The sequence below is a fragment of the Nocardiopsis sp. NPDC006832 genome (assembly GCF_040635885.1).
Classification (GTDB): domain Bacteria; phylum Actinomycetota; class Actinomycetes; order Streptosporangiales; family Streptosporangiaceae; genus Nocardiopsis.
Genome location: NZ_JBEYLC010000013.1, coordinates 57,525 through 111,783 on the forward strand (window position 1 = coordinate 57,525; position 54,259 = coordinate 111,783).

The following is a 54,259-nucleotide window of genomic DNA, read 5'->3' on the forward strand; positions in this document are numbered from 1 at the left end:
CATCGTATGGCAAAGGGCGGTTCAATGATCCCGTTCGCGGAAGAACGGCTACCCCCAGGGGGTGAACCCAGGGTCTGCGCCGCCCGAAAAGCTCCGATCACCTTCGGAAGGGGGCGCGGGTCAGTGCTCGCGGCGCGGGGGGAGACCGAGCCTTCGGCAGGACTCCCGGTACATGCGCACGACCTCCCAGCGGATCTGCGCGCGTTCGGTGAGCGTCTCGCCCCAGGGCACGCGCACCGTGCGTTCGGTCCCGTCCACGGTGATCGCGTAGTCGCCGCCCTCGGCGTCCAGGTCCACCATGCGGGCCGCGGTGGCTTCGGGTTCTCCACCCAGGCCACGGCAGATGACGAGGGTGTCCTCGGGGTGGTCGTCGTTCATGTGGCGGGTGACGGCGGCGACGACCTCGGCGGAGAAGGGGTTGGACGGCACGGTCGGGGCTCCTGTCGATGGCGGACACACGAAAAGGACGGAGGAGGGCGGGGTCGTGCCCTCCTCCGTCGACGATATCCGAGGCCTCTCAGGGTTATGACGTGGTGTCGTCAAGCCTGGGGCGGTGGCCGCTCCCCCGTGCGGTCACACCCGGACATCGTTCCCCGAGGTCGAAGGGACCTCGGGGGTCCCGGCCGGTGGCGGCCGTCGGATGCCGGGCCGGGACGTCCCCCGTCGAAGACGATCAGGCCTGGCGGGTGAACTCGGCGTCGATCTCGATGGTGATCTTGTCGCCGACGACCACGCCGCCACCGTCCATCGGCATCTCGATGTCCACGCCGAACTTCTTGCGGCTGATGGTGGTGGAGGCGGAGAAGCCCGCGCGGTCCAGGCCGTAGGGGTCGAGGGTGGAGCCGTTGAACTCCAGGTCCAGCTCGATCGGGTGGGTGTTGCCCTTGATGGTGAGCTCGCCCTTGAGGACGAAGTCCTCGCCCTTGGCCTCGATGCCGGTGGAGCGGAACTTGAACTCCGGGTTCTCCTCGACGCTGAAGAAGTCGGCCGAACGGATGTGGGCGTCACGGTCGGTGTTGTCGGTGTTGATCGAGGCCGAGTCGATGGTGGCCTCGACGGACGCCTTGGTGGTGTCCTCCGGGACCGTCAGGGTGGCGTCGAACTTCTCGAAGCGACCGCGGACCTTGCTGACCATCATGTGGCGGACCGAGAACCCGACGATGCTGTGGGCGGTGTCGATCTTCCAGGTGCCGGGCTTGAGTTCCTGAGCGGCCATGGTGTCTCTCCCTGTGTCTGTGTACGACCCGGTTCGGGGTCGAGGTTCCTGCGATCAAGTACTTTACTCGGTAGCAAAGTGCCTTAGAAGTATCTTCCTGGGAAGGAGCTTAGGTGATCGTTCGTGGGTTGGCAAGCCCCTCCCGTTAGAATCGGCGAATATGGACAAGACCTGGCTCGACGCCGACGAACAGCGGGTCTGGCGCGGGTTCCTGCGGATGAACTCCTCGATCTACGAAGAGCTCGAACGTGACCTGCGCGACCGTGACGGGCTCACGCTCACCGAGTACGGGATCCTCGCCCACCTGTCGGAGATGCCGGACCGGCGCATGCGCATGCGCGACCTCGCCGAAACCGTCATCGTGTCCAAGAGCCGGCTGTCCCACCAGATCGCGCGCCTGGAACGCGACGGACACGTTCGCCGCGAGGCCTGCGCCGACGACCGGCGGGGCTTTTGGGCGGTGCTCACCGAAACGGGCGCAGAAACCCTGCGCGCGGCCGCTCCCGGGCACGCGACCCGCGTGCGCTCCCTGGTCTTCGATCGGCTCACCCCCGAACAGGTCGACGGCCTCCGTGAGATCGTCCGGGCCCTCGGGGGGACCCCCGAGTCCCCTCCCGACGGGATCCCGGGCTGATAGCGGATCCGAGGGGCACCTGATCGCACCCGCGGCCACTTCGGGCCTACTTCGGCGAACCACTGGCCCACACCGCCCACTCCTGTGAAGCTGGACCGGGGCCGGCGCGCGAGTGAGGGGACGGCCCCGCACGGTGGCCGTCCGCGGCCGGAGGAGGGGAGAGGTCACATCGTTCTGTCCGAGAAGCGTTCCCATGACGGACACGCGTCCCAGGTAGAGTCGGAACCCGTGAGCAGACCATCCATCATCGGCGCCCAGAACTTCCGCGACGACGACGGCAGCGCCGACCCGGTAGTCGAGGCCCGGCTGCGCGACCACGCCGCCGGCAAGATCGGCGACCGCCAAGTCCTGGCCGCGCTCAGCGACTCCCGAGTGCTCATCCCGGTCGTGGCCGTGGCCACCGAGATCGAAGAGGGAGTGGGCGGCCTCACCAAGGACAAGAACAGCGAGGTCGCGATCCCCATCATGACCGGCAAGGACGGTCGCCGGGGAGTACTCGCCTTCACCTCCGTGGACGCCGTCCGACGCTGGCGCCCCGACGCCCGCCCCGTTCCGTTCACCGCCCAGGACGCCTGCCAGGCCACCCTGGAGGAGAACGCCGACGCGCTCGTCCTGGACGTGTCCGGCCCGGTGCCCCACACCATCCAGGGCCGCTTCCTCACCATGCTCGCCGAACAGGGCACCGTCCCCGAACCCAAGGACGACCCCCAGGTGTTGGCCCTGATCTACCGGGTGACGCACGCGGAGTTCGGCATCGAGCGCGTACGCATCCACTCCTCCGAACGCGGCGACATCGGCATCCGCCTCGAACTGGACGAACGCGACGACGAGTCGCTGCGCCGGGTCGCGGAACGACTGTCCACCGAGCTCGAACACGTGCTGCCGGGCGGGATCGAACTCAGCGCCGTGGTGCGCGCCCAACGCGACGAGGAGTGAGCGGGGTGAGCGGGGACGGACCCGTTCCGTCCCCTCCAGGGTCGTCCACAGGCTCGCCGAGGCACTGTGATCCCGGCTCCGGGGCGGGTAGTTTCCGATCATGTCCACCCCCTTGGTGCTGAGCCTCACCCTGACGCCCTGGTCGATCCCCGCCGCCCTCTCACTGGGCCTGGTCGGTCTGCTCGTCGGGCGCGCCACCGGTCGATTGGTGCACCTGTTCGGACCGGCCCGCCCCCATACCGAACCGATCCGTCCCGCGTCCGTGGGCCCTCCAGGTCAGGACGGTGCCATACCGGGGGCCGTCGCCGAAGAAGGCGCGCTGGAGGAGCAGGACACCGGCCCGCCGCCACCACGATGTCCGCACTGCCACACCGAACTGTCGTTCGTACGTGGCCTACCGGCCGTGGCCGCCCGCGACTTCCGACGCCTCGGACGCTGCCCCTGGTGTGAACGGGGAGTGGACCCGCACGCACCGGCCGCCATCGCCACCGCCGTCCTATTCGCCCTGATCGGCGCGGTCTTCCCCCATCACCTACAGGACTGGTCCCTGTTCGGTCTCGCGGCGGTCCTGTGGTTCGCCGCCCTGGGCACCCTGTTGTCCGCCATCGACCTGCGGGTGATGCGACTGCCGGACGCCGTCGTCGCCCCCGCCTACCCCATGGCCGGGCTGCTGCTGGCCGCCTCCGTGCTGCTGCCGCCCAGCGGCCCGGACCTGCAGCGCGGCGCCCAGGCCCTGGTCGGAATGGTGCTCATCACGGTCCTGTACTGGAGCCTGTGGCGGGTCCACCCGCGCGGGCTCGGCTTCGGCGACGTCAAATTGTCCGGACTGACCGGGTTGTACACCGGCTGGGCCGCGGGACCGGTCGGCGCGCTGGTCGGCGTGTTCTGGGCCTTCTCCGCCTTCGCCGTGGTCGGCCTGATCCTGTTGCTGCTGCGCAGAGCCGGTCGCTCAGACCCCCTGCCGCTCGGACCGTTCATGATCGCCGCCACCCTCGCCACCGTCCTCGCGGGCCGACCACTCCTGCCTTAATCCCCATCCCGAGTGCGACCTCGGGTCATGGTTCGTGGGAGGATCGTGCACATGTTGCGTTGGCTGACCGCGGGGGAGTCCCACGGACCGGCACTCGTCGCGATTTTGGAGGGCCTCCCGGCCGGCGTGTCCGTCACCTCTGACGACATCGCCGCCGCGCTGCTCCGACGCCGCGCCGGGTACGGTCGAGGCGCCCGGATGAAGTTCGAGAAAGACCAGGTCTCCGTCATCGGAGGCATCCGACACGGCCGTACCCAGGGGGGACCGGTCGCCATCGAGGTCGGGAACACCGAGTGGCCCAAGTGGGAGAAGGTGATGTCGCCGGACCCGGTTCCCGCGGAGGAACTGGAGAGCCTGGCGCGTAACGCCCCGCTGACCCGGCCCCGTCCCGGTCACGCCGACCTCGTGGGCATGCAGAAGTACGGGCACACCGAGTCCCGCCCCATCCTCGAACGGGCCAGCGCCCGCGAGACCGCGGCGCGCGTGGCCGTCGGGGAGGTCGCTCGACGGTTCTGCCACCAGGCGCTCGGCATCGAGATCCTCAGCCACGTGGTCTCCATGGGACCCGTGGCCGTACCCGAGGGCACGCCCGAACCCGGCCCGCGAGACCTCGCCGCGATCGACGAGGACCCGCTGCGCTGCTTCGACGCCGCCACCAGCGCCCGCATGGTCGAGGAGGTCGACGACACCAAGAAGTCCGGGGACACCCTGGGCGGAGTCGTCGAGGTGCTGGCCTACGGCCTGCCGCCCGGCCTGGGCAGCCACGTGCACTGGGACCGTCGTCTGGACTCCCGCCTGGCCGGTGCCCTCATGGGCATCCAGGCGATCAAGGGCGTGGAGGTCGGTGACGGTTTCCGCACCGCGGCCCGCCGCGGTTCCGAGGCCCACGACGAGATCGAGCCCGGCCCCGACGGTGTGCGCCGTCGCACCAACCGCGCCGGTGGCGTCGAGGGCGGCATGTCCACCGGTGACCCGCTGCGTGTGCGCGCCGCGATGAAGCCCATCGCCACCGTGCCCAACGCGTTGGACACCATCGACATCGAGACCCGCGAGCCCACCAAGGCCAACCACCAGCGCAGCGACGTCACCGCGGTCCCGGCCGCCGGCGTGGTCGCCGAGGCGATGGTGGCCCTGGTCATCGCGGAGGCGGCCATCGAGAAGTTCGGCGGCGACTCGGTCCCCGAGACCGCCCGCAACCTCCAGAGCTACCTGGACTCGTTGACGATCCGCTAGAGGACCGACCCGGCCCGCCCCTCCCCGAAGGGCGGGCCGGCCCTCGACACCGTTCGTACTCGCCGCCGGGGGCTTTCTGCTAGACAAGAGGACGAACGGCAGCGACTTCCCCTCCCACGCTCGTGGGAGGACGTGACCCCCGATAGGTAGGCAGAGCGTGGCAAGAGCGATCGCGGTCCTCATCGGTTCGCCCGGTTCGGGCAAGTCCACCGTCGGCGAGGCGTTGGCCCGCCGCCTGGACTCGGACCTGTTGTGCACCGACACCGAGATCGAGAAGCGCGCGGGCAAGCCCATCGGCGACATCTTCATCGAGGACGGCGAGGAGCACTTCCGCGCCTTGGAACGCGAGGTCGTCGCGGAGGGGCTGCGGGCCTGGGAGGGCGTCATCGCGGTCGGTGGCGGCGCCGTCCTGGACCAGGAGACCCGCAAGGACCTGGCCGAACACCACGTGGTCTACCTGCAGGTCGACTTCGGTGAGGCCGCCAAGCGCGTGGGCATGGACGTGGCCCGCCCCCTGCTGTCCGGCAATCCACGCACACAGCTGCGCAAGCTCCTCAACGAGCGCCTGCCCGTCTACGAGGGTCTGGCCTCGGTGACGGTGCCGACCACGGACCTGCACCCCGAGGAGATCGTGGACACCATCGTCTCCTCCCTGCCCGGAAAGGCCGACCAGTGAGCGTGACCCGCATCGGTGTGGGCGACCCCGCCGGACGCTACGACGTGCTGGTCGGAGAGAACCTCCTGAACGAGCTGCCCGGACTGGTGGAGGGCGCCGCGCAGGTCGCCGTCATCCACCCGGAGGGCCTCACCGGCATCGCCCAAGGCGTGGTCACCGCGCTGGAGGCCGGTGGATACACCGTCCGCCCGATGCCCGTGCCGGACGGCGAGGCCGCCAAGACCGCCGCCGTCGCCACCGACCTGTGGTCCAGGCTGGGCTCGTTCAACTTCACCCGCAGCGACGCCGTGGTCGGCGTGGGCGGTGGCGCCGCCACCGACCTGGCCGGATTCGTCGCCGCGAGCTGGCTGCGCGGGGTGCGTTCGGTGCTGGTTCCCACCACGCTGCTGGGCATGGTCGACGCCGCCGTGGGCGGCAAGACCGGCATCAACACCCCCGAGGGCAAGAACCTCGTCGGCGCCTTCCACCCGCCGGCGGGGGTCCTGTGCGACCTCACCACCTTGGAGGGCCTGCCCAAGGCCGACTACATCGGAGGCCTCGCGGAGATCATCAAGGCCGGGTTCATCGACGACCCCGTCATCTGCGAGCTGATCGAGGCCGACCCCGAGGGCGCCACCACCCCCGGCGGCGAGCACACCCGGGAGCTCATCGAGCGCGCCATCCGCTTCAAGGGCGACGTGGTCTCCGGTGACCTCAAGGAGAGCGGGCTCCGGGAGGTCCTCAACTACGGCCACACCCTCGGGCACGCCATCGAGCGCGCCGAGAACTACACCTTCCGGCACGGCTACGCCGTCGCGATCGGCATGGTCTTCGCCGCCGAACTGGCCCGTCTGGACGGGCGAGTCGACCAGGCACTGGTCCGCCGCCACCGCGACGTCCTGGCCTCGGTGGGCCTGCCCACCTCCTACACGGCCCAGTCCTGGGAGGCGCTGCGCGCCACCATGAGCGTGGACAAGAAGGCCCGTGGCAACACCCTGCGGTTCGTGGTCCTGGACGGCCTGGCCACCCCGGCGATCCTCGCCGGCCCCGCCCCCGAGCTGCTCGACGAGGCCTACCGCTTGATCTCGGGCGACACCGGCGCGCCGCGTTTCCACTAGACTGCGAAGGGAAGGCGGGGAGCGTCCATGGGCCGTGAAACAGCACGGTAACGGGCCCCACGCCTCGTCACACCGATCATCGACCGGGCCGCCATGTCCGGTTTCCGACGTGTCAAACCTCTTGGAGAGACGACCGAAGTGGCCACGACGAACGACATCAAGAACGGCTCCACCCTTCGACTCGACGGCGGCGTCCTCTGGAATGTCATCGAGTTCCAGCACGTCAAGCCGGGCAAGGGCGGCGCGTTCGTCCGTACCAAGCTGAAGAACGTCCTCACCGGCAAGACCGTCGACAAGACCTTCAACGCCGGCATCAAGGTCGAGTTCGCCAACGTGGACCGCAGCGACATGGAGTACCTGTACCACGACGGTGATTCCTTCATCTTCATGGACAACCAGACCTTCGACCAGCTCCCGGTCCCCGAGGCCGTCGTCGGCGACGCCAAGGGCTTCCTGCTGGAGAACACCAAGGTCACGGTCGCCACCCACGAGGGCAACCCGCTGTACATCGAGATGCCCGCCGCCGTCGAGCTGGAGATCACCCAGACCGACCCGGGCGTCCAGGGTGACCGCTCCACCGGCGGCACCAAGCCCGCCACGGTGCAGACCGGCGCCACCATCCAGGTGCCCCTGTTCGTCACCACGGGCGAGCGGGTCAAGGTCGACACCCGCACCGGTGACTACCTCGGGCGTGTCAACTGATGAGTGGTGCACGGCGCAAGGCACGTAGGCGCGCGGTAGAGGTCCTCTATGAGGCCGAGGTGCGCGGCACGACGGTCGAAGACGTCATCAAGCGTCGCCTGGCCCAGCCCGAGCCGCCGATCAACGAGTTCACCGAGCGGCTCGCCCGCTCCGTCGACGAACGACGTGAGCGTATCGACGAGCTCCTCAACGAGTACGCCATCGGGTGGACCCTGGAGCGCATGCCGGTGGTCGACCGCAACATCCTGCGGATGGGCGCCTTCGAGCTGCTGTGGGCCGACGACATCCCCGACGGCGTGGCGATCGCCGAGGCGGTCGGTGTGGCCAAGGAGCTGTCCACCGACGATTCGCCCAACTTCATCAGCGGACTTCTGTCTAGGCTGATGGAGAACAAGTCCACGCTCTCGCTCTGAGGCGCCCTACCGGCGACGACGCCCGCCGGCGCTTCGGGTGAGGGGCCACGAGCTGAATGAGGGAACAGGTGACTGACAGCAGGGGCACGTCCGAGACCGCCACCGGTGGTTTCGGAGTGAGCGGTTTGACCGGCCCGGCGCGCGCGGCCAACGCCGCACGGACCGCGGTGGTGTGGGACGCGCTGTCCCGGCTGCTGGCCCGCCTGTCCGAGGACGGTCCCCTGGAGATCGTCGACGCGGGCGGGGGCACCGGGGGAGCCGCCGTCCCGCTCGCCGAGTTGGGTCACCGGGTGACCGTCGTCGAACCCAGCCCGGACTCGCTCGCCGCCCTGGAACGCCGAGCGGCGGAGAGCGGTGTGACGGTGCGCGGGGTCCAGGGGGAGACCCGGGACCTGGCGTCCCTGTTCCCCGAGGGCGGCGCCGACCTGGTGCTGGTGCACAACGTCCTGGAATACGTCGACGAACCGGCCGCCGCGCTGGCCGACGTCGTGGGGATCACCCGGCCCGGAGGCGCGGTGAGCCTGCTGGCTACCAACGCGGTCGCCGGGGCCCTGCACCGCGCCCTGGCCGGGCGGATCAGCGAGGCCCACCACCTGCTGTCGGACGCCGACGGCCGGTGGGGCGAGGCCGACCCGATGCCACGACGTTTCACCCGTCAGCAGCTCTTGGAACTCATCGCCCGGACCGGTCTGACCGGTGAGAGCATCCGTGGGGTACGGGTGTTCGCCGACGTCCTTCCCGGGCACGCCTGGGAGGGGGACGCGCAGGCCGGCCAGCACCTGGTGGAGCTGGAGAAGGCCGCCGCGGACCACCCGGAGCTGCTCGGTATCGCCACCCAGCTGCACGTCATCGCGCACCGGGCCTGAGCGGCCCTCGCATGTACGACACCGTCGCCCCGCTCGACCGGATCACGTCCGGGTCGGCGGGGCGACGAAGTTCCCGGGCCCGGACGGGTCGGTCCGGGGCAGCACATAACCTGGACGCATGAGCCGACGTCAACTGGAGCGTGGGGCCGCGTTGCGGGGAGTGGTGACCCGTGACGCCATCGTGCCCCTCGACTCGGGTTTCCCCCTGGACGGCTCCGGTCCCGACTCCGACTGCGACATCCTGCACCTGGACATGGACGCGTTCTTCGCCAGCGTCGAACAGTTGCGCCGTCCCCAGGCGCGCGGCCGACCGGTGATCGTGGGCGGTACCGGGCCGCGCAGCGTCGTCTCCTCCGCCGACTACATCGCCCGCCGTCACGGCGTGCACTCGGCCATGCCCATGGCCCAGGCGATGCGTTTGTGCCCGCAGGCCCTGGTCTTCCCACCCGATGGCAAGGCGTACCGGCAGGCCTCCGAGGCCGTCATGGACATCCTGCGTTCGGTCACGCCGCTGGTGCAGCCGCTGTCCTTGGACGAGGCCTTCCTGGACGTGTCCGGTGCCCGTCGACGGCTGGGCGGTCCCGCCCGCATCGCGGCGATGATCCGGGAACGGGTCCGTCGCGAGCAGCGCCTGACCTGTTCGGTGGGGGTGGCGGCCACCCGTTTCGTGGCCAAGCTCGGCTCCACCCACTGCAAGCCCGACGGGATGTTGGTGGTGCCCACCGACACCGTTCAGGGTTTCCTGGACCCGTTGCCGGTGGGCGCCCTGCCGGGTGTGGGAGACAAGACCGAACGTGTGCTGGGCCGGCTGGGGCTGCGCACCGTAGGAGCCCTGGCCCGCACCGATCCCGAACTGCTGCGGATGGAGCTGGGAGACAAGGCCGGCACCCGCCTGACCGAACTGGCGCGTGGCCGGGACCCCAGCCCCGTGGTGCCGGACACACCGGACAAGAGCCTCGGCGCGGAGGAGACCTTCGCGGAGGACGTCGACGACCCCCAGACGATCGATCGCGAACTGCTGCGCCTCTCCGAGAAGGTGGCGCGCCGGTTGCGCGCCTCCGGCCAGATGGGGCGCACGGTGAGCCTGAAACTCCGTCGGGCTGACTTCTCCACCGTCACCCGCTCGCGCACCCTTCCCGAGGCCACCGACGTGGCCCGGGAGATCAGCACGGTGGCGCGTGAACTCCACGCCGCCTCGGGGCTCAAGGGCGTCCCACTGAGGTTGGTGGGTGTGCGGGTGGAGGGCGTGATCGCCGAGGGACAGAACCACCGACAGTTGGCACTGGGAGAGGAGGACACCGGTTGGCGTGACGTTGAACGGGTTATGGACCGTGTGACGGCACGTTTCGGGCCGGGCGCGATACAGTCGGCAGTGTTGGCCAAACGTGACGAAAACGACGTATGATACGGCAACTTCCGGGGCCCTCTGAGCGTTGTAAGAGTAGAACCGGAGTGCAGGGTAAGAAGAGAGGCATGGAAGCCGGTGTTTCCTCAAGAGGGCGAGGGTATCGTGGCTGTGGTGGGCCAGGTACACACGCAGCTTTTCTTTCCATCAGGCGCTAGCGCCCCGTATTCTGGGCATACCACCGAGCAAGAGACAGTTCATCAGTACCCGTCACCCCAACCGGGGACTGCCGTAGGGAGGCGCCGTGCCGCTCTCTGAACACGAGCAGCGCATGCTCGACCAGATCGAGCGGGCGCTGTACGCCGAGGACCCGAAGTTCGCCAACACCGTTCGGCAGACGAACCCCTCGGTGCATTACAAGCGCTGGATCATCAGGGCCGGGGCCGGTTTCATCACCGGTATCGTGCTGCTGCTTCTGGGACTGCTGCTGAGCAACCCCGACACCTCCATGGTGTTGCCGGTGAGCATCAGTGTCCTCGGTTTCGTCTTGATGCTGGCCTCCTTCCTCATGGGGGCCAACGCATGGCGCAAGGCGTCCGGAGGCGGTGCCGAGATGGCGGCCGAGGAACCCGAGCCCAAACGCCGCAAAGGCGATAAGCGGCCCGGGATGATGAACCGGTTCGAGGAGCGTTGGCGACGCCGCCAAGAGGGCGACGACCAGTAGACGACCGGTGACCGATCGGCGGGATCCGTTCCGCCCCGGGGCCGGGTGTTCCCCGAACACAAGAGGTTTCACGTAGGTGGGGCCCGTGGAGGACCGATGGTGGTCGTCCACGGGCCCCACCTACGTGTATGGGCCCTTCGTATGGCCCTGAAAGCCGTGTGGGCCTCAGGGCGGGCGGGTCAGACCAGGCCGGGGACCGGCTCCGCCTCGACCCGGGGCCGACGCCAGGGTGCCAAGGATCGTGGCGCCAGCACCGCACGCCACCGCCGACCGGTCGTGACCGACCCGGACAGCGCCGCCACGACGGTGACCAGGTCACCCTGAAGCCCCTGAACGGGCCGCGGTTCGGGGGCGTATCGAGCACCCTCCTCGGCCAGGGCCAACCGCCACAGGGCGCCCCCGGCCTCCTCCCCGAGCCCCCTCTCGCCCATGGTGGCCAGTCGCGCGGCGGTACTTCGCGGACTCTCGGTCAGGTCCCAGGTCATCCCCAGATCCAGACAGGTGTCGCGCAACTCCCGCCAGGCGGTGTGCGCGGCCGCCGGCCCACCGGTGGTCACCGCGGACCGGCGTGCCCGGCGCAGGAGTGCGCGGACCAGCGCGGGCAGTGCCGCCGCCGACAACACCAACAGGCCGACCAGGAGCGCGACCGGCCACCCGGACGGACCCTGGCCACCGCTCACCGCGCCGGTCTCGTCCAACCCGTCGGCGGCCGCGTCCGACCCCTCGTCCGGGGACTCGCTCGCCTCCGGGGTGGTGGAGGGCTCCTCCTCGGGTGACGCCTCGGCCTCGGGCTCGTCCTCGGTGTTCGGTTCGGGGGCGACGTTGTCCGGCAGTTCGTCCACCCCGGCGCTGTAGTCCGGCCGGGAGGCGGTGCCCTGCCCGCCGTCGGGGTCGGCCGGGGTGGGCTCGAACCGCACCCAGCCCGACCCCTCGAAGTACAGCTCGGGCCAGGCGTGGGCGTCGCTCGCCGCCACCGTCCACCGGTCCTCACCGCTGGGCTTGCCCGCGGTGTAGCCCACCGCGACCCGGGCGGGGATCCCGGCCTGTCTGGCCATGACCGCCATCGCGCCGGCGTACTGCTCGCAGTAGCCGATCCGGTCCTCGAAGAGGAAGTGGGTGAGCGGGTCGGTGCCCTCGGGTACCGGCGGTGGACTCAGGTCATAGGTGAAGTCCCCGTCGACGAAGAACTCCTGCAGGGCCAGGGCGCTCTCGTAGTCGGAGTCGGCGCCCTCGACGAGGGTGTCGGTGAGCTCTTGCACCCGCTCGTCCAGGTCCTGCGGTAGGTGAAGCCGGTCGTCGGTCAGGGAACGCGGCGGCCCGGCGGTGTCCAGCTCGCGCGCCCCGGGCCGGTTCTCCGCGGAGGTCACCACGAAGTTGTAGCCGCTGGGCGGGGTCTCGGTGGTGAACACCATCAGGCTGCTCTCGTCCACGTACCAGTCCCCGGCGATCTCCACCGAGCGGGCCGGGTAGGGCAGTGGAAGGAAGTCCATCGGTGGGGTGTCGGAGTCCAGGGAGATCCGTGTGGTGACGAGCCCGTCCTCGTCGGGTTCGACCGCCAGGCCCGGGGGAGTGGGCAGCGTACCGTCGACCCCGCTGTCCCGACCCGCGTGCACCGGCGTCATCGTCCAGTTCTCACCGTCGAACTCGTCGAGGGCGAAGGTGCGCAGGTACTCGGGTTCCTCGTCGTCGGTCCGGTAGGTCAGCACGGTGCGGTCGGAGTCGGCCCCCAGGTCCCGGCGCAGGGACACCATCGGGTGGGTGGTGGTCACCGAGTCGTTGGCCGCGATCCCGCTCTCGGCCAGCGTGTAGAGGGCATCGGTGCGCAGCGAGGGCAGGGCCTGCGGCAGCGACAGGGCGAGGGCGACCGCCACCACCGAGACGGCGGCGGCCAGACCCACGCGACCGACCACGCCGTCGGGGGGCGCGCCGGGCCCGCGCCCGGTGGAGACACGCGTCCCCCACTCGTGGGAACGGGCCCACATGTCCACCGCCAACAGGGCGAGGAAGCCGATCGCGGTGATCGCGGCCGGACCCCAGGACATCCCGGCGTCGTCCACGAACAGCGGCACCACCAGCAGCGAGAGCAACAGGCCACCGACCATGCCGGGGCAGCGGGTGGTCACGGCGAGGAAGTCCGCGGTCATCGTGAACACCATGAACACCATGGCGATGATCACGGTGAGCCCCGGCGTGGGCGATACCGGAGGGGTGTTGGTGCTGACGGTGTGCAGGCCCTCTACGAACAGGGCCCCGGTGTGGTCGAGCGTGTCCAGTGTGGGCAGGAAACCCAGAACGGTGGTCTCGGGAGCGAACAGCGGCGCGTACAGCAGCGACACCGCGAACAGCTGGAGGAAGGGCACGGCGAAGGCCCCGCCCACCAGCGACCGGTACGCCGTGGAGACGAGCGCGACCACCGTCATGAGCACGGCGGCCGGCACCCACCACGCGTCGCCGCGGACCAGGCCGCTCAACAGGGGGAGTGAGGCCAGCATCGTGACCAGGGTGGCCAGGGGCATCAACGCTCTCAACGCGGGCCCTCCCAGGGGTTCGGTGTCGCCGCGGCGGCGGGAGAGACGGCGCCGTGCCACAGGGCGGGAAGTTCGGCGGGCTCGGCGACGGGGAGGACCCGCCAGCCGTTGGCGGACAGCAGGTCGCCCACTCGTCGCGGGGCCTCGGCGTCGGGCCAGGCGGCGTTGACGCACAACACCGCCACCCGTGTCGCGGAACCGCCGACTCGGGACAGGGCGACGGCGTCTTCGGTGTCCAGGGCGCCCAGGACCGCGACGACCAGCCCGGCCGAGGTCCCGCGCACTCCCTCCAGTTCGGCGACGCCACCGCCGAGTCGGGAGGTGTCGGAGGCCTCCACCACGGCGAGTCCGTCCAACACACCGGTGGCGTGTTCGGTGGCCAGAGGGCCGCGATCGGTGTGGAAGCGCAGTTCGTGCCCGTGTTCGAGCACGTGCAGGGCCACCGACGCGGCCACGCTCACCGCCGTCTCCAGGGAGTCGCGCGGGCCGTCGCCGGCATGGGCGTCGACGCGGGTGTCGAGTAACAGGGTGCTGTGTTCGCGCCGGTGCTGTTCGTCCCGGCGCACCATCAGTTCGCCGTGCTTGGCGGTGGAACGCCAGTGCACCCGGCGCAGATCGTCGCCGTGGCGGTAGGCCCGGGGGATCGGGTCCTGCTCGCCGACACCGGTCACCGACCGCCGGGGGGCGTCCTCCCCGGGTGAGCCGTCGGTGGGGCCCCGCTCGGGCAGGGGTACGAAGCGGGGCGTGACCAACAAGGGGGTGGGTGAGCCCAGGGAACGGGTCACGCGAACACAACCCAGCGCGTCGAGCACGCTCACCCACAAGGGCCCCACCGGGTAGCGACCGCGAACGGGCGGACGCACCAGGTAGGTGATGTCGCTGACGGCGCGTGGCCCCAGGAAGCCGACGGTGAAACGGGGTTCGTGACCGAGTCGGACCGGCAGGGCGTCCTGGAGACGGACCCAGCCCACCGGCCAGACGGGGGAGCCGTTGCCGACGCGGACCAGGACCTGGGCCTCGGTGCCCGCGGGGATCCGGCGAGGGCGCAGGTCACGGCTTTCGACGATGCGCGCGGACGCTCCGATGAGCGTGAGCGCGCCGATCGCCGGCACCAGGATCAGGAGCAGTCCGACACCGACGATCTCGCGTTGACCGACGACGAGACCGCTCGCGAGCGCGACCGCTCCGAAGAACAGCATCAGGCCGCCACGGGCGGTGAGGGTGCGTTGCGGGCGCATCGTCCGTCTCTGGGTGGGATCGGGCGCTGCCGTAAGGGTCAGCGGGGTCCGGGCACGGGAAGTCGAGCGACCAGCTTGGCCACGATCTGTTCGGGACTGAGGCGTTCCATATGGGCCTCGGGTCCGGGCAGGAGCCGGTGGGCCAGGACGGGCACGGCCAACGTCTGCACGTCGTCGGGCACCACGTAGTGGCGGCCCTCCAAGGCGGCGTGGGCGCGGGCCGCGCGCACCAGGTGCAGGGTCGCGCGGGGGGAGGCGCCGAGCTTGAGTTCGGGCGCGGTACGGGTGGAGTTGACCAGGTCGACGACGTAGCGGCGCATGCCGGGGGCGACGTGGACGTGCTGGACCCGTTCGACCAGGTCCCGGATCTCGGCGGCGTTGGTGACGGGGGCCAGGTCCTCCAACGGGGAGCGTGACCCGTGGGAGTCGATCATGTCGAGTTCGGCCTGCGGCGAGGGGTACCCGACCGAGACGCGGGCCATGAACCGGTCCCGCTGCGCCTCGGGCAGGGCGTAGGTGCCCTCCATGTCCGAGGGGTTCTGGGTGGCCACCACCATGAAGGGGCGCTCCAGGGCGCGGGTCTCGCCGTCCACGCTGACCTGTCGTTCGGCCATGCACTCCAGCAGGGCCGACTGGGTCTTGGGCGAGGCCCGGTTGATCTCGTCGCCGAGGACGATGTTGGCGAACACCGGGCCCGGGTTGAACTCGAACTCGCCGCGGTCCTGGTGGTAGACGCTGACGCCCGTGATGTCGCTGGGCAGCAGGTCCGGGGTGAATTGGACGCGTTGGACCGAACAGTCCACCGCCCGTCCCAGGGCTTTGGCCAGCATGGTCTTGCCCACGCCGGGGACGTCTTCGATGAGCAGGTGGCCCTCGGCGAGCAGAACGGTCAGCGTGATGCGCAGAACGTCGGGTTTGCCTTCGATGACCGTCTCGATCGCGTCGCGGACGCGGTCGGCCACGGTCGCGACGGCGTCCACGTCCTCTCGGACGTCACCCCCGTGACCGTCGTGCTGTGTGCCGAGTGACACGAGACCCCTCTCGCTCCATATGCCTCGGTGTATCGATCCGAGGCTAGGCCCAATCAGGCCCTAAGCAAACCAAAGTGCCGAAATAGGCCGTGGAATGGGGGACCTGCGGAGCAATGTTCCACATGGTCCGGAATGGTGCTTCTGATCATCGGTGGGAGCGGGGGTCCGGGAAGCCGGGCGGATGCGAGGAGCCGGCCGGGGGTGGCGCCGCGGCGCCCGGGCCCTCCGCCGCCCCACCCGAACACCACTGCTGTGACCTGCGCATTCAACGATCCTTCCAGTGCCGCGCGCCGATTTGAACTGTTGACGGTGGGGGAGAGTGGAGTAAGGTGGAGCAGCGTGGAGAGGGTGAATTCTCCACTCGGGGGGTGAGGGGGTGAGCGTGTGTTCCTCGGCACCCACACACCTCGCCTCGATCAGAAGGGACGGCTGTTCCTTCCCGCGAAGTACCGCGACGAACTGTCGGGGGGTGTGGTGATCACGAAGGGCCAGGAGCGCTGCCTCTATGTCTTTCCGACGGACGAGTTCGCTCGTCTGACCGCAGCCCTGAGCTCCGCACCGGTCACCGCCAAGGCGGTTCGCGACTACGGCCGGATTCTCTTCGCCGGCGCGTCGGATCAGGACTGCGACAAGCAGGGCAGGGTCACCGTCCCGCCGAAACTGCGCGAGTACGCGGGCCTGGACCGGGAGTGCGTCGTCATCGGCGCCAACACGCGTTTGGAGATCTGGGACTCCCAGGCGTGGTCGGACTACGAGGCCGAACAGGAGCAGGAGTTCGCGCAACTCTCAGAGGAGGTGCTGCCCGGGGTGCTGTGAGCGGGGCGGTCCTTTCTGCGCCGCGCGGACGGCACTACGTCCATGCAATGCCGGGACCGGCGGTGGTCTCCGGACACGAGACACGAGCTGGCGCGACTTCCCCGGTGCCAGGTCGTGGACGCTGGACCCACCGAAGGGTGGACAATAGCGGCCGTGTCCGGAGGCCCACCGGTGACTCCCGGCCGGGCCACGCGAAGGACACCGTGACGCGCCCCCGGGGCGCGCTCATGGACTCAGGGGGAGACCGCGACAGCGTGGAGGAACAGCACCGCATGGGGGAGACCCGCAAGCACGACCGTCCCGACGGGGACGAAGCGTCACAGGACCACGACGACCTCGGTGACACCGCGCAGGCCCATGTGCCGGTGATGCTGGACCGGATCGTCGAACTGCTCGCCCCGGCGCTCACCCGCCCCGACGCGGTGCTCGTCGACGGCACCCTCGGCCTGGGCGGCCACTCCGAGGCACTGCTCAAGGCCTGCCCGAACCTGCGGCTGGTCGGTGTGGACCGCGACACCACCGCTTTGGAGCGCAGCGCCGAACGACTGAAGCCCTTCGCCGACCGCACCCACTTCGTGCACGCGGTCTACTCGGAGATCCCGCGGGCCCTGGACGAGGCCGGGTTCGACCGGGCCGACGCCGTCCTGCTCGACCTGGGGGTCTCCTCACCCCAGCTGGACGAGAGCGACCGCGGGTTCGCCTACGCCCAGGACGCGCCCTTGGACATGCGCATGGACCGCACCCAGGGACTCACCGCCGAAGAGGTCGTCAACGACTATCCCGTCGGTGAGCTCATCCGTGTCCTGCGCAACTACGGCGAGGAACGCTTCGCGCCGCGCGTGGCCAAGGCCATCGAACGCCGCCGCGCGCAGGGCCGCATCACCTCCACCAGGGAACTGGCCGACCTGGTCCGCGAGTCCATCCCCGCCGCCACCAGGCGTACCGGAGGGCACCCCGCCAAGCGCGCCTTCCAGGGGCTACGCATCGAGGTCAACGCCGAACTGTCCATCCTCAAGGAGACCCTGCCCGCCGCCCTGTCCCGGCTGGCCATGGGCGGACGCATCGCGGTGCTGTCCTACCACTCCCTCGAAGACCGGATGACCAAGAAGGCCTTCGCCGCGCTGGCCACCGACACCACGCCTCCCGACCTCCCGGTCCCTCTCCCGGACCGGCAACCGGAACTGAAGCTCCTCACCAGGGGCGCCGAACTCCCCACGGACGAAGAGAACGAACGCAATCCGCGCGCGCAGTCAGCCCGGCTCCGGGCGGCCGAGCGTGTGCGCGAACCGTCGCGGCAGTAGGGAGAACAGATGGGCACGAAGACGGACACCCGCCGCAACGGCAAGGACCGCGGACGCACCGGGACCACCACCCGTACCGCCGCGCCCCCACGCTCGGTGCGCACCAAGGCGCCGGCCGCCAAGGCACGCGCGACGGGGGGAGCCGCGGCGAGTCGCGCCCCGAAGATCCCCTTCGTGCTACTCATCCTCTGCCTGTTGGGCGGGGCCCTCATCAGCCTGCTGCTGCTGCGCAGTCTCGTGGCGCAGGAGGCCTACGCCATCACCAGCCTGCAGTCGGAGAACCGCGAGATGTCCTACGAGGAACAGCGGCTCCAGGAGTCCGTCGCCCACCTGGAGACCTCCGACCGCATCGCGGAGGAGGCGGAGGAGATGGGGATGGAGCCGGGCGAGGCCCCGCTCTTCCTGGACTTGGACAACGGTGAGATCACCGGGGACGCTGGGAGCGATGATTGAGCACGCCTCGGGACCGACGCCCACGTGACCCCCGCCGACCCGGAGCGACCAGCCGCTCCGGGTCGCGGCCGAACAAGGGCTCACAGAGGAGACCGAACCGGCCGGCCCAGAGCGGGCGGGCTCGGGCCGGTGGCGGATCCGGTGGCACGGGCCGTCCGGTACGGCGGGGGGAACGCCCCCGCCGTCGGTCGAGTCCGCCGCCGCCCCCACCGTTGCTGCGTCGTACCTTCCGAGCCGGCGACCCGCGTAAGCGGATCAAGGCCGGTGGGGTCATCATCGTGGTGATCCTGATGCTGTTCGCCGGACGCCTCACCCAGATCCAGGGGATCGACGCCGAGACCTACGCCGAGGCCGCGGCGAACCTGCGCATGCAGACCATCGACATCCCCACCCTGCGCGGGCAGATCACCGACTCCGAAGGCAACCCCTTCGCCCTGTCGGTGGAGGTCCGCAACGTCTTCGTCGACCCCGAGGAGGTCGCGGAGGACGAACGGGACCGGCTCATCGACGAACTGGTGAGCCGCTTCGACCTGGAAGAGCAGGACGTGACGGCCAAGGTCGACGCCAAGCCGAGCCGCTACCAGATCGTGGCGAAGGACATCTCGCCCGGCGACTGGGGGGAGTTCAGGGAGCTCGGCTTGAGCGGAGTGGGCGCCGACGTCGACTACAACCGGGTCTACCCCGACGAGACCGGTGCCTCCGACCTGATCGGTTTCGTCGGTGCCGAGGGGCACGGCCTCGAAGGCCTGGAGGGCTACATGGACTCCACGCTCGCCGGTGAGGCCGGCAAGCGGCAGGTCGAGGTCGGCCAGGACGGCACCCAGATCCCCATGGCCGGCGGTCTGGTGCGCGAACCCGAGGCCGGTCAGGACGTACGCCTGACCCTGGACCGTGACCTGCAGTGGTACGCCCAACAGGCGTTGGCGAACCGGGTCGAGGAGCTGGAGGCCGAAGCGGGCAGCGTCGTGGTCTCCAACAAGGAGGGGGAGATCCTGGCCATGGCCGACTTCCCCACCTACGACCAGACCGACATCGCCTCCTCCGAGCCCGAGGACCGGAGCAACGGGTCGGTGGCCTCCACCTTCGAGCCCGGCAGCACCAACAAGGTCATCACCTTGGCGGCCGCCCTGGAGGAGCAGAAGACCACCCCGGAGACGGTCTACACCGTGCCCTACGCGCTCCAGTACTACGACCAGACCTTCCGCAACTCCAGCAACGACGGCACCCAGCGCCTGACCACCAACGGGATCATGGCCCAGTCCAGCAACGTGGGCACGATCAAGATCGCCGATCAGGTGGGCGCCTCGGTCCTGCACCGCTACATGACGAACTTCGGTCTGGGACAGCCCACGGGCCTGGCCCTGCCGGGTGAGGAGGCCGGTGTGCTCAGCGATCCCGACGACTGGTGGGGCACCCAGCTGCCGTCGGTGTCCATCGGACACGGTCTGTCGGTCAACGCCGTGCAGATGGCCTCGGTCTACGCCACCGTGGCCAACGGGGGAGTGCGGGTCGAACCGACGCTCGTCTCGGGAACGGTCGACCCGGAGGGCGAGTTCACCAAGGCCGAGGAGCCCGCCCGTCAACGGGTGATCAGCGAGGAGACCGCCGAACAGCTCCAACTGATGCTGGAGGCGGTCACCAGTGACGAGGGAACCGCGCCGCAGGCCCGCATCGACGGCTATCGGGTGGCCGGCAAGACCGGCACCGCCAACCGGATCGACCCGGAGACGGGCCGCTACGACGAGGGCGGCTACACGGCCACCTTCGCCGGGTTCGCCCCCGCGGACGACCCGGAACTGGTGGTCCAGGTGGTGCTGCACAACCCGCAGGGCACCTACTACGGCGGTGAGGCGGCGGGCCCGGTGTTCAACGACATCATGTCCTTCGCGCTGAAGTCCTACAAGGTCCCCCCGACCGACGAGGAGGCCCCGGCCATCCGCCTGGTGGAGGACGAGGACGCCGACGGCTGACACGCGCACCACCCGGGGCGGGCCGCCTGCCGGCCCGCCCCGGGGTACGCCGTCCTAGCCGGGGTGGCGGTCGTCCACGGCTTCGCGGAGGGCACGGATGTGGGCGGGGCCGGTACGGCAGCAACCGCCCACCAGCACGGCGCCGTCCGAGCACCAACCGGCCGCCGCCGCGGCGAAGCCCTCGATGTCGGTGGCACCGGCCCACGTCCGGCGTCGGGCGTCCCACACCTCACCCGAGTTCGGGTAGGCCACCGAGGCCAGACCCACCGAGGCCACCTCCCGCACCAGGGCGGACACGTTCGACGGCGGAACGCAGTTCACGCCCACGGCCACCACCCGCCCCCGCCGGTACAACGGCGCCAATCCCTCCGCCACCTTGCGCAGCGGCGTGCCATCGGCGATCCGAGTGTCGTCGGCGCACGAGAAGGAGAACCACGCACGGACCCCCGGAGTCTCCGCCACCAGGCGGGCCAGTGCCCGGGCCTCGGCGGCCGACGGCAGCGTCTCGCAGGCCACCAGATCCGCACCGGAGTCGGTGAGCACCCGCCACCGCTCCCGGTGCCACCGGTACAGCCCCTCCTCGTCCAGGTCGTAGTCGCCGGTGTACTCCGACCCGTCCGCCAGGGCCGCGCCATAGGGGCCCACGCCCGCCGCCACCAGACCCGAGCCGAACGCGTCCCGTTCGGTCACCGCCAGTTCCACCGACCGCGCCAGCAACCCCAAGGCCTCGGCGCGCGAGTACCCATGGGCGGTGAACCCGTCGACGCTCGCCTGATAGCCGGCGGCGATCGCCACGTCCGCGCCGGCCTCGAAGTAGTCGCGGTGCACCCGCGCGATCAGTTCCGGCTCCCGCGCCAACAGTCGGGCCGACCACAGACCATCTCCCAGGTCACGGCCGTAGGCCTCCAACCGCGTCGCGAGTCCGCCGTCCAACACCAGTGCCCGGTTCGCCAACGTGACCACCCTTCTCGACCCACCTGTCCCAACCCGGACGAAAGGCCACACCATCCCCTGCCGGGGAAACGCGGACCGGCCCAGCGTGGAAATTACCGACCGGCCCCCCACAGCCGTTAATCTCCAGACGTGCCACCGGTAATGCGACCTGAACACTCCAAACTCCGTCCACTGTCCGACCTGGCGACGAAGCTCGGTCCGGACACCACCCTGCTGCGCCCGGACCTGGATCCGGACCGGCCCGCGGACATGCCTCCACGTGAGATCCACGTCCGCGGCATCACCCACGACTCTCGACAGGTCGGCCAAGGCGACCTGTACGTCGCCCTGCCCGGAACCCGCGTCCACGGCGCCCGGTTCTCCCGGCAGGCGGCCGACGCCGAGGCCGCCGCGATCCTGACCGACGCCGACGGCGCCGACGAGGCCGTGGCGACCGGCCTGCCCGTGGTCGTGGTCCCCGACGCGCGCGCCGCGCTCGGCACGGTCGCCGCCTGGGTCTTCGACGAGCCCGCCCGCGACCTGCTCCTGGTCGGGACCACGGGCACCAGCGGCAAGACCACGATCAGCTACCTGATCGAGTCCGGGATGCGCCAGGCCGGGATGAGCACCGGCCTGATCGGCACCGTGGAGATGCGGGTGGGCGACGAACGCGTCGCCTCCTCCCTGACCACGCCGGAGGCCACCGACCTGCACGGCCTCTTCGCCGTCATGGCCGAACGCGGCGTCACCGCCGCCGCCATGGAGGTCTCCAGCCACGCCCTCGCCCTGGGCCGGGTCGGTGGCGCCCGCTTCGACGTGGCGATCTTCACCAACCTGTCCCAGGACCACCTGGACTTCCACTCGGACCTGCGCGACTACTTCGACACCAAGGCGCTCCTGTTCACCCCCGAGTACTGCGACATCGCGGTGGTCAACGTCGATGACCGCTTCGGTCGCGCACTGGTGGACATGGTGCAGCCACGCGGGGACGTCCCCGTCACCACCTTCGCCGTGGAGGGCTTCTCCGACGCCGACCCCGAGAGCGCCATGGAAGCGGACTGGAACGCCGTGGACGTCCACCTGGGGGCCACCGGCAGCACCTTCCGCGTCGTCGGACCCGGCGGCATGGAGGCCAAGGCGTCCGTGGCGCTACCGGGACCCTTCAACGTCTCCAACGCCATGGCCGCCATCGTCGGTCTGGTCGAGGCGGGTCTTCCGATGGAGACGGCCATCGCCGGAGTCGCCGCGGCGCCCGGCGTCCCGGGCCGTATGGAACAGGTGGAGGCCCGCGAGGCGGCGCAGCCACAGGACTTCACCGCGCTGGTCGACTACTCGCACAAACCCGGCGCCATCGAAGCCGTCCTGAGCGCCCTGCGCGCCACCACCGAGGGACGGGTCACCATGGTGGTCGGCTGTGGCGGTGACCGTGACCGGGCCAAACGCCCGCTCATGGGCGAGGCCGCCGCGCGCCTGGCCGACCACCTGATCATCACCAACGACAACCCGCGTACCGAGGACCCGGTGACGATCGCCACGGCGATGCTCGAAGGGGTCGCCAAGGTCCCCGAGGATCGACGGGCACGTGTCACCGTGGAGTTCGACCGGGCCGAGGCGATCGGTCTGGGCGTGGCCCGCACCGGCCCCGGCGACGTCGTCGTGGTCGCCGGAAAGGGCCACGAGACCGGCCAGTACGTCAAGGGCGAGGTCCTGCCCTTCGACGATCGTGAGGTGCTGCGCGGGGCCATCGAGGACGCGCTGCGCATCCGGGCCGGGCAACGGCTCGGGGACGCCCTCCGGGACGTACACCGCGCACCGGACCAGGGCTGACACTCCGACACACCGAAGACGCGCCGAAAATGGTGCCGTCCACTCACCGGGACACGGCCTGTGGCCGTGTCCCGGTCACATCGAGCGCCCTGACGTGTGCGTATCACTCTCGGTATGGCCCTTGGCGGTCACGAAGTGGAGCATATTGGCGTTCACAGGGCCCCGTCGGGACCCCGGACGCCCCAACATGTTCTAAGGTAGGTCCGGCAATCGCAGCCCGATAGTGCCGCCCCACGTGGCGCCCATGACCCGGCATCGTCGGGTCGTCAGTGGCCCGGTGTGGCACCGCGCGCACGGTATCCGCGGTGCCATCCCCTGACCCGAAACCCGAGGCCGGGTGGCCAATGCCCTTGGGGCGCTGTGGGCCGGGCCTGACCTGAGGAGTGGATTTGATCGCGCTCACGCTCGATCGGATCGCTGAGATCACCCAAACCGCCATCGGCGGATCAGCGCCCCCGGACGCCGTCGTCGACGGCCCCGTCGTCATCGACTCCCGACTGGTGGAGTCCGGAGCGCTCTTCGTCGCGCTCAACGGAGAGAGGGTCGACGGACACGACTTCGCCGAGTCCGCGGTGGCGGCCGGGGCGGTCGCCGTCCTGGCCTCGCGCCCGGTCCCCGCACCGCACCTGCTGGTGGACGGCGGAGACGACGAGGTCGTAGCGGCCCTGGCCCGTCTGGCCAGGTACGTGGCCGGTGAACTCGGCGATCCGACGCGCGAGGACGCCACGACGCGGATCGTCGGCGTCACCGGCTCCTCCGGCAAGACCACGACCAAGGACCTCATCGCCCAGGTCGTGGGTCGTATGGGGGCCACCGTGGCCCCGGCCGGCTCCTTCAACAACGAGATCGGCCACCCGCTCACGGTGCTGCGTGCCGACACCGACACCCGCCACCTGATCCTGGAGGTCGCCGCGCGCGGCATCGGGCACATCGCCCACCTGTGCCGCGTCGCCCCGCCCCGGATCGGCGTGGTGCTCAACGTCGGCAGCGCGCACATGGGCGAATTCGGTGGCCGCGACGCCATCGCCAAGGCCAAGGGAGAACTCGTCGAGGCGCTCCCGGCCGGCTCCGAGCGGCGCGGCACGGGCGGCCTGGCCGTCCTCAACGCCGACGACCCGCTGGTCCGCGCCATGGCCTCCCGCACCGACGCGCGCGTCGTCCTCTACGGCACCGCCGAGGACGCCCACGTGCGCGCCACCGACATCACCACCCAAGACAGCGGAGCCCCGGCGTTCACGCTGCACCTGAACGGCCGCTCGACCCGAGTCCGACTGGGACTGGTCGGCGCCCACCAGGTGAGCAACGCCCTGGCCACCGCCGCCGTCGCCGACGAGCTCGGCATGGACATCGAAGACATCGCCGCAGCCCTCGGCGCGGCCACCCCGGTCAGCCGTTGGCGGATGGAGGTCACCGAACACGACGGTGTCACCCTCGTCAACGACGCCTACAACGCCAACCCCGAATCGATGCGGGCCGCGCTGACCACCCTGGCCTCCTTGGCCAGGGAACGCCGCGCCATCGCCGTGCTCGCCCATATGGCGGAGCTCGGGGAAGAGGGCGACGCCGAACACGAGAAGATCGGCGAGTTCGTCGCCGACATCGGCGTGGACCACCTGGTCGTGGTCGGGGAGGCGGCCGAGGGCATCGCCATCGGTGCCGAACGCGCCGCCGACCGGTGGAGCGGTGAGAGCATCCGAGTTCCCGACGCCGAGGCGGCAGCCGAAGCGGTGCGCGAGCGGATGCGCACAGGAGACGTCGTCATTGTGAAGGGATCGCGCGTGGCTGCGCTCGAAAGGGTTATCGACCTCATCACCAAGGGTGATGACCAATGATCGGGATCACCATCGCGGCGGCGCTCGCGCTGATCGTCTCCATGCTGCTGATGCCGCCGCTCATCAAGCTCCTGTACCGGTTCAAGTTCGGACAGGAGGTCCGCGACGACGGACCCGAGGGTCACAAGACCAAGCAGGGCACGCCCACCATGGGCGGCATCGTCATCATCCTCGGTGCGGTGATCGGTTACTTCGGCTCCCACCTGGTGCTGTGGATCGTCCAGCCGACGGCCTCCGGGCCCACGGCCTCCGGTCTGCTGGTGATGTTCCTGTTCGTCGGCATGGGCTGTGTCGGCTTCCTCGACGACTTCATCAAGATCTACAAGCGCCGCAGCCTGGGTCTGCGCAGTGGCGCCAAGATGGTCGGTCAGGCCGTCATCGGTGTGGGCTTCGCCTACGGCGTCACCCAGTTCCCCAACGGGTACGGCTACACCCCGGCCGCCCCCCAGCTGTCCTTCCTGCGCGACTTCGGACCGCCGCTGATGATCGGCGTGTTCGTCATCTGGGCGCTGTTCCTCATCGTCGGGTTCTCCAACGCGGTGAACCTCACCGACGGTCTGGACGGCCTGGCCACCGGCGCGGTCATCCTGTCGCTGGCCGCCTACGTCATCATCGGCAACTGGCAGCTGCGACAGTCCTGCGTGGAGGCCCTCACCTCCAGCTGTTACACGGTCCGCGACCCCCTGGACCTGGCCGTCGTGGCCTCCGCCGTGCTCGGCTCCTGCATCGCCTTCCTGTGGTTCAACGCGCCCCCGGCGAAGATCTTCATGGGCGACACCGGTTCGCTGGCCCTGGGCGGTCTCATCGTGGGTCTGGCCATCACCACCCGCACCCAGCTCCTGCTGCTGATCATCGGTGGACTGTTCGTCATCATCACCCTGTCCGTGATGATCCAGATCACGTCGTTCCGCCTCACCGGCAAACGCGTGTTCCGCATGGCGCCACTGCAGCACCACTTCGAGCTCAAGGGCTGGGCCGAACCGACCATCGTGATCCGTTTCTGGATCATCCAAGGTCTGTTCATGGCGGTGGCGATCGGCCTGTTCTACCTCGAATGGATGCCAAGCTAGAGGCATGCCGCACCACCGTTCTTCCACCTCCCCGACCACCGCGCCCGCCGAAGGCGAGAACCCCTTCGCGGGCGCGTTGGTCTGTGTCGCCGGTCTCGGAGTCTCCGGTCCCCCCGTCGCCAGGGCGCTCCTGGCGCAGGGGGCCCGGGTGGTCGTCGTCGACGGCCGTGACGACGAGACCACCCGCGCCGTGGCCGCCGAACTCACCGAGGCGGGCGCGAGGGTCCTCCTCGGTGACACGCCCCTGCCCGAGGGTTGCGACCTGGTCGTCACCTCACCCGGCTGGCGTCCCGACTCGCCGCTGCTGCTCCGCGCCGCCGAGGCCGGCGTGGAGGTCATCGGCGACGTGGAACTGGCCTGGCGGATCAAGCCCGCCGACCAGGTGTGGCTGGCCATCACCGGCACCAACGGCAAGACCACCACCGTGCGCATGCTCGAATCGATCCTGCGCGCGGACGGCCGCGACGCGCTCGCCGTCGGCAACGTCGGCACCCCCGTCATCGACGCGGTCCGCCCGGACGCCGACGGTCACGTGTACGACGTCCTGGCCGTGGAACTGTCCAGCTTCCAGCTGCACTGGGCCGACAGCCCGCGCCCGCACGCGGCCACAGTCCTCAACATCGCCGCCGACCACCTGGACTGGCACGGCGGACTCGACCCCTACGCCCGAGCCAAGGGCAAGGTGTTCGCCCGCGGCACCGTGCGCGTGGTCAACACCGCCGACGAATGGTCGGTGCGCCTGGCCGAGGAGGACGGTGACCCGCACACCCCGCTGGTGGGCCTGCGCCTGGACACCCCGCGCGCGGGTGAACTGGGCGTGGTCGAGGACCTGCTGGTGGACCGGGCCTTCGTCGCCGAACCCCACAGCAGCGCCGAGGAACTGGCGACCCTGGGCGACGTCCGCCCGGCCGCCCCGCACAACGTCGCCAACGCCCTGGCCGCGGCGGCCCTGGCCCGCTCGATCGGTGTGACCGCCGACTCGATCCGCGCCGGTCTGAACGCGTTCGTCCCCGAACCCCACCGGATCGCCCACGTGGCCAAGGTGGCGGGAGTGGACTACGTCGACGACTCCAAGGCCACCAACCCGCACGCCGCCGCGGCCTCCCTGAACTCCTACGAGTCCGTGGTGTGGGTGGCCGGCGGGCTGCTCAAGGGCGCCGAGGTGGACGACCTGGTCGCCGAGGCCGCCGCCCGATTGCGCGGCGTGGTGCTGATCGGCGCCGACCGGGCGCGCATCCGGGAGGCCTTGGACGAGCACGCCCCGGACGTGCCGGTGGTGGAGGTCGAGGGACCCGCCGCCGACGCTCCTCGCGAGCACACCGTCATGGACGTGGTGGTCGGCGAGGCCGCCGCGTTGGCCCGGGAGGGTGACACGGTGCTGCTCGCCCCGGCCGCCGCGTCCATGGACATGTTCACCGACTACCCCGAGCGGGGCCGCTTCTTCTCCGAGGCCGTCCGCCGCCTCGGTTGAACCACCGATATCGCACCCAGGGTCATCGGACGACGACACTTCGTGTTCCGGTGGCCCTGTTGTGTGCCGTACCACCCGTGAAGCCCGTCAAAGATGGCCAACACGCGGAAAATGTCCACTGGTCCCGACCCGCCGGTACGCCACTATTGAGGCGCCGATCGTGCGGAGGGTGTGTGGATGGCGGCGACGACAGCGGTTCCCGGGGCGACCCGGAGCCGGGGGCGTACTGCCTCCGGTGGGCGCGAGCGTGCGCTTTGGCGTGAGTGGGCCAGGTCCCTGGACCGGCCGCTCACCTCCTACTACCTGATCCTCAGTACCGGGATGATGCTCATCGCCCTGGGACTGGTGATGGTCCTGTCCTCGACGATGGTCAACTCCATCAGCGAGACGGGATCGGCCTTCTCCGTCTTCCAACGCCAGTTGACGTCGGCGGCGATCGGCCTTCCCCTCATGCTGCTGGCCTCCCAGACGCCGCTGTGGATCTTTCGGATGGTCGGCTACCCGGCCATGATCGTGTCGGTGGCGCTGCTGCTGCTCACCGCCTTTCAGGGCACCGAGGTCAACGGCGCGATGCGCTGGCTGGAGATCGGCGGCCTGGTCATCCAGCCCTCCGAACCCGCCAAGCTCGCCTTCGCCCTGTGGGGCGCCAACATCCTGGCCCGCAAGGAGGAGCTCAAAGAGCTCACCGAGTGGCGGCAGCTGTTGATCCCGCTGGTGCCCGGCTGTGGTCTGCTCACCCTGCTGGTCCTGATCGGCTCGGACCTGTCCACGACCCTGGTGCTGCTACTGGTCTTCCTCGCCTTGTTGTGGGTCGTGGGGGCTCCGGGCAGGCTGTTCGTCGCGATGTTCGGACTGGTCGTGGGCCTGGCCGCGATCGTCATCGCGATCGAGCCGTTCCGAATGACCCGCATCACCGCGTTCCTCGACCCGGGGGCCGACCCCTCCGGGGCGGGCTTCCAGTCCCTGCACGGCCTGTACGCGCTGGGAACCGGAGGCATCTTCGGGGTCGGTATCGGCGCCAGCCGTGAGAAGTGGGGGTTCCTGCCCTTCGCCGAGTCCGACTTCATCTTCGCCATCATCGGCGAGGAGTTCGGTCTCATCGGCACCCTGCTCGTGCTCTGTCTGCTCGGCATGCTCGGCTACGCCGGGCTGCGGGTCGCCTTCCGTGTCAAGGACCCCTTCTCGCGCCTGGCCGCCTTCGCCATCTCGACCTGGATCATCGGTCAGTCCATGATCAACATCGCCGCCGTCATCGGCCTGGTCCCGGTCACCGGTATCCCGCTGCCCCTGGTCTCCTACGGTGGTTCGGCGCTGATCCCCACGATGATCGCCCTCGGTGTGCTGCTCGCACTCGCCCGTAACGAGCCCCAGGCACAGAAGGCGCTGGCGGCTCGCGGTCCCGGTTGGCCCCAAAGGGCTCTAAGCTGGCTTGGCCTGGAGAACTTCGTCGCTTCCGTCCAGAATCGGGCCGGAGGCACGACTTCCAAGCGCACATCCGCGCCGAGCACCCCTCGCCCGGCGCGCAAGCGCGACACCAAGACAACGGCCAAGAACCAGAGCGGCCCGGTCCCGGCGGGTGACCGGCCAAGGAGGAATCGACGACGATGAGGGTAGCCCTCGCCGGAGGCGGCACGGCCGGGCACATCGAGCCCGCACTCTCACTTGCGGACGCGCTGCGGCGCATCGACCCGAACACCGAGATCCTCTGCCTGGGAACCGAGCGTGGTCTGGAGACCCGACTCGTTCCCATGCGCGGTTACGAATTGGGCCTGATCCCCGCGGTCCCCCTACCACGCAGGCTCACCCCACAGTTGCTCACCGTTCCGGGCAAACTCGCCGGCGCCCTCAGCGCCGCGGGCGAACAGCTCGACCGGATCCAGGCCGACGTCCTGGTCGGCTTCGGCGGTTACGTCGCCACCCCCGGATACCTCGCGGCCCGTCGTCGCAAGATGCCCATCATCGTGCACGAGGCCAACCCGCTGCCCGGCCTGGCCAACCGGCTCGGCGCGCGGCTCACCCCGCACGTCTTCACCGGGCACCCCCACGCCCAGATACGCAACGGGCGCTTCATCGGCATCCCGCTGCGCAAGCAGGTCACCTCCTTGGACCGTCTGGCCATGGGTGACAGGGCGCGCACCTACTTCGGCCTGCGTCCCGACCTGCCCACCCTGTTGATCTTCGGCGGCTCCCAGGGCGCCCAGCGCGTCAACGAGGCCGCCTTCGCCGCCCGCGACGCCTTCCGCGACGCCGGCGTGCAGGTTCTGCACGTCGTCGGCCCCAAGAACGCCGACGAACCCCAGGACCTCACCCAGGACGGCATCCCCTACGTCGCCGTTCCCTACGTCGACCGTATGGACATGGCCTACGCCGCCGCGGACGTGGCCATGTGCCGTTCCGGCGCTCTGACCTGCGCCGAACTCACCGCCGTCGGCCTGCCGGGCGCGTTCGTCCCGCTGGCCATCGGCAACGGCGAACAGTCCCTGAACGCCGAGCCCATCGTCAAGGCGGGCGGCGGCATCATGGTCGACAACGCCGCCCTGTCGCCCGACTGGATCGTCCAGCAGCTCATCCCGCTGCTCACCGACACCGACCGGGTCGTGGCGATGTCGGAGGCGGCCTCCCGTATGGGCCGCCGCGACGCCGACACCGAGCTCGCCCGTGAGGTCATGGCGATCGCCCGCGGCGACAAACCCACCCCGGAGATGCCGTTGCCCGAGGATGAGGGCGACGAGGTCTACTACGACGACGGTAAGGACGCACGATGAGCCTGGTCCGGCAGACCGAACCGGTCCCCGTCGACAAGCTGGGACGCACCCACTTCATCGGCCTCGGAGGAGCCGGCATGTCCGGCATCGCCCGGGTGCTGCTGCAATCCGGGGTCGAGGTCTCGGGCAGTGACGCCCGCGACAGTGACACGCTGCGCGAACTCGAACAGATGGGGGCGCGTGTCCACGTGGGACACGCCGGCGAGAACCTCGGCCCCGCCGAGACCCTGGTGGTCTCCTCCGCGATCCGCGAGGACAACCCCGAACTGGTCGAGGCGCGACGTCGCGGCATCCGGATCCTGCCCAGGGCCGCGGCCCTGGGAGCCCTGCTGCTGAACCGCGAGGGCGTCGCCGTCTCCGGCACCCACGGCAAGACCACCACGACCTCCATGGTCACCGTGGTCCTGCAACACCTGGGCGCCGAACCCGGCTACGTGATCGGCGGCAAGCTGGTCACCACGGGCCTGGGCGCGGACGCGGGGGTCGGCGACGCCATCGCGGTGGAGGCCGACGAGAGCGACGGCTCCTTCCTGATGCTCTCGCCCAAGATCGCCGTGGTCACCAACGTCGAGGCCGACCACCTGGACAACTACAGCGGTCTCGACGAGATCCACGACAACTTCGCGAACTTCGTGGACCGCGTCGAGCGCACCCTCATCGTGGGCGTCGACGACCCCGGTGCCCGCAAGGTCGCCGAACTGGCCCGAGAACGTGGCAAGCGGGTGCTGACCTACGGTGAGGCGGCCGACGCCGACTACCGGATCACCCGGATCCGCGCCCGTGGCTTCACCACCGAGTTCACCCTCCAGACCGTCGACGGCGACCCGATCGACGGCACGGTCGCCGTCCCAGGACTGCACAACGTCCTCAACGCGGCCGCCGCGGTGGCCGTGGCCGACCAACTCGGGCACGACCTGGACGTGGCGGTGGAGGGCATCGCCGACTTCGCCGGAGCGGCCCGCCGCTTCGAGCTCAAGGGCCAGGGCGATGGGGTGGGCGTCTACGACAGCTACGCCCACCACCCCACCGAGATCGACGCCGATCTGCGCGCCACCCGCGCCGCGTTGGAGTCCTTCTCCGAGGACGCGGAGGAGGAAGACGTCCCCCTCGGCCGGGTCGTGGCCCTCTTCCAGCCGCACCTGTACAGCCGGACCCGGATCTTCGCCGAGGAGTTCGCGGACGCGCTGAGCCTTGCCGACGAGGTCGTGGTGACGGAGGTCTTCGCCGCCCGGGAGGACCCCGAACCCGGGGTGACCGGTGAACTCATCACCTCCAAGGTCTCCCACGAAAGGGTGCGTTACGTGCCCGGTCGTGAGGAGGCGGTGCGTACGGTGGTCGAACTCGCCCGTCCCGGGGACATCGTCCTGACCATGGGGGCGGGGGACGTCACCGAGCTGGGTCCGCACATCGTCGCGGCCCTGTCGGAGCGGGCAGAGGGCAACGGAAACGACTAAAGGGGTACACACGTGGGTGCCGACCAGGCCGGGAAGAACGCTGCGACGGCACGTCGGGGGAGTTCGGACCCCTGGAAGGTGACCTTCGCGGTCCTCTTGGTCGTCTCCCTGGTCTGCGCCGTGGTGTGGTTGCTCCTCGGTTCCCGGCTGCTGGTGGTCCGCGACGTCGCGGTTACCGGCGCGGACCGGATCTCCGCCGCCGAGGTCGAGGCGGCGGTGTCGGTGAACACCGGTACCCCGCTGATAAGGGTGGACCTGGACGCCGGCCGCGACCGCGTCGAAGGACTCGACCTGGTGGAGTCCGCCACCGTCAGCAGGGGCTGGCCCGCCACCTTGAAGGTGGAGGTCGTAGAACGTCAGCCCCTGCTCGCGATCGCGGTGGGGGAGGAGTACCGGTTGGTGGACGGCGACGGTGTGCGCATCGAGGACTCGACGAGCCGGCCCGGCACGCATCCACTGGTGTCGGTCACCGGGGAGGTCGAGGAGAACGAGGCGGTCCGGGCCGCCGCGGACATCGTGCGGGAGGCCCCCGACTCCTTCGTGGCCCGAATCCAGCTCATCGACGCCAAGGACCCCGACGCGATCAAGATCGAGTTGGGGGACGGTTCCCTGGTGGAGTGGGGCGACGCCGAACACACCGTGGACAAGAGCGAGGTCCTGAGGGTGCTGATGCGCGAACATCCCACCGCCGAGGGGCGCGTCTACGACGTCGGTACGCCCGACCTGGCCATGGTCAGGTGAAGGGAATATCAAGGGATGTTCTGGTTCGGGTGGAGTCGGGGCAACGCGCCGTTCCCGGGACAAGCGGGTCCGCACCACCGCGAAACGGCACTCCGAGAGGACATTCCAGACGCGACGCGCCGAGTACGCACTTCGCTTCCTCGTGTTATACGCGGTTAGGCTGAAGCCGTCATCGGTTGCCCGCACCCGACGGTCCGCTTACTGTCGGGAAGCACAACCACCATCAACAACGTAGTAAAACACGCTTTTCGGGATACGCAGGAACCGTTTGATCGAGGCCACAGGCACGAGGAACGGTACCGGTGACCCGGGGTCCCCGCCGACGGTCCATGCGAACCGGGAGGTGGGTGAACCCGAAACGCACTCAGTAGAACCGGATGCCGGACCGCCGGCGCACCCGCGGAACCATCTCGCGGACGCGAAGACGGAACGGCTCATGCGAGCGGAAAGGCCCCTCGTCGTGGCAGCACCGCAGAACTACCTCGCGGTCATCAAAGTCGTCGGCATCGGCGGCGGCGGTGTCAACGCCGTCAACCGAATGATCGAAGAGGGGCTCAAGGGCGTTGAGTTCATCGCGATCAATACCGACGCCCAAGCGCTGCTGATGAGCGACGCGGACGTCAAGCTCGACGTCGGCCGTGAGCTCACCCGCGGCTTGGGAGCGGGAGCCAACCCCGACGTCGGCCGCAAGGCCGCGGAGGATCATCGTGAGGAGATCGAGGAGGTCCTCAAGGGGGCCGACATGGTCTTCGTCACGGCCGGCGAAGGCGGTGGCACGGGCACGGGAGGAGCCCCGGTCGTCGCCAACATCGCCCGCTCCCTGGGAGCCCTGACCATCGGTGTGGTCACCCGCCCCTTCGGTTTCGAGGGCAAGCGGCGTGCGACCCAGGCCGAATCCGGGATAGCGATGCTCCGCGAGGAGGTCGACACCCTCATCGTCATCCCGAACGACCGCCTCCTGTCCATCTCCGACCGTCAGGTCAGCGTCCTCGACGCGTTCAAGGCGGCCGACCAGGTCCTGCTCTCCGGTGTCCAGGGCATCACGGACCTGATCACCACACCGGGCCTGATCAACCTCGACTTCGCCGACGTCAAGTCGGTGATGTCCGGGGCGGGATCGGCGTTGATGGGGATCGGATCGGCGAGAGGGGACGACAGGGCCGTCGCAGCGGCCGAACTGGCGATCTCCTCACCATTGCTGGAAGCCAGTATCGACGGGGCGCACGGGGTCCTGCTGTCCATCCAGGGCGGCTCCGACCTCGGACTCTTCGAGATCAACGAGGCCGCGCAACTGGTCGCCAACTCGGCGGCCCCGGAGGCCAACATCATCTTCGGCGCGGTCATCGACGACGCCTTGGGCGATGAGGTGAGGGTCACCGTGATAGCCGCGGGCTTCGATGAACCCGAGGCCATCGTGCCGGCGACGCGGGAGCGTCAGCCGGTGGACCCTCCTGAGGCCGTCGCCCCCACGGCAGGCATCACGTCCGGCAAGGAGGAGTCCGCCGTGGCCGCTCCGTCCGCCGAGGGCGCGAGCGGGGCGTCGGCCACCAACATGCCGTGGACGGCCCCGTCCCGACCGGCCGCCCCGGAGCCCGAGGCACCCTGGACCACCGAGCCCGCCCACTCTTGGACGAGCCCGGAGTCCGCACGTCCCGAGCCCCGGTACACGCAGACCCCGCCGGTGTCCTCGCGTCCCGAGCCGGAGCCCCGACAGAACGCCGACTCCTACCAGGGCATGGAGTCCTACCAGGGCAACGGCCACCGGGTCTCCCATGAGGAGGCCCCGGCCGCGCCCATCGCCCCGGAGCCCACAGCGGCACCGACGGCGCAGCCGGTTCCGGCCGAGGAGCCTCCGGCACCCGAACCGGAGCCGGAGTCCGAAGTCCAGTCCGGTCCCATCCACGCCGTCTCGGACGCCTCCGAGCGGCGCGGCGACGTTCCCACGCCTCGTCGTCGGGTCATCTTCGACGACCCCGACGACCTGGACGTGCCGGAGTTCCTCAAGTAGCCCACCGGATACCATCGACGTGTCAGCGGCCCCGACCCTTGTGGCGGGGCCGTCGCCGCCCCCGGGGTCGGGACCTCCCGGCCGCCGGTGGGGCCGAGGGAAGGACCACGGACACACCGATGGGCAACGTCATCGACCTGGGGGCCGGCGTACGCGCCGCCGTCACCGAACGCAAGGGCGGGGTCAGCGTTCCACCGTTCGACTCGCTCAACCTCGGCCTCGGCACGGGCGACTCCCGTGAGGCGGTTCTCGCCAACAGAAGGAGCGCCGCCGAGGACCTGGGCTTCGACATCGATCGGACGGTGTGGATGAACCAGGTGCACAGCGCCGACGTGCTCGTGGCCACCGAACCCGGTGGGGTGGGCACCTGCGACGGGGTGGTCACCACCCGTTCCGATCTGGTCCTGGCCTCCATGGCCGCCGACTGCCTACCGGTTCTGGCCGCCGACGCCGAGGCGGGTGTCCTGGCCGCCGCGCACTCCGGTCGACTCGGTACGGCCCGGGCGATCGCCGTGAACCTGGTCGAGGCCATGGTCGCCCAGGGCGCCAGAACCGACCACATCACCGTCTTCCTCGGGCCTACGATCTGTGGGAGCTGTTACGAGGTACCACCGGAGCTTCAGGCCCGGACCGCCGAACGTACGCCGGAGGCGGCCTCCACCACCCGCCGGGGCACCACCGGGGTGGACATGCTCGCGGCCGTCATCGCCCAGCTGAGCCGCTCGGGAGTGGAGAACATCACTTCCGACGGCCGTTGCACCCTGGAGAGCCCCGAACTGTTCTCCCACCGCCGCGACGCCCCCACCGGCAGGTTCGCCTCCTTCATCTGGAGGACCTGACCCGCACGGCCCTGACGGCCACCAAACCCGCGTTGCCGGAATCGGCCAATCCCGCCTGGACCGAATCGGTACGGCGCACGCCACACGGAACACAGCCACCACAGCAGGAACAGAAGGAACAGACGTGTCACACACCGACCCCGCGCGCACCGAGCAGATCCGCGCCAACCTTCAGGAAGTGCGGGCCCGGATCGAGTCGGCCTGTGCGAAGGCGGACCGCGACCCCTCCGAGGTGTCCCTGGTGGCGGTGACCAAGACCCACCCCGCGAGCGACGTGCGCGCACTCGCCTCCTTGGGTGTCACCGACGTCGGCGAGAACCGGGACCAGGAGGCCGCGCCCAAGGCCACCGAAACCGCCGACCTCGACCTCACCTGGCATTTCGTCGGGCAGTTGCAGACCAACAAGGCCAGATCGGTGGCCTCCTACGCCGACGTCGTCCACTCGGTGGATCGGGCCAAGCTGGCCCGGGCCCTCGGTGAGCGCGCGGCGGCCGCCGATCGCCGTCTGACCTGTCTGGTCCAGGTGGACCTCGACGACGAGGCCCGAGCGGGCGTGCTGGGACCACGTGGCGGTGTCGACCCGTCGGACGCTCCGGCCCTCGCCGACGCCATCGCCGAACACGATGCGCTCGAACTCGGAGGTGTGATGGCCGTCGCACCCTTGGGTGGGGATCCGGACGCCGCCTTCGCCCGTCTTCACGAGGTGGCGATGGGGATCAGGGACCGTTACCCTCGGGCGACGATGGTCTCCGCGGGGATGAGCGGGGACCTGGAAGCCGCCATCGAAAGAGGCGCGACACACCTGCGGCTCGGTGCGGCGTTGCTCGGCGCCCGAGGCACGAACGTGGGGTAATGTCCCCACATAGACCTTGGGGCCTGTCTGTGGTGTTCGCCCGAAAGGGTGCCCGCCCCGCGACTGTGGGGCCAGGACGGGTGTAGACGGAGGAGCCGGCTGCGGTCGAGGCCGCGGGAACGACGGAGGGTGCGAGATGGCCGGCGCGATGCGCAAGATGGCGGTCTACCTCGGTCTCGTGGAGGACGACCGTTACGATCACCGTTATGCGGACGAATATGATGAGTTCGATGAATTCGACGAGGTTGTGGAGGAGCAGCGTGACCGCGACGCGGACTCTCCCGCCGGCGAGGAAACACGAGGCGATGCCGTGATGGACACCGGCGACTACCTGGGAACGGGTGAACGACGCGGTGGCACCACCACGACGGCCTCGACCGCCGACCTCGCACGAATCACCACGCTCCACCCGCGCACGTACAACGAGGCGCGTACGATCGGAGAGCACTTCCGGGAAGGTACACCGGTGATCATGAACCTGACCGAGATGGTCGACAGTGACGCCAAGCGTCTGGTCGACTTCGCGGCTGGTCTGATCTTCGGTCTCCATGGCAGTATCGAACGCGTGACCAATAAGGTGTTCCTGCTGTCCCCGGCCAACGTCGAGGTGACCGCCGAAGACAAGGCGCGGATCGCCGAGCGAGGGTTCTTCAATCAGAGCTAGACCGTCACATTTGTCCAGAGATTGGGTCGAGGAACGACCGTGAGTATCGTCCTATCAGTGCTGTCCCTCCTCCTGCAGCTGTTTGTCTTCGTGCTGATAGCGAGGGTGGTACTGGAGATGGTGCAGTCCTTTTCCAGGGACTGGCGACCCAGCGGGTTCGTCCTTGTACTCGCTGAGATCGTGTACACGATCACCGACCCACCACTGAGGTTCCTCCGTAGGTTCATCAAGCCGGTGAGGCTGGGGAGCATCGCACTCGACCTGAGTGTGTTGATCCTGTTCTTCGCCATCATCATCCTTCAGAGTGTCCTGGCGGGGATGGCGGCGAGCCTGTGATGAGGACGGCAGGGGTGGAAAAGTAACCCCGGATTCCGATTTGTGGTCTTGGTCATGATCTGGATTGCCGTAAGGTCACGATCAGGTAGCGTCCCTACGGACAGACTCCAAGCGCGCCAAGGAGACGAACATGCCGCTGACACCCGCCGATGTGCGGAACAAGCAGTTCAGTACCACCCGGCTACGACCCGGGTACGACGAAGAAGAGGTCGACGCCTTTCTCGATGAGGTCGAGTCAGAGCTGGACCGACTGATCCAGGAGAACGAGGAACTGCGCGGCAAGCTCGCCGAGTGCCTGCGGGGCAAGGTCCCCAACGCCGGCATGCAGGACTTCCAGCAGCCCCAGGAGCAGCCCGAGGCTCAGCAGCAGATGGAGCAGATGCGTCCGGAGCCCGTCCAGGCCCAGGCGCCCATCGAGCAGCAGCCCCAGCCGCCCGCGCCGCAGCAGCAGATGGCCATGACCGGCGCCAACATCGCCATGGGTGGCGAGGAGAACATGGACACGGCCGCCCGTGTCCTGGCCCTGGCCCAGCAGACCGCCGACCAGGCGATCAGCGACGCCCGCCGTGAGGCCGACGAGACGCTCGGCCGCGCGCGCAACGAGTCCGAGGACATCCTCGGCAAGGCGCGCCGTCAGGCCGACCAGATCATCGGTGAGGCCCGCGCCCGCTCCGAGAACCTGGACCGTGACGCCCAGGAGCGCCACCGTCAGGTCATGGGCAGCCTGGTCCAGCAGCGCGAGGAGCTGGAGCACAAGGTCAACGTGCTCAAGGACTTCGAGCGCGAGTACCGTAGCCGTCTGAAGGACTACTTCGAGCGTCAGCTCAACGAGCTGAAGAGCGAGGAGGAGAAGGCCAAGTCGGCGGAGCTCAACCCGAACACCACGGGTGGCTTCCAGACCATGGCCCCTCAGACCGGTGGCGCCCCCGCCATGCAGCAGCACGGTGGTCCCGGCGGCCCCGGCGGCAACCCGTTCGGTCACCCCGAGCCGGCCCCCCACGGTTTCCACCCTGGCGAGGTCCCGCACGAGCGTCGCTGACCCTCCAGCGGCATGTGACTCCGAACAACTGAAGACTCCGGCTCAACACGTGTAAAGGCCCTGGTCGACCCGTGATCCTTAGCATCCTCGCTACCGTGGCGGTGCTGGCGGCCATCGCCGTCATCGCGGCCGCACTGGTGTTCGCCGAGACAGCCCTGGTGTACATCGCTCTGGGACTCGGCGCGCTGAGCGTCCTCCTCCTACTGGGCGCTCTGCTCCAAGGCAGGTTCGGCGCGGACGGAAGGGACACGGCACGGACGGACGGTTTGGGGAAGTCGTCCGTCCCAGCGGTCCCCGCCGCGGCACCGGACCCCACATGGGAGTCGGGGCGATCTGGGAGCGTACCCGCACCGGCTGAGGAGTCGGTGCGGGACACCCCTGTTCCGGACGCACGGCCCTGGGGCGAGGAACCCCAGGAGGAACCGGAGTTCGACGTTCCCCGATGGGAGACACCCACCAAGGGTGATTGGCCCGAGCCGGTCCAGGCGGCCCAGACCCCGCCCCCTCAGGACGAACCCGTCGAGGCCCCTGCCTCCGCGTTCGCCTACCGAGTCCCCGAGCGCGACGTCGCCACCCCCACGACCGAGGACGACACCGTCGAGACCACCGGGCCGGTGGACGAGGAGGTCGAACCCTCGCGGAGCGACGCGCACCTGGCGGACCCCCATGAGACCTTCGAGTCGACCGACGACATGAGCGAGGCCGGCTCCGACTTCGAGTCGTACGCGACGCCTGAGGACCTCGACGCGGAAGCACCCGAGGCCACCGAGGAGACCATCGGCGCCAGTGCGGCGTTCACCGACCTCGAACCGGAACCCGAGGTCCAGGACAGCACCGTCGCCGACGATGAGGCGGACGAGCCCACGGAGACCGTCGAGGACGCGTCCGTGGAGCCTCGGGAGACGTTCGACGGCACCGACCCCGAGTCCGACCCCGGCGAGGACGCCGCGGCCGCCGTGCGGGCGGAGAGCGACGAGGACGAGGACAAGGTCGACGAGGCCCCGGAGACCGAGGAACTCGAAGCCGAGGACACCGCCGCGCCGGAGGACGACACCCCCCGGACCGACGGCGACCAGACCCTCGAAGCCGATGACGACGCCTCGGAGGCGGACCCCGCGACGGACGAGCCGGCCGAGGACGTCCAGGGCGTCCAGGGCGTCCAGGACGCCCAGACCGATGAAGCCGAGAGTGGAGAGGCCTCCCCGGCGGACGAGGACGCCCCGGACCGCATCGCGGCGTTCGAACGTCCCCGAAACGGCTCAGCGGGCGACCCGGAGCCGGAGGAGGACCCGGCGCTCGCCTACGCGGCGATCTTCGACGAGTCCGGCCCGGAGGACGACAGGGACACCGAGGACGACAGGGTCCACCGGGACGACGAGGACGACCTGGACGAGGCCGACGAACGTGCCAAGGACCCCTCCCACACGAACTGAGCACACACGAAGGGCGCCGCTCCACAAGGGGAGCGGCGCCCTTCGGTCCTCGGATCAGGCCTTGCGGAAGGTGAAGGTCACGCCGAACTCCTCCGAAGAGGTGGAGTGCGGCACGTCCTCGCCCACGCCGGCCACGAAGGCGTCGGCCAGCACCTCGCCGGCGATCGCCCGCCCGTGCTCGGACAGGGTCTGACGGACCGTCTCGTCCTCGGTGGTCCACCACACGTGGATCCGGTCGGACACGGCCAGCCCACCGCCCTTGCGAGCCTCCTGCAGCATCCGGACCATCTCCCGGGCCAGACCGGCGCGACGCAGCTCGGGCGTCAACTCCAGGTCCAGGGCCACGGTCTCACCGGCTTCGGTCGCCACCGCCCAGCCCTCGCGGGGCTGCTCGGTCACCAAGACCTCGTCGGCGCTCACGTCGACCGACTCGTCCTCGACCGTCACCTGGGCCCAGCCGCTGGAACGCACCTGCTCGACCAGCGCCGCCGGGTCGGCCGCCTGGATGGCCTTGGCGACCAGCGGGGTGCGCTTGGCGAACCGCTTGCCCAAGGCCCGGAAGTTCGGCTTGACCACGTAGTCGACCAGGTCGCCGCCGACCGAGGACAGCGAGTCCAGACCGACCACGTTGAGCTCGTCGGAGATCTGGTCGCGCAGCTGCTCCGGCAGGTCCGCGAAGCCCGAGGCGCCCACCAGGGCGCGGGGCAGCGGCTGACGGGTGCGCACAGCCGAGTCCACCCGGGCCGAACGCCCCAGCTCCACCAGACGGCGGACCAGCGCCATCCGACGGGACAGCTCCGGGTCGATCAGGTCGGCGTTCACCTCGGGCCAGGAGGCCAGGTGCACCGAGTCGGCCGCGTCGGGCCGGCGCAGCGCCGTCCACACGTGGTCGGTCAGGAACGGCACGATCGGGGCCATCAACAGGGTGACGGTCTCCAACGCCTCGAACAACGTCGCGAACGCCGCCGCGCCCTCGGGGGTGTCGGCCCCGCCCCAGAACCGGCGGCGGGAACGGCGCACGTACCAGTTGGACACGTCGTCGACGAACGCGGTCAGGCGACGACCCGCGCCGGTGGTGTCGAAGTCGTTCATCGACAGAGTGACGTCGCGGACGACCTCGTTGAGCTCCGACAGCAGCCACCGGTCCAGCAACGGACGGTCCTGCGGCGCGGGTGCCTCGGCCAACCGGGAGTGGTCCCAGCCGGTACCGGTGTTGGCGTACAGGGTGAAGAACGACGTGGTGCTGTAGTAGGTCAGCAGCACCTTGCGGACGATCTCCTCCAGGGCGCTGTGGCCCACCCGGCGGGCGTTCCACGGCGAACCACTGGCCAGCATGAACCAGCGCAGCGCGTCGGCGCCGTGCCGGTCCATCACCGGGATGGGCTCCATGACGTTGCCCAGGTGCTTGCTCATCTTGCGGCCGTCCTCGGCGAGGATGTGGCCGAGCACGACCACGTTCTCGAACGAGTTGCGGCCGAACACCAGGGTGCTGACCGCCAGCAGCGAGTAGAACCAGCCGCGGGTCTGGTCGATGGCCTCGGAGATGTACTGGGCCGGGAAGTTGGCCTCGAAGGTCTCCTTGTTCTGGTGCGGGGCGCCCCACTGGGCGAACGGCATGGAACCGGAGTCGAACCAGGCGTCGATGACCTCGGGGACGCGGCGGGCGACCCGCTGGTCCTCGGGCAGGGACGGGTCGGCGTCGGGGTCGGGGATGACGACGTCGTCGACGTAGGGGCGGTGCGGGTCCAGGTTGGACAGGTCCTGGCCGCTGAGCTCGCTCAGCTCCTCCAGGGAGCCCACACAGATCTGGCGGCCGTCGGGGAACTCCCAGATCGGCAGCGGAGTGCCCCAGTAGCGGTTCCGGGACAGCGCCCAGTCGACGTTGCCGCGCAGCCACTCGCCGAAGCGACCCTCCTTGACGTTCTCCGGCACCCAGTTGGTCACGTCGTTCTGCGCGAGCAGTTCGTCCTTGACGCGGGTGGTGCGGATGTACCAGGAGGGGACGGCGTAGTAGAGGAGCGCGGTGTGGCAGCGCCAGCAGTGCGGGTAGGAGTGCTCGTAGTCCTTGTGGCGGAAGAGCAGCCCGCGGTCCTTGAGGTCGGCTACCAGGGTCTTGTCGGCCTCCTTGAAGAAGGCGCCGCCCACCAGTGGAAGTTCCGCCTCGAAGGTGCCGTCGGGGCGCACCGGGTTGACCACGGGCAGGTCGTAGGCGCGGCACACCACCATGTCGTCGGCACCGAAGGCGGGCGACTGGTGGACCAGACCGGTACCGTCCTCGACGGTGACGTAGTCGGCGAGCACCACGAAGTGCGCGGGCTCCTCGAACGGAACGAGTTCGAAGGGACGCTGGTAGGTCCAGCGCTCCATCTCGTCGCCCTCGAAGCTCTCACCGGTGAGTTCCCAGCCCTCGCCGAGGACCTTCTCGAACAGCGGTTCGGCGACCACGAGCCGCTCGTCGCCGTTGGTGGCCACCACGTACTTCACCTCGGGGTGCACGGCCACCGCGGTGTTGGACACCAGGGTCCAAGGGGTGGTCGTCCACACCAGCATCGAGGTGGGGTGTTCGGGTGAGGCGAGCGGGCCGGAGGTGACCGGGAAGCGCACGAACACCGACGGGTCGGTGACGGTCTCGTATCCCTGGGCGAGCTCGTGGTCGGACAGCGTCGTACCGCAGCGCGGGCAGTAGGGGCTGATCCGGTAGTCGCGGACCAGCAGGCCCTTGTCCCAGATCTGCTTGAGCGCCCACCACACGGACTCCACGTACTGCGGGTCCATGGTGCGGTAGGCGTCGTCCATGTTCACCCAGTAGCCCATGCGCTCGGTCATGGCGGTGAACGCGTCGACGTTGCGCAGGACGGACTCGCGGCAGCGGTCGTTGAACTCGGCGATGCCGAACTCTTCGATGTCCTTCTTGCCGCTCAGGCCCAGTTCCTTCTCCACGGCGACCTCGACGGGCAGGCCGTGGCAGTCCCAGCCGGCCTTGCGGTCGACGTGGTAGCCGCGCATGGTGCGAAAGCGCGGGAAGACGTCCTTGAAGGCGCGCGCCTCGACGTGGTGGACGCCGGGCTGGCCGTTGGCGGTGGGAGGGCCTTCGTAGAAGACCCAGTTCTCCTTGCCGCGGGTCTGGTCCAGGGAGCGCTGGAAGACGTTCTCCTTCGACCAGCGGCCGAGGATCTCGCGCTCCGTCGTGGGCAGGTCGATCTGAGCGGGCAGCTGTGGCAGCGCGCGGGATTCGGGCCGGGGGTCGTCGGTCACCGTCGTACCTTTCTCCATCAGGGATGTTCCTGACGGAGGGACGAGGCTTGTCGCGCCCCGCGGTACCACCCTCCTTGGAACCGTGACCGTGACCGCGTGGCGGTTCGGTGACGGGTCCCACTTCATTGGGTTCGCGCCGGTTCTACTGGGGCGTGCTCCACCGCTCGTCCAAGGGATGGGTCGCCCGTTCTTCCGGCCGCTCCGGGGTGATCTTCGCGCTGGTCGTACCCCCGGGCTCGCACCGTCCCCGGGTCGCTCGGACCGGCACACCGCCTCTAGGCTGTGCCTGTCCGGTCGGGGCCAACGCTACTCGTCCCCATCGACACGGAACTCAGGATAACGCAGTACGGCAAGGCGTACCGCTGATTATGTGGGAGGGCGCGGCCATGGCCGAGCGCACACGGGGCGCGGTGCTGGTGACCCTGACGGATCGTGAGGATGCCGAGGAGCTGGCCGAGCAGCTTCTGGAGCAGGGATACGAGCCCTGCCGGGTGCACCGGGACATGCTCGCGGGCGAGGACGACGCCGAGGACGTGGACTGGGTGATCGAGGTGCTCGTCGGACCGCACGGGGGCCCGGCGGTCTTCGACGAACCGCACCTGGCGCTGCTCGCCGAGGACTACGGCGGGTTCGCCACCGTCGAGTGAACCGCCTTGCCGCGCGCGGCGCACCTGGACGAGGATGCCCACCATGACGATCCGTAGCGGCGAGGCCGAGGACGCGGCCGCCATCGCCGACGTGCACATTCGGTCCTGGCGGGCCGCCTACCGAGGGATCGTCCCGGACGACGCCCTGGCGAGTCTGGACCATGAACGCCTGACGAGGGTCTGGGCCGACCGGCTGACCGGGGAGTTCACCGGGCCGGGTGCGGGTGTCCTGGTCGCCGAACGCGACGACGCCGTGGTGGCCTTCGCCGGGTTCGCTCCCGGGGACGACCCCGAGTGGCCGGAGGGCGGCGAACGTCGTGTGGTGGACCTGGGGACCTTCTACTCCGTGCCCGAGGTGTGGGGGAGTGGAGCGAACCAGGGACTCGCCGAGGCGGTGCATTCCGCCATGGCCCGGGGGCCGTTCGACGAGGCTGTCCTGTGGGTGCTCTCAGCCAATCCCAGGGCCCGCCGTTTCTACGAGGCGCAGGGCTGGCAGGACACCGGCGTCGAGATCGAGGAAGAGCTGTTGGGCGGCACGATCATGTGTCCGGTCTCGCTCTACCGGCGTTCGATCGGACGCCTGCCGGGGTAGACGAGCGGTATGCGTTTCACGGCCCGGTTCGTTGCCATGTGTCCGTTGAGCTCCTAGGCTTCGGCGCACCACTCACGGCACCGCGCAAGGGACGACTTCGCAGTTCCGACGGGGGCGCGGGGCAGGTCGTGGGTCGCGCGAAGGGGGAGTGCGATGAACACCACCGAAGCGGCGAGACCGCCGGTCCGCCCGGGTGAGGACCCCTGGACCCCGCGGGAGCTCGCCGAGGTCAGGGAGCGGCTGGAGACCGAGGTCGAGTCCCAGCGTGAGAAGGTCCAGGAGACCGAGGAAGAAGTGGCCGAGCGGCTCCAGGACCCCGTCGAGGGGGCCGGGGACGATCCCGCCGACACCGGTGCGAAGGCCTTCCAACGCGAACACGACCTGGCATTGGCCTACAATACTCGTGACCTGCTCGCCGAGGGCGAACGGGCGATCGAACGGATGGACGCGGGAACCTACGGGGTCTGTGAGTCATGCGGTCAGGCCATCGGGAAGGCACGCCTTCAGGTCTTCCCCAGGGCGACCCTGTGCGTCACCTGCAAACAGCGCGAGGAGCGTCGCTGACTGAGGTAGAGCCCCCTGGGGACAGCAACATGACCACGACCGACGACAACACGAAGGCCCGTCCACGCAGGTATCCACTCCTGCTACTGGTCGCGCTCGTAGCGATCGCCGTCGACCTCGCCACCAAGGAATGGGCGCTCGCGACCTTCCGGCCCGGCGAGAACGTCGACGTGATCGGTAGCTTCCTGCAATTCACCCTGGTGTTCAACACCGGTGCCGCCTTCTCCCTGGGCACCGGATACACCTGGGTGTTCACCATCATCGCCAGTGTCGTCGTCCTCGGCATCGGCTACATCGGATGGCGTGTGCGCAGCCTGTGGTGGGGTGTCACGCTCGGCCTGATGATGGGCGGCGCCGCGGGCAACCTCGTCGACCGGTTCTTCCGTGACCCGGCGCCCCTGCACGGGGCCGTCGTCGACTTCATCCGGCTGCCGAACTGGCCGGTGTTCAACATCGCCGACTCCTGTGTGGTGGTCGGGGCCTGCCTGGTGGTCGCGCTGACCTTCAAGGGCCTGAACCTGGACGGGACGATGGTCACCGACGAAGACAAGGCCGAGGCGAAGACGGAGAACCCGGACGCCGACGGTGAGGAGAAGAAGGGCGAATGAGCGACATCAGGAGTCTGCCGGTCCCCGACGGCCTGGAGGGTGACCGACTCGACTCCGCCATCGCGCGGATGTTCGGTCTGTCCCGTACCCGGGCGGCCGAGCTGATCGGTGACGGTGGTGTCCTGCTGGACGGCGCCGAGGCCGGCAAGTCCGATCGCGTCCAGGCCGGGGCCTGGCTGGAGGTCACCCTTCCGCCACCGCCCACCGCCCCGGTACCGCGCGCCGACCCCGTCCCCGGCATGAACATCGTGCACGAGGACACCGACATCATCGTGGTGGACAAGCCGGTCGGCGTGGTCGCCCACCCCACGGTCGGCTGGACCGGACCCAGCGTCCTGGAGGGTCTGCTGGCCTCCGGCGTGCGGTTGGCCACCAGCGGCGCGGCCGAACGCCAGGGCATCGTGCACCGGCTGGACGCCAACACGACCGGGCTGATGGTGGTCGCCAAGAGCGAGACCGCCTACAGCGTGCTCAAGCGGGCGTTCAAGGAACGCACCGTCGACAAGCGCTACCACACGCTGGTCCAGGGACACCCGGACCCGCTGCGCGGCACCGTCGACGCCCCGATCGACCGGCACCCCGCCGGGGACGGTCGCTGGGCCGTGGTCGCGGGCGGACGTCCCTCGGTGACCCACTACGACACCCAGGAGGCCTTCCGGGCCGCCAGCCTGTTGGAGATCAAGTTGGAGACCGGGCGCACCCACCAGATCCGGGTGCACATGTCCGCGCTGCGTCATCCCTGTGTCGGTGACATGCTCTACGGCGCCGACCCGACCCTGGCCGAGCGGCTGGGAGTGCGCCGCCAGTGGCTGCACGCGGTCCGACTGGGGTTCGACCACCCCACCGAGCACCGCCCGGTGGAGTTCTCCAGCCCCTACCCGGACGACCTGTCCGCCGCGGTCGAAAGGCTCCGCGAGGACTAGGCGGTGTTTTCGGAGCCTCCGCCGGCGCTTCGGTGCGTTCGGACGCCTGGAGGTCAGGGAACTTCGGTGCCGACGGAGGTCTTGGCGGGGGCACGCCCGACGCCCCCGCGAGGGCGTCGCACCCGCACCACCCCTTGGCACAGCGCGGCGCCCACGATGATCACCAGCGCGCCCAACGGCTGGTTCCAGGTCAGGGTCTCGCCCAGGAGCACCACCCCGGCGGTCACCGCCACCACCGGCACCGCGTAGGTGACGGTGGTGGCCACGGTCGCTCCGGCACCGCGGACGATCCCGTACTGGAGTACGTAGGCGAAACCGGTACCGAGTGCGCCCAAAGTGGCCACGGCCAGCGCCGCCTGCCAGGTCAGGTCGGTGGGAACGCCGCCGGCCCACGGTAGGAGCAACAGCAGGGGAAGCGAACCCAACAGGAGTTGCAGGGCGCTCAACTCCAAGGCGCCGTGCGAGGTCCCGGCGACGAAACGGCGCAAGTAGGGGGTGCCGATCCCGTAGCAGGCGGTGGCGCCCACGACCAGGAGCATGCCGAGCATCCCGTCGCGATCGTCCACGTTCACCGTGGTCAGGGAGTTCCACACACCGAAGACGATGAGCACGCCGAGGAACCCGATGGCGAGCCCCCACAAGCGTTGGCGATCGGGTCGTTCGTCGGACAGCAACAGCATCGAGAACACCACCCCGAACAGTGGGGTGGAGGCGTTGACGATCCCCATGAGCGCGGATGGGATGAGCTGCGCGGCGAACCCGAACAGGGTGAAGGGGACCGTGTTGAGCAGGAGGGCCGCCACGAACAGGTGGCCCCACAGGCGAGGGGAGGTGGGAAGGCGACCCCCGCGCAGGAGAAGGACCGCCACCAGCGGCAACGCCCCCATGAGCATGCGCCCCAGGGACAACTGCACGGGGGTGAGGACCTCCGCGCCGATCCTGATCAGGACGAAGCTCATCCCCCAGACCAGGGTGAGCAGCACGAACTTCGCACGCCACCCGGACAGGGGTCGCGGTACGGAGGAGACCGTGGCGGAGGGATCCGGGGAGGTGTTCATGGAACGGTTCTATCCCGACAGCTGCGTTAGGTCTACTTCATTCTTCTAAATCGATGAGTTAGTGTTCCTTACATGCTCAGCGTCGACCGGCTCCGCGTCCTCCACGCCATCGCCGTGCACGGATCCCTCAGTGCCGCCTCCAAGGCCCTCCACGTCACCAACTCCGCGGTCTCACAACAACTCACCAAGCTGGAACGCGAGGTGGGGCAGTCCCTGGTGGAACGCAACGGCCGTGGCGTACGACTGACCGACGCCGCCGAACTCCTCGTCGACCACACCTCGCGCATCCTGTCCCTGGTCCAACGGGCCGAGGCCGACCTGGAAGCCCACCGCGACGACGTCACCGGACATCTGCGCCTGTCCGCCACACCCACCGCGGTCCGTGGACTGCTGCCCAGGGCACTCCCGGCCCTGCGCGACGCCCACCCCGGGTTGCGCGTGGAGCTGTACGAGGAGGAACCCCACGAGAGCGTGCCCACCATGGTCCGCGGCGAGGCGGACCTGGCCATGGTCGTGGACTGGGTCGGCCGCCCCCTACCACTGCCCGAGGGGATGACCCGCGCCCCGTTGATGGAGGACGTCGGCGACATCGCCCTGCCCGCCGACCACCCCCTTGCCCACCGTGAACTGCTCGAACTCGACGAGATCCTCGACCTGCCCTGGATCAGCTGGGGTCGTGGTTCCATCTGTGACGACTGGCTGCACGAGATCATCCGCCGACGCGACGGCGTACCGAACGTCGTGCACAAAGTCGAGGAACACCAGACCAAACTGGCCCTCATCGCCGCCGGGATCGGGGCCGCGGTCATGCCCCGTCTCGGTCGAGGGCCCCTGCCCGAAGGGGTGCGGGTCGTACCCGTGCAGCCGGCCCTGGTGCGCCAGGTCTACGTCTTCTGGCGCACCGACGCCTCCCGGCGCCCGGCCATCCGCGCCGTCGTCCGCGCCCTGCGCGAAGCCGCCGCCCACCTCACCGAACAACGTCCCACCCCGGTCTCGGGGGCGATCGGTTCGGCGCAGGGATGAGGGAGGTCGATCGGGCGGCGGACCGGGGCGAACGGACCGCCGCCACAAGAACGAGTGTCACCGGGAAAGGGTCCGCGGGTCACACACGCCGTGCCATCAGCGCACGTCCGATCACTCCGGCCCGAGCAGGTCCGACATGGTGGTGGTGGGGCTGATCACCTCGGGGTCGGTACGCACGTCCACCAGGGTCGGCAGGTCGGCGGTGACCGCCTCGGCCAGGGCCTTCTCCAGCTCCTCCCGGGTGTGCACGGTGGCGCCCCGCGCTCCCAGGGCGCGGGCGTAACCGGCCAGGTCCAGCGGGCCGCTGATCTCCGTCCCGGCCAAGCGGCCCAGCTCACGCGCCTGGTGCATCGCGATCGTGCCGTACAGCCCGTTCTGGAACACCACCACGGTCACGGCGGCGCGCATGCGCACCGCGGTCTCCAGTTCCTGACCGGTCATCAGCGCCCCACCGTCACCGGCCACGGCCACCACCGTGCGTTCGGGATCGGCGATTTTGGCCGCCACCGCCGCGGGGACGGCGTACCCCATGGCACCACTGGTGGGGGCGAGCTGGGTCCGTGGGTGACGGAACCACCAGCCGCGGTGCAGGAAGGACGCGAAGTTGCCCGCGTCGTTGGTGAGGAGGGTGTCCTCGGGCAGGGCCTGGCGCATCCCGGCCACCACCGACCACGGGTGCATGCGCTCATCCTGGTGCTCGGCGACCTCCCTGGGCGGGGTCGAGCTCTCCACCCACAACCGTCGGGCGGCACTCCAGTCCCGGTAGGGCGTCTGTCCCGGTGCTCGGGCCAGGTCGGACAGCGCCTTGCCCGCGTCGGCCACCGCACCCAGCCACACGGGACAGGTCGCGCCCACCTGTTCGGGTTCGACGTCGATCTGCGCCACCCGGGTCCGCCCGTCCGACTCCGGTAGCAGGTATCCCTGCGTGGTGGTCTCGCTCATCCGACAGCCCACCACCAGTACCGCGTCGGCGTCGGCGAGAGCGCCCAGGATCGCGCTGGGCGCTCCCAATCCCAGGTGGCCCAGGTACAGGGGATGGTCGTTGGGGAACACGTCCTGACGCCGCCAGGCCGCGTACACCCCGGCGCTGTAGCGCTCGGCCACCCGCACCAGGTCCTCGCGTGCGTCGCGCGCGCCACCACCGGCGATGATCACCGGCCGCACCGCCCGGGTCAGCCAGGACGCCAATCGGTCCCGGTCGGCCGTGTCCAGCGCCGGTCGGGGCGCGGTGAACGGTTCCGGTACCGGGCGCTCTCCCAACCGTTGTCCGAACAGGTCGCCCGGCACCGCGATCGCGACCGGGCCCGGCCGACCGGTGGTGGCGATCCGGATCGCCCGCGCGGTGACCTCCGGCAACCGGTCGGCCCGGTGCACGGTGGTGGACCACTTGGTGATCGGCGCGTAGAAGGCGGTCAGGTCCACCTCCTGGAAGGCCTCCCGACCCAGCCGTTCGGTCTCGGCCTGCCCCAGGAACACGATCATCGGGGTGGAGTCCTGCATCGCGGTGTGCACACCCACCGCCAGGTTGGCCGCGCCCGGGCCGCGGGTGGCGGCGGCGACCGCCGGGACCCCGGTGAGCTTGGCGTCGGCCTCGGCCATGAAGGCGGCTCCGCCCTCGTGCCGGGTGGAGACCAGCGTCATCTCGGGGTGGTGGTCGATGGCGTCGGCGAGTTCGAGGAAGCTCTCACCCGGGACGGTGTAGCAGCGTCTGATCCCGGCTGCGGCCAGGACCTGCACGGCCGCGTGCGCGGCGGTGTCGTCGGGGGGTAGGGGCCGTTGTGCGGCAGGGGCCATGGAGGCGGGTCCTTCCATCGTCGCAAGGTCCTCTCAAGGCGCGCTCGGAACCAGGGTGTGTCCCGAGAGCATGCGGCCGACTCTCGCAGGCGACCCAGGGCCGGTCAAGGGTGGGCTTCGCGGCCTGTGGACAACTCCCCACAAGCCCCCTCGAATCCGTTGACCGGCCCGACGCTCACAACCCCAGGGCCCGCAGGGCGGCCGTGGTGGCGGCCGCGGCGATCACCACGACCAGGAAGGGCGCTCGGAGGACCAGAGCCAGCACCGCCGCTCCCACCCCCGCCATGCGGGCGGTGTCCCAGGCCAGGGCCTGGCCCTCCCCGCGCAACGCCTCCACCGCGATGAGCGCGGCCAACAGCGCCACCGGAACGGCGATCGCGAACCGTCGCAGCCAGGGGTTGTCCAGGAGTCGTCGGGGCGCGGCCATGCCCGCGTACTTGAGCAGGTAGCAGCCCGCGGCAGTGGCGATCAACGCGATCCACAGGGTCATGACCCCACCTCCTCGTTCCGGCCCGACACGGGGCTGTTCGCGTCGACCGGACCGGGAACCCGCGGCTCCGGACCGAACAGTGCGATCAGCCCGGCGGAGGCGGCCAGCAGCACCGGTACCCCGGGCGGCAGGATCGGGGTGGTGGCCAGCGCCACGCCCGCGCCCAACAGGGCGATCAGTCGGGTGCGCCCACCCTCGTCACGCAAACGGGGCCACAACAACCCCAGGAAGATCGCCGGACCCACCGCGTCCAGCCCGAACGCGTCGATGTCGCTCACCCGCTCGGTGGCCAGCGCGCCCAACAGGGTGAAGGCGACCCAGAACGACCCCAGCACCGCGTAGGTCGTCACGAAGGCGAGCCGGGCCGACTCCCGGTCCGGTTGGGCGAGGGTCATCGCGGTGGTCTCGTCGATCACCCCGTGGGCGGCCAGCGCCCGCTTGGCGCCCCGCCACCCCAGTACTTCGGTCAACCGCAACCCGTACAGGGTGTTACGGGCGCCCAGAAGCAGCGCGCCGAGCGCGCCCGCGGCCAGGCTCCCACCGCCGGAGATCACCCCCACCAGGGCGAACTGGGAGGCGCCGGTGAACATGAACAGGCTGAGGAACACGGACTGGGCGGGGGACAACCCCGCGGCCACCGCGGCCGTACCGAAGGCCAGGCCGGCGGCGCCCACGGCGACACCGATGCCCAGGCCGTCCCGGAAGGCCGGGGAGCGCAGTTGCGACAGGATACTCACACTCGCCCACGTTAGGCGGCTTTGTGTCACCGGTCTTGAACGTTCTTGCGTCCAGTGATGAGGTCCATCACTCGCCCCGCGGTGGCCGGTCACCCAGGTCGCGCCGGTAGGCGCCGGGCGGCACCCCCAGATGGCGGCGGAAGTGTCGGGTCAGGTGGGACTGGTCGGCGAAGCCCACCTCCGTGGCGACCTCCCCGACCCGCCTTCCCTCAAGGAGCAGGGCTCGGGCCCGGTCCACCCGCAGTTGGTTCAGGTACGCGTGCGGCGGCAGCCCGTAGCGGGTGCGGAAGGCCCGGTTGAGGGCGAAGGGGCCCAGCCCCACGTGGGCGGCCAATTCCTCCAGGGTCGGAGGGGTGGTCAGGTCCCGCGCCAGAACGTCGCGGGCCAGCGTCACCTCGGGGCGCGCGGTCCGTTCCGCGGCGTCCGGGACCCGTTCACGACCGTGCGAACGCAGCAGCATCGCCAGCCCCCGCCTGGTCAGGGCGGAGGAGGTCAGCCGATCCCCGCGTTCGGCGGCCATGTGGGCGGCGACCAGGACGTGGGACACCTCCGGGGCGTCGATCCCCGATTCGCGGAAGCCGGGTGTGCCCCGCATTCCCAGCTCACGGCCGATCTCCTCGACCACCTCGGGAGCGGGGTAGAACACCCGATACCCCCACCCCTCGGGGACGCCGGCGTGTCCGGTGTGCACCTCGCCGGGGGCGACCACGGCCAACCCGCCCGGGCCGACCCGGGCGCGACCGCGCGGATGGGTGTACTCCTCGATCCCGTCGGTGATCATCCCGATCGTGTAGGTGGGATGGGTGTGCCGGGTGAAGGACGTGGTGACGAACCGGGCGGTCAGGAGTTCGGTTCCGGGCAGGCCCGAAAAGCGCCAGTACCGTGCTCGTTCCACGCGCGGATCCTCGACGGTGGGATGGACCTCGCTCGGCATGCCCATACCCCCAGGTTATTAGGGCGTGGGCACCGGACACCGGCGGGGGAGGGCTCCGTTAGTCTGCGCTCATGGAAAAACCACGGATTCTCCGAGTGCGCGGGGAACGGGATCGCGCGGCCGTCTTCGTCATCCGGGGCGCGGTGTTCGTCGCCGAACAGCGGGTGCCCATCGCCGAGGAATGGGACGAGCGCGACACCACCGCCGAGTTCCTCCTGGCCAAGGAGGGCGACGTACCGGTGGGCACCGTCAGGTTGGTGGACCAGGGTGAGGGCGTGGGACTGCTGGGGCGCATGGCGGTCCTGCCGGAGGGGCGCGGGAAGGGGATCGGTGCGGCCCTGGTGCGCGCGGTCGGGGACCTGGCGGTGGAGATGGGACTGAAGAGGGTCGAGTTGCACGCGCAGACCCACGCGCTCGGCTTCTACGAACGACTGGGATACGTCGCCCACGGCCCGGAATTCCTCGACGCGGGGATCCCCCACCGGCACATGGAGCACGAGTTGTCCTGAACCCGCCGGCGGTGGTCCCCGTCTCCGCTGCGTGTGATGGGGAGCGCACCGCCGTACCAGGCTGTTCCGGAATACTACCGAGTAGGATTCGGTTTTGACGTTGAGCAGGCCCCGCCCCCGGGCCGACGCCCACGAACCGAACATCGACGAGGAACACATGACGGTCAACACGCAGCCGGCCACCGAGACGTCCGACCCTCGGTCCTTCGGACTTCCCCTGGTCCAGGGGACCGAGATCCCCGCCGAACTGCGCTCCCTGGTCTCTCGTGTGCACGACCTCATCGACGCCGTCGCCAACACCGAGGTCGACACCGACACCCTCGCCGAGACCGCCGCCACCGTCGAAGGTCTCACCGAACGACTCAACGTCGCCCGTCGCGAGATCGGCACCATGGTCACCCGCGAGCTCGGTGATGGGACCACCGAGGTGGGCACCATCACCAACATCGTCGCCGGTGACACCAACCCGGCCGCGCCGCAGCTCGCCCTCATGCGCACCGAAGAGGGTCTGCGCGCCGAGATCACCCTCAACACGATCTACCAGGGCCCTCCCGGCCTGGTGCACGGTGGCTGGATCGCCGCCATGCTCGACCAAGCCGTCGGCAGCGTCTCCGCCGTCGAGACCAGCCCCGGCCTGACCGCGCACCTGGAGATCGACTACCGCAAGCCCACCCCGCTGTTCACCCCGCTGGAGATCACCTCGTGGGTGGACCGGGTCGAGGGCCGCAAGGTGTACGTCGCCGGACAGATCCGCGCCAACGGCCAGGTCACCGCGGAGGGCAGCGCGCTCATGATCCGCGTCGAGGTCCCCGAATAGAGTCGAGGCCTCGAAGAGACACGCTGCACCTCGGAGCGGGTATGATCGCCCCCATGACCCACCGCTATTTCGTGTTTAGCAAGCCGACGGACCCGTCGGCCGCTTCCACGTAGGCGGAACCAGGGGAACGTCGGCAAGAGAGCACTCGGGCAACGCCCGGTGCTCTTTCGCTTTTCCGGGCGGCCGACGCCCCGATTCCCCCGTCCTCGGGGACATACGGCCGCACCGCGCACCCGTACACACCGAGGAAGGGACCCACCGTGCACGACCACCGCATCCCGCCGCAGAACGACGACCACATCGCCCGGCTACGCGGTCGGATCGACGTGTTGGACGCCGAACTCGCCGATCTCCTCGAACGCCGTGCCCTGGTCGCCGCCCAGGTGCAGCGGCTCAAGCCGGTCGGCTACTTCGCCGGACGGGACGCCGAACGCGAGCGCCTCCTGGTCGAGCGCATGGCCGAGCACGCACCCCGACTCGGCGCGGACCGTCTCGCCGCCATCATGGACCGTGTCATCAGCGCCGGACTCGACGCGGCCCAGCAGGAGGCGGCCCATTGAACAACGATGACGCTTCTTGCCCGCTCTTACCCGCAGCGCCGGGGTCGGCGCCGAGATGGGCGCTGCGATGGGCGCCGAGATGAGGGCTGCGATGGACGCTGTGAGCAGGATCTACCGGTTCAGATGGTTCAGATCCACCGGTTCAGTGTGGGGCGCCTGGGCTAGAGATCCTGCGGGTTGTTGGGCGGGGTGGGGGTGGGTTCTCCCTCCTTCCCCGCCGCGTGATTGTTGCCGCCCGCACCGCACGCGTCAAGGCGATGGTGTGTGCTGTGGC

Annotated in this window: 51 protein-coding genes and 1 pseudogene (1 of these 52 running past the window's edge); 39 read left to right on the forward strand and 13 right to left on the reverse strand. The window is 69.8% G+C overall.

Going from position 1 to position 54,259, the window contains the following annotated elements; genetic code table 11:
* The 3 genes and pseudogenes from ABZ717_RS09105 to ABZ717_RS09115 form a co-directional block, all read right to left on the reverse strand.
* Nucleotides 1-3 (reverse strand): annotated as a pseudogene (locus tag ABZ717_RS09105) (hypothetical protein); it reaches 263 nt to the left of the window's first position.
* 117 nt (nucleotides 4-120) lie between these two features.
* Nucleotides 121-429, reverse strand: a complete 309-nt coding sequence (locus tag ABZ717_RS09110; protein ID WP_358507540.1) for a DUF2470 domain-containing protein — start codon at nucleotides 427-429, stop codon at nucleotides 121-123.
* 244 nt (nucleotides 430-673) lie between these two features.
* Entirely contained in the window at nucleotides 674-1,216 is a 543-nt protein-coding gene (locus tag ABZ717_RS09115) for a YceI family protein (protein WP_358507542.1), read from the reverse strand.
* A gap of 160 nt (nucleotides 1,217-1,376) precedes the next feature.
* Between ABZ717_RS09115 and ABZ717_RS09120 the strand changes: the two genes are divergently transcribed.
* From ABZ717_RS09120 to ABZ717_RS09170, 11 genes are all read left to right on the forward strand, one after another.
* Complete coding sequence (locus ABZ717_RS09120) at nucleotides 1,377-1,850, forward strand: MarR family transcriptional regulator (protein ID WP_358507544.1); 474 nt, start codon at nucleotides 1,377-1,379, stop codon at nucleotides 1,848-1,850.
* A 228-nt stretch (nucleotides 1,851-2,078) separates the two neighbouring features.
* Nucleotides 2,079-2,786, forward strand: coding sequence for an SseB family protein (locus ABZ717_RS09125; protein WP_358507546.1), 708 nt, complete (start codon nucleotides 2,079-2,081; stop codon nucleotides 2,784-2,786).
* A 100-nt stretch (nucleotides 2,787-2,886) separates the two neighbouring features.
* Nucleotides 2,887-3,816, forward strand: a complete 930-nt coding sequence (locus ABZ717_RS09130; RefSeq protein WP_358507548.1) for an A24 family peptidase — start codon at nucleotides 2,887-2,889, stop codon at nucleotides 3,814-3,816.
* Between the two features lie 51 nt (nucleotides 3,817-3,867).
* Nucleotides 3,868-5,049, forward strand: a complete 1,182-nt coding sequence (aroC, locus tag ABZ717_RS09135) for a chorismate synthase (RefSeq protein ID WP_358507550.1) — start codon at nucleotides 3,868-3,870, stop codon at nucleotides 5,047-5,049.
* A 157-nt stretch (nucleotides 5,050-5,206) separates the two neighbouring features.
* On the forward strand, nucleotides 5,207-5,725 hold the full coding sequence (locus ABZ717_RS09140; protein WP_358507552.1) for a shikimate kinase: 519 nt from the start codon (nucleotides 5,207-5,209) through the stop codon (nucleotides 5,723-5,725).
* Nucleotides 5,722-6,822, forward strand: coding sequence for a 3-dehydroquinate synthase (aroB, locus tag ABZ717_RS09145; RefSeq protein ID WP_358507554.1), 1,101 nt, complete (start codon nucleotides 5,722-5,724; stop codon nucleotides 6,820-6,822). Before ABZ717_RS09140 ends, aroB begins: the two co-directional genes overlap by 4 nt.
* 138 nt (nucleotides 6,823-6,960) lie before the next feature.
* On the forward strand, nucleotides 6,961-7,524 hold the full coding sequence (gene efp / locus ABZ717_RS09150; RefSeq protein WP_358507556.1) for an elongation factor P: 564 nt from the start codon (nucleotides 6,961-6,963) through the stop codon (nucleotides 7,522-7,524).
* Nucleotides 7,524-7,937 (forward strand): transcription antitermination factor NusB, encoded by a 414-nt coding sequence (nusB, locus tag ABZ717_RS09155; protein ID WP_358507558.1) that lies wholly within the window; start codon nucleotides 7,524-7,526, stop codon nucleotides 7,935-7,937. Before efp ends, nusB begins: the two co-directional genes overlap by 1 nt.
* 68 nt (nucleotides 7,938-8,005) lie before the next feature.
* Nucleotides 8,006-8,803, forward strand: a complete 798-nt coding sequence (locus tag ABZ717_RS09160) for a methyltransferase domain-containing protein (protein WP_358507560.1) — start codon at nucleotides 8,006-8,008, stop codon at nucleotides 8,801-8,803.
* A 118-nt stretch (nucleotides 8,804-8,921) separates the two neighbouring features.
* Nucleotides 8,922-10,208, forward strand: a complete 1,287-nt coding sequence (locus ABZ717_RS09165; protein ID WP_358507562.1) for a DNA polymerase IV — start codon at nucleotides 8,922-8,924, stop codon at nucleotides 10,206-10,208.
* 244 nt (nucleotides 10,209-10,452) lie between these two features.
* On the forward strand, nucleotides 10,453-10,872 hold the full coding sequence (locus ABZ717_RS09170; RefSeq protein ID WP_358507564.1) for a DUF3040 domain-containing protein: 420 nt from the start codon (nucleotides 10,453-10,455) through the stop codon (nucleotides 10,870-10,872).
* A 179-nt stretch (nucleotides 10,873-11,051) separates the two neighbouring features.
* On the opposite strand, the gene ABZ717_RS09175 is transcribed toward ABZ717_RS09170, so the two are convergent.
* The 3 genes from ABZ717_RS09175 to ABZ717_RS09185 are packed head-to-tail and all read right to left on the reverse strand — an operon-like array spanning nucleotide 11,052 to nucleotide 15,669.
* Nucleotides 11,052-13,388, reverse strand: a complete 2,337-nt coding sequence (locus ABZ717_RS09175) for a DUF3488 and transglutaminase-like domain-containing protein (protein ID WP_358507635.1) — start codon at nucleotides 13,386-13,388, stop codon at nucleotides 11,052-11,054.
* Nucleotides 13,389-13,396: 8 nt separating this feature from the next.
* Complete coding sequence (locus ABZ717_RS09180; RefSeq protein WP_358507566.1) at nucleotides 13,397-14,638, reverse strand: DUF58 domain-containing protein; 1,242 nt, start codon at nucleotides 14,636-14,638, stop codon at nucleotides 13,397-13,399.
* A 38-nt stretch (nucleotides 14,639-14,676) separates the two neighbouring features.
* Nucleotides 14,677-15,669 carry a MoxR family ATPase gene (locus tag ABZ717_RS09185; protein WP_358507568.1) on the reverse strand — a complete coding sequence of 331 codons (993 nt, stop codon included), beginning with the start codon at nucleotides 15,667-15,669 and terminating at the stop codon, nucleotides 14,677-14,679.
* A gap of 384 nt (nucleotides 15,670-16,053) precedes the next feature.
* On the opposite strand from ABZ717_RS09185, the gene mraZ reads away from it, so the two are divergent.
* The 4 genes from mraZ to ABZ717_RS09205 all read left to right on the forward strand — a co-directional run bounded on the left by mraZ (nucleotide 16,054) and on the right by ABZ717_RS09205 (nucleotide 20,209).
* Nucleotides 16,054-16,485: a division/cell wall cluster transcriptional repressor MraZ gene (gene mraZ, locus ABZ717_RS09190; protein WP_358507570.1), complete on the forward strand. Its 432-nt coding sequence runs from the start codon at nucleotides 16,054-16,056 to the stop codon at nucleotides 16,483-16,485.
* A 272-nt stretch (nucleotides 16,486-16,757) separates the two neighbouring features.
* On the forward strand, nucleotides 16,758-17,786 hold the full coding sequence (gene rsmH / locus ABZ717_RS09195; protein WP_358507637.1) for a 16S rRNA (cytosine(1402)-N(4))-methyltransferase RsmH: 1,029 nt from the start codon (nucleotides 16,758-16,760) through the stop codon (nucleotides 17,784-17,786).
* Between the two features lie 9 nt (nucleotides 17,787-17,795).
* Nucleotides 17,796-18,239: a hypothetical protein gene (locus tag ABZ717_RS09200; RefSeq protein WP_358507572.1), complete on the forward strand. Its 444-nt coding sequence runs from the start codon at nucleotides 17,796-17,798 to the stop codon at nucleotides 18,237-18,239.
* Nucleotides 18,236-20,209 carry a penicillin-binding protein 2 gene (locus ABZ717_RS09205; protein WP_358507574.1) on the forward strand — a complete coding sequence of 658 codons (1,974 nt, stop codon included), beginning with the start codon at nucleotides 18,236-18,238 and terminating at the stop codon, nucleotides 20,207-20,209. The genes ABZ717_RS09200 and ABZ717_RS09205 overlap by 4 nt, the downstream gene beginning before the upstream one ends.
* Before the next feature lie 54 nt (nucleotides 20,210-20,263).
* On the opposite strand, the gene mmuM is transcribed toward ABZ717_RS09205, so the two are convergent.
* Nucleotides 20,264-21,163 (reverse strand): homocysteine S-methyltransferase, encoded by a 900-nt coding sequence (mmuM, locus tag ABZ717_RS09210; RefSeq protein ID WP_358507576.1) that lies wholly within the window; start codon nucleotides 21,161-21,163, stop codon nucleotides 20,264-20,266.
* A 141-nt stretch (nucleotides 21,164-21,304) separates the two neighbouring features.
* Between mmuM and ABZ717_RS09215 the strand changes: the two genes are divergently transcribed.
* The 15 genes from ABZ717_RS09215 (at nucleotide 21,305) to ABZ717_RS09285 (ending at nucleotide 39,474) form a co-directional block, all read left to right on the forward strand.
* Nucleotides 21,305-22,969: a UDP-N-acetylmuramoyl-L-alanyl-D-glutamate--2,6-diaminopimelate ligase gene (locus tag ABZ717_RS09215; protein ID WP_358507578.1), complete on the forward strand. Its 1,665-nt coding sequence runs from the start codon at nucleotides 21,305-21,307 to the stop codon at nucleotides 22,967-22,969.
* Between the two features lie 389 nt (nucleotides 22,970-23,358).
* Nucleotides 23,359-24,801, forward strand: a complete 1,443-nt coding sequence (gene murF, locus ABZ717_RS09220; protein ID WP_358507580.1) for a UDP-N-acetylmuramoyl-tripeptide--D-alanyl-D-alanine ligase — start codon at nucleotides 23,359-23,361, stop codon at nucleotides 24,799-24,801.
* Nucleotides 24,798-25,871, forward strand: a complete 1,074-nt coding sequence (mraY, locus tag ABZ717_RS09225) for a phospho-N-acetylmuramoyl-pentapeptide-transferase (protein ID WP_358507582.1) — start codon at nucleotides 24,798-24,800, stop codon at nucleotides 25,869-25,871. Before murF ends, mraY begins: the two co-directional genes overlap by 4 nt.
* Nucleotides 25,872-25,875: 4 nt before the next feature.
* A complete protein-coding gene (gene murD / locus ABZ717_RS09230; protein WP_358507583.1) occupies nucleotides 25,876-27,342 on the forward strand; it encodes a UDP-N-acetylmuramoyl-L-alanine--D-glutamate ligase in 1,467 nt (488 codons plus the stop codon).
* A gap of 177 nt (nucleotides 27,343-27,519) precedes the next feature.
* Nucleotides 27,520-28,950 carry a putative lipid II flippase FtsW gene (ftsW, locus tag ABZ717_RS09235; protein ID WP_358507584.1) on the forward strand — a complete coding sequence of 477 codons (1,431 nt, stop codon included), beginning with the start codon at nucleotides 27,520-27,522 and terminating at the stop codon, nucleotides 28,948-28,950.
* Nucleotides 28,947-30,107, forward strand: a complete 1,161-nt coding sequence (gene murG, locus ABZ717_RS09240) for an undecaprenyldiphospho-muramoylpentapeptide beta-N-acetylglucosaminyltransferase (RefSeq protein WP_358507586.1) — start codon at nucleotides 28,947-28,949, stop codon at nucleotides 30,105-30,107. Before ftsW ends, murG begins: the two co-directional genes overlap by 4 nt.
* On the forward strand, nucleotides 30,104-31,561 hold the full coding sequence (murC, locus tag ABZ717_RS09245; protein ID WP_358507588.1) for a UDP-N-acetylmuramate--L-alanine ligase: 1,458 nt from the start codon (nucleotides 30,104-30,106) through the stop codon (nucleotides 31,559-31,561). Before murG ends, murC begins: the two co-directional genes overlap by 4 nt.
* A gap of 12 nt (nucleotides 31,562-31,573) precedes the next feature.
* Complete coding sequence (locus ABZ717_RS09250) at nucleotides 31,574-32,302, forward strand: FtsQ-type POTRA domain-containing protein (protein WP_358507590.1); 729 nt, start codon at nucleotides 31,574-31,576, stop codon at nucleotides 32,300-32,302.
* A 460-nt stretch (nucleotides 32,303-32,762) separates the two neighbouring features.
* A complete protein-coding gene (gene ftsZ, locus ABZ717_RS09255) occupies nucleotides 32,763-34,310 on the forward strand; it encodes a cell division protein FtsZ (RefSeq protein ID WP_358507592.1) in 1,548 nt (515 codons plus the stop codon).
* A 119-nt stretch (nucleotides 34,311-34,429) separates the two neighbouring features.
* A complete protein-coding gene (pgeF, locus tag ABZ717_RS09260) occupies nucleotides 34,430-35,149 on the forward strand; it encodes a peptidoglycan editing factor PgeF (protein WP_358507594.1) in 720 nt (239 codons plus the stop codon).
* A 124-nt stretch (nucleotides 35,150-35,273) separates the two neighbouring features.
* Nucleotides 35,274-36,002, forward strand: a complete 729-nt coding sequence (locus ABZ717_RS09265) for a YggS family pyridoxal phosphate-dependent enzyme (protein ID WP_358507596.1) — start codon at nucleotides 35,274-35,276, stop codon at nucleotides 36,000-36,002.
* Nucleotides 36,003-36,138: 136 nt separating this feature from the next.
* Nucleotides 36,139-36,666: a cell division protein SepF gene (sepF, locus tag ABZ717_RS09270; RefSeq protein WP_304069162.1), complete on the forward strand. Its 528-nt coding sequence runs from the start codon at nucleotides 36,139-36,141 to the stop codon at nucleotides 36,664-36,666.
* 39 nt (nucleotides 36,667-36,705) lie between these two features.
* Nucleotides 36,706-37,002 carry a YggT family protein gene (locus ABZ717_RS09275; RefSeq protein ID WP_358507598.1) on the forward strand — a complete coding sequence of 99 codons (297 nt, stop codon included), beginning with the start codon at nucleotides 36,706-36,708 and terminating at the stop codon, nucleotides 37,000-37,002.
* 130 nt (nucleotides 37,003-37,132) lie between these two features.
* Complete coding sequence (locus ABZ717_RS09280) at nucleotides 37,133-38,041, forward strand: DivIVA domain-containing protein (RefSeq protein ID WP_358507600.1); 909 nt, start codon at nucleotides 37,133-37,135, stop codon at nucleotides 38,039-38,041.
* 95 nt (nucleotides 38,042-38,136) lie between these two features.
* Nucleotides 38,137-39,474, forward strand: coding sequence for a hypothetical protein (locus ABZ717_RS09285; protein ID WP_358507602.1), 1,338 nt, complete (start codon nucleotides 38,137-38,139; stop codon nucleotides 39,472-39,474).
* A gap of 54 nt (nucleotides 39,475-39,528) precedes the next feature.
* Here ABZ717_RS09285 and ileS read toward each other — a convergent pair whose 3' ends face one another.
* Complete coding sequence (ileS, locus tag ABZ717_RS09290) at nucleotides 39,529-42,729, reverse strand: isoleucine--tRNA ligase (protein ID WP_358507639.1); 3,201 nt, start codon at nucleotides 42,727-42,729, stop codon at nucleotides 39,529-39,531.
* 386 nt (nucleotides 42,730-43,115) lie between these two features.
* On the opposite strand from ileS, the gene ABZ717_RS09295 reads away from it, so the two are divergent.
* From ABZ717_RS09295 to ABZ717_RS09315, 5 genes are all read left to right on the forward strand, one after another.
* Nucleotides 43,116-43,376, forward strand: coding sequence for a hypothetical protein (locus ABZ717_RS09295; RefSeq protein WP_358507603.1), 261 nt, complete (start codon nucleotides 43,116-43,118; stop codon nucleotides 43,374-43,376).
* A gap of 43 nt (nucleotides 43,377-43,419) precedes the next feature.
* On the forward strand, nucleotides 43,420-43,968 hold the full coding sequence (locus tag ABZ717_RS09300; RefSeq protein ID WP_358507605.1) for a GNAT family N-acetyltransferase: 549 nt from the start codon (nucleotides 43,420-43,422) through the stop codon (nucleotides 43,966-43,968).
* A 153-nt stretch (nucleotides 43,969-44,121) separates the two neighbouring features.
* Nucleotides 44,122-44,532: a TraR/DksA C4-type zinc finger protein gene (locus tag ABZ717_RS09305; protein ID WP_358507607.1), complete on the forward strand. Its 411-nt coding sequence runs from the start codon at nucleotides 44,122-44,124 to the stop codon at nucleotides 44,530-44,532.
* A gap of 29 nt (nucleotides 44,533-44,561) precedes the next feature.
* Entirely contained in the window at nucleotides 44,562-45,140 is a 579-nt protein-coding gene (lspA, locus tag ABZ717_RS09310; protein ID WP_358507608.1) for a signal peptidase II, read from the forward strand.
* Nucleotides 45,137-46,063, forward strand: coding sequence for an RluA family pseudouridine synthase (locus ABZ717_RS09315; RefSeq protein WP_358507610.1), 927 nt, complete (start codon nucleotides 45,137-45,139; stop codon nucleotides 46,061-46,063). The genes lspA and ABZ717_RS09315 overlap by 4 nt, the downstream gene beginning before the upstream one ends.
* Before the next feature lie 53 nt (nucleotides 46,064-46,116).
* Here ABZ717_RS09315 and ABZ717_RS09320 read toward each other — a convergent pair whose 3' ends face one another.
* Nucleotides 46,117-47,121: a DMT family transporter gene (locus ABZ717_RS09320; protein WP_358507612.1), complete on the reverse strand. Its 1,005-nt coding sequence runs from the start codon at nucleotides 47,119-47,121 to the stop codon at nucleotides 46,117-46,119.
* 72 nt (nucleotides 47,122-47,193) lie between these two features.
* Here ABZ717_RS09320 and ABZ717_RS09325 point away from each other — a divergent pair, with 72 nt between their 5' ends.
* Nucleotides 47,194-48,144: a LysR family transcriptional regulator gene (locus ABZ717_RS09325; RefSeq protein WP_358507614.1), complete on the forward strand. Its 951-nt coding sequence runs from the start codon at nucleotides 47,194-47,196 to the stop codon at nucleotides 48,142-48,144.
* 111 nt (nucleotides 48,145-48,255) lie between these two features.
* On the opposite strand, the gene ABZ717_RS09330 is transcribed toward ABZ717_RS09325, so the two are convergent.
* The 4 genes from ABZ717_RS09330 to ABZ717_RS09345 all read right to left on the reverse strand — a co-directional run bounded on the left by ABZ717_RS09330 (nucleotide 48,256) and on the right by ABZ717_RS09345 (nucleotide 52,099).
* Nucleotides 48,256-49,938, reverse strand: a complete 1,683-nt coding sequence (locus ABZ717_RS09330; RefSeq protein WP_358507615.1) for a thiamine pyrophosphate-dependent enzyme — start codon at nucleotides 49,936-49,938, stop codon at nucleotides 48,256-48,258.
* A gap of 175 nt (nucleotides 49,939-50,113) precedes the next feature.
* Entirely contained in the window at nucleotides 50,114-50,428 is a 315-nt protein-coding gene (locus tag ABZ717_RS09335) for an AzlD domain-containing protein (protein ID WP_358507617.1), read from the reverse strand.
* Complete coding sequence (locus ABZ717_RS09340; RefSeq protein ID WP_358507619.1) at nucleotides 50,425-51,165, reverse strand: AzlC family ABC transporter permease; 741 nt, start codon at nucleotides 51,163-51,165, stop codon at nucleotides 50,425-50,427. The genes ABZ717_RS09335 and ABZ717_RS09340 overlap by 4 nt, the downstream gene beginning before the upstream one ends.
* A gap of 67 nt (nucleotides 51,166-51,232) precedes the next feature.
* The gene (locus tag ABZ717_RS09345; RefSeq protein ID WP_358507641.1) at nucleotides 51,233-52,099 is read right to left on the reverse strand and encodes an AraC family transcriptional regulator; all 867 of its coding nucleotides are present in this window, start codon (nucleotides 52,097-52,099) and stop codon (nucleotides 51,233-51,235) included.
* Nucleotides 52,100-52,170: 71 nt separating this feature from the next.
* On the opposite strand from ABZ717_RS09345, the gene ABZ717_RS09350 reads away from it, so the two are divergent.
* From ABZ717_RS09350 to ABZ717_RS09360, 3 genes are all read left to right on the forward strand, one after another.
* Nucleotides 52,171-52,608, forward strand: a complete 438-nt coding sequence (locus ABZ717_RS09350; protein WP_358507621.1) for a GNAT family N-acetyltransferase — start codon at nucleotides 52,171-52,173, stop codon at nucleotides 52,606-52,608.
* Between the two features lie 157 nt (nucleotides 52,609-52,765).
* Nucleotides 52,766-53,425 (forward strand): PaaI family thioesterase, encoded by a 660-nt coding sequence (locus tag ABZ717_RS09355; RefSeq protein ID WP_358507643.1) that lies wholly within the window; start codon nucleotides 52,766-52,768, stop codon nucleotides 53,423-53,425.
* A 260-nt stretch (nucleotides 53,426-53,685) separates the two neighbouring features.
* Nucleotides 53,686-53,985, forward strand: a complete 300-nt coding sequence (locus tag ABZ717_RS09360; protein ID WP_358507623.1) for a chorismate mutase — start codon at nucleotides 53,686-53,688, stop codon at nucleotides 53,983-53,985.
* Nucleotides 53,986-54,259: the final 274 nt, after the last annotated feature.

Excerpts from the sequence above, each read along its gene's own strand:
- lspA (WP_358507608.1), top strand. The coding sequence starts at position 44,562 with ATGACCACGACCGACGACAACACGAAGGCCCGTCCACGCAGGTATCCA.
- ABZ717_RS09130 (WP_358507548.1), top strand. The coding sequence starts at position 2,887 with ATGTCCACCCCCTTGGTGCTGAGCCTCACCCTGACGCCCTGGTCGATC.
- murC (WP_358507588.1), top strand. The coding sequence starts at position 30,104 with ATGAGCCTGGTCCGGCAGACCGAACCGGTCCCCGTCGACAAGCTGGGA.
- ABZ717_RS09305 (WP_358507607.1), top strand. The coding sequence starts at position 44,122 with ATGAACACCACCGAAGCGGCGAGACCGCCGGTCCGCCCGGGTGAGGAC.
- ABZ717_RS09215 (WP_358507578.1), top strand. The coding sequence starts at position 21,305 with ATGCGACCTGAACACTCCAAACTCCGTCCACTGTCCGACCTGGCGACG.
- ABZ717_RS09325 (WP_358507614.1), top strand. The coding sequence starts at position 47,194 with ATGCTCAGCGTCGACCGGCTCCGCGTCCTCCACGCCATCGCCGTGCAC.
- ftsW (WP_358507584.1), top strand. The coding sequence starts at position 27,520 with ATGGCGGCGACGACAGCGGTTCCCGGGGCGACCCGGAGCCGGGGGCGT.
- ABZ717_RS09355 (WP_358507643.1), top strand. The coding sequence starts at position 52,766 with ATGACGGTCAACACGCAGCCGGCCACCGAGACGTCCGACCCTCGGTCC.
- ABZ717_RS09165 (WP_358507562.1), top strand. The coding sequence starts at position 8,922 with ATGAGCCGACGTCAACTGGAGCGTGGGGCCGCGTTGCGGGGAGTGGTG.
- ABZ717_RS09280 (WP_358507600.1), top strand. The coding sequence starts at position 37,133 with ATGCCGCTGACACCCGCCGATGTGCGGAACAAGCAGTTCAGTACCACC.
- aroC (WP_358507550.1), top strand. The coding sequence starts at position 3,868 with ATGTTGCGTTGGCTGACCGCGGGGGAGTCCCACGGACCGGCACTCGTC.
- mraY (WP_358507582.1), top strand. The coding sequence starts at position 24,798 with ATGATCGGGATCACCATCGCGGCGGCGCTCGCGCTGATCGTCTCCATG.
- ABZ717_RS09115 (WP_358507542.1), bottom strand. The coding sequence starts at position 1,216 with ATGGCCGCTCAGGAACTCAAGCCCGGCACCTGGAAGATCGACACCGCC.
- ABZ717_RS09180 (WP_358507566.1), bottom strand. The coding sequence starts at position 14,638 with ATGCGCCCGCAACGCACCCTCACCGCCCGTGGCGGCCTGATGCTGTTC.
- murG (WP_358507586.1), top strand. The coding sequence starts at position 28,947 with ATGAGGGTAGCCCTCGCCGGAGGCGGCACGGCCGGGCACATCGAGCCC.
- ABZ717_RS09175 (WP_358507635.1), bottom strand. The coding sequence starts at position 13,388 with ATGCCCCTGGCCACCCTGGTCACGATGCTGGCCTCACTCCCCCTGTTG.
- ABZ717_RS09120 (WP_358507544.1), top strand. The coding sequence starts at position 1,377 with ATGGACAAGACCTGGCTCGACGCCGACGAACAGCGGGTCTGGCGCGGG.
- murD (WP_358507583.1), top strand. The coding sequence starts at position 25,876 with ATGCCGCACCACCGTTCTTCCACCTCCCCGACCACCGCGCCCGCCGAA.
- ABZ717_RS09200 (WP_358507572.1), top strand. The coding sequence starts at position 17,796 with ATGGGCACGAAGACGGACACCCGCCGCAACGGCAAGGACCGCGGACGC.
- ABZ717_RS09315 (WP_358507610.1), top strand. The coding sequence starts at position 45,137 with ATGAGCGACATCAGGAGTCTGCCGGTCCCCGACGGCCTGGAGGGTGAC.
- ABZ717_RS09345 (WP_358507641.1), bottom strand. The coding sequence starts at position 52,099 with ATGCCGAGCGAGGTCCATCCCACCGTCGAGGATCCGCGCGTGGAACGA.
- rsmH (WP_358507637.1), top strand. The coding sequence starts at position 16,758 with ATGGGGGAGACCCGCAAGCACGACCGTCCCGACGGGGACGAAGCGTCA.
- ABZ717_RS09335 (WP_358507617.1), bottom strand. The coding sequence starts at position 50,428 with ATGACCCTGTGGATCGCGTTGATCGCCACTGCCGCGGGCTGCTACCTG.
- pgeF (WP_358507594.1), top strand. The coding sequence starts at position 34,430 with ATGGGCAACGTCATCGACCTGGGGGCCGGCGTACGCGCCGCCGTCACC.
- ABZ717_RS09350 (WP_358507621.1), top strand. The coding sequence starts at position 52,171 with ATGGAAAAACCACGGATTCTCCGAGTGCGCGGGGAACGGGATCGCGCG.
- ABZ717_RS09295 (WP_358507603.1), top strand. The coding sequence starts at position 43,116 with ATGGCCGAGCGCACACGGGGCGCGGTGCTGGTGACCCTGACGGATCGT.
- sepF (WP_304069162.1), top strand. The coding sequence starts at position 36,139 with ATGGCCGGCGCGATGCGCAAGATGGCGGTCTACCTCGGTCTCGTGGAG.
- ABZ717_RS09330 (WP_358507615.1), bottom strand. The coding sequence starts at position 49,938 with ATGGCCCCTGCCGCACAACGGCCCCTACCCCCCGACGACACCGCCGCG.
- nusB (WP_358507558.1), top strand. The coding sequence starts at position 7,524 with ATGAGTGGTGCACGGCGCAAGGCACGTAGGCGCGCGGTAGAGGTCCTC.
- ABZ717_RS09320 (WP_358507612.1), bottom strand. The coding sequence starts at position 47,121 with ATGAACACCTCCCCGGATCCCTCCGCCACGGTCTCCTCCGTACCGCGA.
- ABZ717_RS09300 (WP_358507605.1), top strand. The coding sequence starts at position 43,420 with ATGACGATCCGTAGCGGCGAGGCCGAGGACGCGGCCGCCATCGCCGAC.